Source organism: Actinomyces oris (assembly GCF_001937445.1).
Lineage (GTDB): Bacteria > Actinomycetota > Actinomycetes > Actinomycetales > Actinomycetaceae > Actinomyces > Actinomyces acetigenes.
Map to the genome: position 1 here is coordinate 128,507 of NZ_MSKS01000009.1, position 57,671 is coordinate 186,177.

42 protein-coding genes, 1 tRNA gene, 1 other RNA gene and 1 pseudogene (1 of these 45 cut by a window edge) are annotated in these 57,671 nt (G+C 67.3%); 22 read left to right on the plus strand and 23 right to left on the minus strand.

Annotated features, from left to right (window positions below; translation table 11 throughout):
- The first annotated feature begins 4 nt into the window (after positions 1 to 4).
- Positions 5 to 1,279 carry an HRDC domain-containing protein gene (locus tag BKH20_RS02930; protein ID WP_178388539.1) on the plus strand — a complete coding sequence of 425 codons (1,275 nt, stop codon included), beginning with the start codon at positions 5 to 7 and terminating at the stop codon, positions 1,277 to 1,279.
- A gap of 115 nt (positions 1,280 to 1,394) precedes the next feature.
- Here the strand turns inward: BKH20_RS02930 and pflA are convergent, their stop codons facing one another.
- The 4 genes from pflA to dxs form a co-directional block, all read right to left on the minus strand.
- Positions 1,395 to 2,270: a pyruvate formate-lyase-activating protein gene (gene pflA, locus BKH20_RS02935; RefSeq protein ID WP_075372270.1), complete on the minus strand. Its 876-nt coding sequence runs from the start codon at positions 2,268 to 2,270 to the stop codon at positions 1,395 to 1,397.
- A 23-nt stretch (positions 2,271 to 2,293) separates the two neighbouring features.
- Positions 2,294 to 2,539, minus strand: coding sequence for an autonomous glycyl radical cofactor GrcA2 (gene grcA2 / locus BKH20_RS02940; protein WP_009406209.1), 246 nt, complete (start codon positions 2,537 to 2,539; stop codon positions 2,294 to 2,296).
- Positions 2,540 to 2,615: 76 nt separating this feature from the next.
- Positions 2,616 to 4,730: a formate C-acetyltransferase gene (gene pflB, locus BKH20_RS02945; protein WP_075389875.1), complete on the minus strand. Its 2,115-nt coding sequence runs from the start codon at positions 4,728 to 4,730 to the stop codon at positions 2,616 to 2,618.
- A gap of 384 nt (positions 4,731 to 5,114) precedes the next feature.
- A complete protein-coding gene (dxs, locus tag BKH20_RS02950) occupies positions 5,115 to 7,166 on the minus strand; it encodes a 1-deoxy-D-xylulose-5-phosphate synthase (RefSeq protein WP_075389876.1) in 2,052 nt (683 codons plus the stop codon).
- Between the two features lie 351 nt (positions 7,167 to 7,517).
- Here dxs and BKH20_RS02955 point away from each other — a divergent pair, with 351 nt between their 5' ends.
- Both BKH20_RS02955 and BKH20_RS02960 read left to right on the plus strand, forming a co-directional pair.
- Entirely contained in the window at positions 7,518 to 9,545 is a 2,028-nt protein-coding gene (locus BKH20_RS02955) for an alpha/beta hydrolase family protein (protein ID WP_075389877.1), read from the plus strand.
- On the plus strand, positions 9,545 to 11,512 hold the full coding sequence (locus BKH20_RS02960) for a chloride channel protein (protein ID WP_075389878.1): 1,968 nt from the start codon (positions 9,545 to 9,547) through the stop codon (positions 11,510 to 11,512). Before BKH20_RS02955 ends, BKH20_RS02960 begins: the two co-directional genes overlap by 1 nt.
- A gap of 55 nt (positions 11,513 to 11,567) precedes the next feature.
- Here the strand turns inward: BKH20_RS02960 and BKH20_RS02965 are convergent, their stop codons facing one another.
- Positions 11,568 to 12,122 (minus strand): hypothetical protein, encoded by a 555-nt coding sequence (locus BKH20_RS02965; protein WP_070663074.1) that lies wholly within the window; start codon positions 12,120 to 12,122, stop codon positions 11,568 to 11,570.
- Between the two features lie 21 nt (positions 12,123 to 12,143).
- On the opposite strand from BKH20_RS02965, the gene BKH20_RS02970 reads away from it, so the two are divergent.
- From BKH20_RS02970 to sucB, 3 genes are all read left to right on the plus strand, one after another.
- Positions 12,144 to 14,156, plus strand: coding sequence for a leucyl aminopeptidase (locus tag BKH20_RS02970; RefSeq protein ID WP_075389879.1), 2,013 nt, complete (start codon positions 12,144 to 12,146; stop codon positions 14,154 to 14,156).
- Between the two features lie 238 nt (positions 14,157 to 14,394).
- Entirely contained in the window at positions 14,395 to 15,768 is a 1,374-nt protein-coding gene (gene lpdA / locus BKH20_RS02975) for a dihydrolipoyl dehydrogenase (protein ID WP_075389880.1), read from the plus strand.
- A 30-nt stretch (positions 15,769 to 15,798) separates the two neighbouring features.
- Complete coding sequence (sucB, locus tag BKH20_RS02980; RefSeq protein ID WP_075389881.1) at positions 15,799 to 17,118, plus strand: 2-oxoglutarate dehydrogenase, E2 component, dihydrolipoamide succinyltransferase; 1,320 nt, start codon at positions 15,799 to 15,801, stop codon at positions 17,116 to 17,118.
- Between the two features lie 843 nt (positions 17,119 to 17,961).
- Here the strand turns inward: sucB and BKH20_RS02985 are convergent.
- Entirely contained in the window at positions 17,962 to 18,603 is a 642-nt protein-coding gene (locus tag BKH20_RS02985) for a TetR/AcrR family transcriptional regulator (protein ID WP_075389882.1), read from the minus strand.
- An 85-nt stretch (positions 18,604 to 18,688) separates the two neighbouring features.
- On the opposite strand from BKH20_RS02985, the gene BKH20_RS02990 reads away from it, so the two are divergent.
- Complete coding sequence (locus tag BKH20_RS02990; RefSeq protein WP_075389883.1) at positions 18,689 to 20,956, plus strand: FAD-dependent oxidoreductase; 2,268 nt, start codon at positions 18,689 to 18,691, stop codon at positions 20,954 to 20,956.
- Positions 20,957 to 21,019: 63 nt separating this feature from the next.
- On the opposite strand, the gene BKH20_RS02995 is transcribed toward BKH20_RS02990, so the two are convergent.
- The gene (locus tag BKH20_RS02995; protein ID WP_256692998.1) at positions 21,020 to 22,753 is read right to left on the minus strand and encodes a protein kinase domain-containing protein; all 1,734 of its coding nucleotides are present in this window, start codon (positions 22,751 to 22,753) and stop codon (positions 21,020 to 21,022) included.
- Between the two features lie 102 nt (positions 22,754 to 22,855).
- Here BKH20_RS02995 and lipB point away from each other — a divergent pair, with 102 nt between their 5' ends.
- The 7 genes from lipB to BKH20_RS03030 all read left to right on the plus strand — a co-directional run bounded on the left by lipB (position 22,856) and on the right by BKH20_RS03030 (position 29,982).
- Entirely contained in the window at positions 22,856 to 23,557 is a 702-nt protein-coding gene (gene lipB / locus BKH20_RS03000; protein WP_075389885.1) for a lipoyl(octanoyl) transferase LipB, read from the plus strand.
- Positions 23,558 to 23,648: 91 nt separating this feature from the next.
- Positions 23,649 to 24,680 carry a lipoyl synthase gene (locus BKH20_RS03005; protein WP_075389886.1) on the plus strand — a complete coding sequence of 344 codons (1,032 nt, stop codon included), beginning with the start codon at positions 23,649 to 23,651 and terminating at the stop codon, positions 24,678 to 24,680.
- Between the two features lie 78 nt (positions 24,681 to 24,758).
- Positions 24,759 to 25,514 (plus strand): DUF4191 domain-containing protein, encoded by a 756-nt coding sequence (locus BKH20_RS03010; RefSeq protein ID WP_081381570.1) that lies wholly within the window; start codon positions 24,759 to 24,761, stop codon positions 25,512 to 25,514.
- 201 nt (positions 25,515 to 25,715) lie between these two features.
- A complete protein-coding gene (gene glnA / locus BKH20_RS03015; RefSeq protein ID WP_075389888.1) occupies positions 25,716 to 27,140 on the plus strand; it encodes a type I glutamate--ammonia ligase in 1,425 nt (474 codons plus the stop codon).
- 155 nt (positions 27,141 to 27,295) lie between these two features.
- Positions 27,296 to 28,216 (plus strand): ABC transporter substrate-binding protein, encoded by a 921-nt coding sequence (locus BKH20_RS03020; protein ID WP_070663085.1) that lies wholly within the window; start codon positions 27,296 to 27,298, stop codon positions 28,214 to 28,216.
- A 3-nt stretch (positions 28,217 to 28,219) separates the two neighbouring features.
- Positions 28,220 to 29,185, plus strand: coding sequence for an amino acid ABC transporter permease (locus tag BKH20_RS03025; RefSeq protein WP_075389889.1), 966 nt, complete (start codon positions 28,220 to 28,222; stop codon positions 29,183 to 29,185).
- The gene (locus BKH20_RS03030; protein ID WP_075389890.1) at positions 29,182 to 29,982 is read left to right on the plus strand and encodes an amino acid ABC transporter ATP-binding protein; all 801 of its coding nucleotides are present in this window, start codon (positions 29,182 to 29,184) and stop codon (positions 29,980 to 29,982) included. Before BKH20_RS03025 ends, BKH20_RS03030 begins: the two co-directional genes overlap by 4 nt.
- Before the next feature lie 10 nt (positions 29,983 to 29,992).
- Here the strand turns inward: BKH20_RS03030 and BKH20_RS03035 are convergent, their stop codons facing one another.
- The 3 genes from BKH20_RS03035 to BKH20_RS03045 all read right to left on the minus strand — a co-directional run bounded on the left by BKH20_RS03035 (position 29,993) and on the right by BKH20_RS03045 (position 35,719).
- Positions 29,993 to 30,646, minus strand: a complete 654-nt coding sequence (locus tag BKH20_RS03035) for a histidine phosphatase family protein (protein WP_075389891.1) — start codon at positions 30,644 to 30,646, stop codon at positions 29,993 to 29,995.
- A 96-nt stretch (positions 30,647 to 30,742) separates the two neighbouring features.
- Positions 30,743 to 34,369, minus strand: coding sequence for a bifunctional [glutamine synthetase] adenylyltransferase/[glutamine synthetase]-adenylyl-L-tyrosine phosphorylase (locus tag BKH20_RS03040; protein WP_075389892.1), 3,627 nt, complete (start codon positions 34,367 to 34,369; stop codon positions 30,743 to 30,745).
- An 18-nt stretch (positions 34,370 to 34,387) separates the two neighbouring features.
- Positions 34,388 to 35,719: a glutamine synthetase family protein gene (locus BKH20_RS03045; protein WP_075373074.1), complete on the minus strand. Its 1,332-nt coding sequence runs from the start codon at positions 35,717 to 35,719 to the stop codon at positions 34,388 to 34,390.
- Positions 35,720 to 35,912: 193 nt separating this feature from the next.
- Here BKH20_RS03045 and panB point away from each other — a divergent pair, with 193 nt between their 5' ends.
- The 3 genes from panB (at position 35,913) to BKH20_RS03060 (ending at position 39,120) form a co-directional block, all read left to right on the plus strand.
- The gene (gene panB / locus BKH20_RS03050) at positions 35,913 to 36,758 is read left to right on the plus strand and encodes a 3-methyl-2-oxobutanoate hydroxymethyltransferase (RefSeq protein WP_075389893.1); all 846 of its coding nucleotides are present in this window, start codon (positions 35,913 to 35,915) and stop codon (positions 36,756 to 36,758) included.
- A 104-nt stretch (positions 36,759 to 36,862) separates the two neighbouring features.
- On the plus strand, positions 36,863 to 37,759 hold the full coding sequence (map, locus tag BKH20_RS03055; protein WP_075389915.1) for a type I methionyl aminopeptidase: 897 nt from the start codon (positions 36,863 to 36,865) through the stop codon (positions 37,757 to 37,759).
- Positions 37,760 to 37,920: 161 nt separating this feature from the next.
- On the plus strand, positions 37,921 to 39,120 hold the full coding sequence (locus tag BKH20_RS03060) for a hypothetical protein (RefSeq protein WP_075389894.1): 1,200 nt from the start codon (positions 37,921 to 37,923) through the stop codon (positions 39,118 to 39,120).
- 88 nt (positions 39,121 to 39,208) lie between these two features.
- Here BKH20_RS03060 and rnpB read toward each other — a convergent pair.
- An RNA gene (gene rnpB, locus BKH20_RS03065) (RNase P RNA component class A) lies at positions 39,209 to 39,600 on the minus strand.
- A gap of 87 nt (positions 39,601 to 39,687) precedes the next feature.
- On the opposite strand from rnpB, the gene BKH20_RS03070 reads away from it, so the two are divergent.
- Complete coding sequence (locus tag BKH20_RS03070; RefSeq protein WP_075389895.1) at positions 39,688 to 40,497, plus strand: YaaA family protein; 810 nt, start codon at positions 39,688 to 39,690, stop codon at positions 40,495 to 40,497.
- A 34-nt stretch (positions 40,498 to 40,531) separates the two neighbouring features.
- On the opposite strand, the gene BKH20_RS03075 is transcribed toward BKH20_RS03070, so the two are convergent.
- Positions 40,532 to 41,266, minus strand: a complete 735-nt coding sequence (locus tag BKH20_RS03075; RefSeq protein ID WP_075389896.1) for a zinc ribbon domain-containing protein — start codon at positions 41,264 to 41,266, stop codon at positions 40,532 to 40,534.
- Positions 41,267 to 41,312: 46 nt separating this feature from the next.
- Entirely contained in the window at positions 41,313 to 42,215 is a 903-nt protein-coding gene (locus BKH20_RS03080) for a Nif3-like dinuclear metal center hexameric protein (RefSeq protein ID WP_075389897.1), read from the minus strand.
- 205 nt (positions 42,216 to 42,420) lie between these two features.
- Between BKH20_RS03080 and BKH20_RS03085 the strand changes: the two genes are divergently transcribed.
- Positions 42,421 to 42,515 (plus strand) — tRNA-Ile (locus tag BKH20_RS03085).
- 292 nt (positions 42,516 to 42,807) lie between these two features.
- A complete protein-coding gene (locus BKH20_RS14495; RefSeq protein ID WP_256692999.1) occupies positions 42,808 to 43,152 on the plus strand; it encodes a hypothetical protein in 345 nt (114 codons plus the stop codon).
- Positions 43,153 to 43,255: 103 nt separating this feature from the next.
- On the opposite strand, the gene BKH20_RS14500 is transcribed toward BKH20_RS14495, so the two are convergent.
- The 7 genes from BKH20_RS14500 to BKH20_RS03115 form a co-directional block, all read right to left on the minus strand.
- Positions 43,256 to 44,425, minus strand: coding sequence for a recombinase family protein (locus BKH20_RS14500; RefSeq protein ID WP_256693000.1), 1,170 nt, complete (start codon positions 44,423 to 44,425; stop codon positions 43,256 to 43,258).
- Positions 44,418 to 45,008: a hypothetical protein gene (locus BKH20_RS03095; protein WP_256693001.1), complete on the minus strand. Its 591-nt coding sequence runs from the start codon at positions 45,006 to 45,008 to the stop codon at positions 44,418 to 44,420. Before BKH20_RS03095 ends, BKH20_RS14500 begins: the two co-directional genes overlap by 8 nt.
- Before the next feature lie 260 nt (positions 45,009 to 45,268).
- Positions 45,269 to 46,234, minus strand: a complete 966-nt coding sequence (locus tag BKH20_RS03100) for a replication-relaxation family protein (RefSeq protein WP_256693002.1) — start codon at positions 46,232 to 46,234, stop codon at positions 45,269 to 45,271.
- Positions 46,235 to 46,537: 303 nt separating this feature from the next.
- The gene (locus tag BKH20_RS03105; protein WP_256693003.1) at positions 46,538 to 48,640 is read right to left on the minus strand and encodes a type IV secretory system conjugative DNA transfer family protein; all 2,103 of its coding nucleotides are present in this window, start codon (positions 48,638 to 48,640) and stop codon (positions 46,538 to 46,540) included.
- A gap of 48 nt (positions 48,641 to 48,688) precedes the next feature.
- The gene (locus BKH20_RS14505; RefSeq protein WP_256693004.1) at positions 48,689 to 48,841 is read right to left on the minus strand and encodes a hypothetical protein; all 153 of its coding nucleotides are present in this window, start codon (positions 48,839 to 48,841) and stop codon (positions 48,689 to 48,691) included.
- Between the two features lie 555 nt (positions 48,842 to 49,396).
- Positions 49,397 to 49,630 carry a hypothetical protein gene (locus BKH20_RS03110; protein ID WP_075389899.1) on the minus strand — a complete coding sequence of 78 codons (234 nt, stop codon included), beginning with the start codon at positions 49,628 to 49,630 and terminating at the stop codon, positions 49,397 to 49,399.
- A 12-nt stretch (positions 49,631 to 49,642) separates the two neighbouring features.
- Positions 49,643 to 50,572: an MT-A70 family methyltransferase gene (locus tag BKH20_RS03115; protein ID WP_256693005.1), complete on the minus strand. Its 930-nt coding sequence runs from the start codon at positions 50,570 to 50,572 to the stop codon at positions 49,643 to 49,645.
- A gap of 685 nt (positions 50,573 to 51,257) precedes the next feature.
- On the opposite strand from BKH20_RS03115, the pseudogene BKH20_RS03120 reads away from it, so the two are divergent.
- Positions 51,258 to 52,239, plus strand: a pseudogene (locus BKH20_RS03120) (IS256 family transposase); the annotation flags it as partial.
- Positions 52,240 to 52,250: 11 nt separating this feature from the next.
- Here BKH20_RS03120 and BKH20_RS03125 read toward each other — a convergent pair.
- The 3 genes from BKH20_RS03125 to BKH20_RS03135 all read right to left on the minus strand — a co-directional run bounded on the left by BKH20_RS03125 (position 52,251) and on the right by BKH20_RS03135 (position 56,174).
- Entirely contained in the window at positions 52,251 to 53,846 is a 1,596-nt protein-coding gene (locus BKH20_RS03125; protein WP_430793311.1) for an IS1634 family transposase, read from the minus strand.
- Positions 53,847 to 54,043: 197 nt separating this feature from the next.
- Positions 54,044 to 55,432, minus strand: coding sequence for an FtsX-like permease family protein (locus BKH20_RS03130; protein WP_005527111.1), 1,389 nt, complete (start codon positions 55,430 to 55,432; stop codon positions 54,044 to 54,046).
- Positions 55,433 to 55,436: 4 nt separating this feature from the next.
- Positions 55,437 to 56,174, minus strand: coding sequence for an ABC transporter ATP-binding protein (locus BKH20_RS03135; protein ID WP_075389902.1), 738 nt, complete (start codon positions 56,172 to 56,174; stop codon positions 55,437 to 55,439).
- A gap of 1,194 nt (positions 56,175 to 57,368) precedes the next feature.
- On the opposite strand from BKH20_RS03135, the gene BKH20_RS03145 reads away from it, so the two are divergent.
- Positions 57,369 to 57,671 carry the start of an IS110 family transposase gene (locus tag BKH20_RS03145; RefSeq protein WP_075389904.1) on the plus strand. It continues 1,026 nt past the right edge of the window, so the window shows 303 of its 1,329 coding nt (coding positions 1–303); the start codon lies at positions 57,369 to 57,371; its stop codon lies beyond the right edge, outside the window.

Here is a 57,671-nt window from a genome sequence, read left to right on the forward strand (position 1 = left end):
GGCCGTGCCCCGCCCAGCCGTCCCCCCCGGGACGACGGACCACCCCATCAGCCCGCACGACATCGTCGACTACCCCCGCCCCCGGGACGGGCTCCCCGAGATCACCGCCACCCCCACCCAGCTGAACCGAGCTGCTCGGCTCCTGGCGGGAGGACAGGGCCCCGTCGCCGTCGACGCCGAACGGGCCTCCGGCTTCCGCTACGGACAGGACGCCTATCTCATCCAGCTCCGCCGAGACGGCGTCGGCACCCTTCTCATCGACCCGGTCACCACCGGGCCCCTGACCGAGCTGGCCACAGCCCTCGACGGACCCGAATGGATCCTCCACGCCGCCGACCAGGACATCCCCTGCCTGACTGCGCTCGGCCTGAAGGCCGCCTCCCTGTTCGACACCGAACTGGCAGCCCGCCTCCTGGGCCGCCAGCACGTGGGGCTCGGCGCCGTCATCGAGGAGACGCTAGGACTGCGCCTGGCCAAGGACCACGCGGCAGCGGACTGGTCCACCCGGCCCCTGCCCACCTCCTGGCTCACCTACGCCGCCCTCGACGTCGAGCTGCTCATCGACCTGCGCAACGCCCTGGCCACTGAGCTCGAAGCAGCCGGCAAGGAGCAGTGGGCCGCCCAGGAGTTCGAGCACGTGCGCACCAAACCGGCCAGGCCGGCCAAGGTCGACCCATGGCGCAAGACCCCACGAGCAGGAAGCGCCGTACGCTCCCCCCGCTCACTGGCCATCCTGCGCGAGCTGTGGAACTCGCGCGAGCAGCTGGCCGCAGAGCTCGACCGCACCCCCTCCAAGGTCCTGCCCCACCAGGCGCTCGTCGCCGCCGCCGTCGCCCGGCCCCGATCACGACGCAAGATGAGCGCCCTCAAGGAGTTCTCCTCCCGCCAGGCCCGCCAGAACCAGGAACGCTGGTGGAGAGCCATCGAACGCGCCCTGGAGCTGCCCGACGACGAACTTCCCCCCACCCGCGCGCCACTGGCGCCCGGCGAGCTCCCCCACCCGCGCACGTGGCAGCGCCACCACGCCGCGGCCGCCGAGCTGCTCACCGACGTACGCGGCGCCATCAGGCGGCACGCTGAGGAAATCCGCGTGCCCCAGGAGCTCCTCCTGACCCCCGGGTGCCAACGTCACCTGGCCTGGGACCTCGGCGAGGAGATCGAGGCCGGACGAACCAGCAGAATCACCGCTCAGGAGATCAGTGAGCGCCTGGCCGCCATGGGAGCCAGACCGTGGCAGATCGAGCAGGCCTCCCCCGCCCTCGCGGCAGCACTGGGCTGACAGGTCGCCCGGCCCGGCGCCTACCACAGTGCGCCGCCCACGGTGACGTGGACGGCGCACGACGGAAGTCTCGCCAGGAGAACTCGGCACGAGAAACCAGTGGCCTACGCAGGCCTCAGTGAACCTCGAAACCGTAGGAACGGAAGATGGCGCGAGTGGACTCCACCAGCTCCGGCTCCGGGGGCCTGGTGTCACGAAGCTGATACGTCAGTCCCAGCGCGTCCCACTTGTCGGTACCCATCTGGTGGAAGGGCAGCACCTCGACGCGGCTGACCGAGCCCCAGCGCTCAATGATCCGGGCCACATTATGGACGTTCTCAGGGTCGTCCGTCAGGTCCGGAACCAGCACGAACCTGGCCCAGATCTCGATCCCCTTAGCCGCCAGACGATCCCCGAAGGTGATGGTCGGAGCCAGGGAGCGCCCCGTCACCTTCTTGTAGGTCTCCTCGTCACCGCTCTTGACGTCGAGCAGGACCAGGTCGATGTCATCGAGCATCTCATCGCTGGCATTGGCGCCCAGGAACCCTGAGGTGTCGATGCAGGTGTGGATGCCCATCTTCTTGGCCCCGGCCAGGAGCTTGCCCGCGAAGGCCGGCTGCATGAGGACCTCACCGCCCGACAACGTGATCCCGCCCTTGGACGCGCGGAACACCCCCCGGTAGCGGCGCATGCGGCGGAGAAGCTCCGACGCCTCCACAGGTTCCCCGTCCTTCATGAGGAAGGTATCGGGATTATGGCAGTACAGGCACCGCAGGGGGCATCCGTTGAGGAAGACCGTCATCCGTGTGCCGGGACCGTCCACCGCGGTCACGAGCTCCCAGGAGTGGATCGAGCCCAGGTCGCCATCGCGCATCCGGGCCAGGCGCTCCGAGCGTTGAAGATCCGTCAGCTCCTCGAGCCCGCCGATACCCGCACCGCGCAAGCGAGCGGCCGGGGCCAGGAAGTCCTGGTCCCGACCGCCGTCGCGCACGGTCGTCGTGGCCTGCGTCATGACCGCTCGCCGTGCTCCAGGGCTCAGGCCTGGGAGTGGAAGGTGCGGTGAAGAACGTCAAGCTGCTGCTCGCGAGTCAGCTTGACGAAGTTGACGGCGTAGCCGGAGACACGAACCGTGAGGTTCGGGTAGTTCTCCGGGTGCTCCATCGCGTCCTCGAGGGTGTTGCGGTCCAGGACGTTGATGTTGGCGTGGTACAGGCCCTTGACGCCGCCGTTGTCCTGACGCTGTGCCTTCATGGAGGCGAGGCGCTCTTCGTACGTGGCCATGATGGCCCCTTTCTGAGGTGATGTTATCGATGTGTGAGAAATTGCTGCGGTGTGATCGGCCGGGTGAGCGGCTCGATCAGATCTCGGCGCAGTCGTCGGGGACGAAGCCGGCGTCGAGGATGCCCACGAGGTTGGCGACGCGCTCGTCGAGAGTGCGGCCCAGTCCCTGCGGGGTGATCGTGTTGGTCAGCGAGATGCCATCGAGGGCGTCGTTGTAGTCGAGCTTGCCGACGCTGAGCATCGAGGCGACCATTCCGTGGGTGTCCATCCCGTTCTCCGGGTTGGCTCCGGGCGAGAAGGGGGTGCCCTTCTGGTGCCCCGAGGGGAAGGAGCCGGTTGCCTTGCCGTAGACCACGTTGGAGGTGATCGTCAGCACCGACTGCGTCGGGATGGCATCCCGGTAGAAGGGCTGGGCCTTGATCTTCGACATGATCGTGTGGACCACGGTGGCCGCGATGTCGTCGGCGCGGTCGTCATCGTTGCCGTAGATCGGGAAGTCGCCCTCGGTGACGTAGTCGACCACCAGGCCGGTCTCGTCGCGAACCGGGGTGACCTTGGCGTACTTGATGGCCGCCAGCGAGTCGGCCACGATCGACAGGCCTGCGATGCCGCAGCCCATGGTGCGCACGATGTCGGAGTCGTGCAGCGCCATCTCGATCGCCTCGTAGGCGTAGCGGTCGTGGCAGTAGTGAATGATGTTGAGGGCCTCGACGTAGGTGGCCACCACCCAGTCAAGCATCTTCTCGTACTTGTCCCAGACCTCATCGAAGTCGAGGGGGCTATCGCCCTCGATGCCGGGCAGACCGGTGACGACCTGCTTGCCGGTCATCTCGTCACGGCCACCGTTGATGGCGTAGAGCAGGGCCTTGGCGGAGTTGACGCGAGCGCCGAAGAACTGCATCTGCTTGCCCACGCGCATCGGGGACACGCAGCAGGCGATCGCGGCGTCGTCGCCCCAGTGCTCACGGATCTGCTCGTCGGCCTCGTACTGGATGGAGGAGGTCGTGATCGAGATGAGGGCGCAGAAGTCCTTGTAGCCCTGCGGCAGGTTCTCATCCCAGAAGATCGTGATGTTCGGCTCCGGGGCCGGCCCGAGGTTGCGCAGGGTCTGCAGCAGACGGAAGGAGGTCTTGGTGACCAGGGCACGGCCGTCCTCACCGAAGCCGGCGTCCGACCAGGTTGCCCAGTAGGGGTCACCGGAGAAGATCTGGTCGTAGTCGATGGTGCGCAGGAAGCGCGTGATGCGCAGCTTCATGACGATGTTGTCGATGAGCTCCTGGGCGCGGGACTCGTCGATGACCCCGTTGCGCAGGTCCCGCTCGAAGTAGATGTCCAGGAAGGCGGACAGACGGCCGATGCTCATGGCGGCACCGTCCTGGGACTTCACGGAGGCCAGGTAGGCGAAGTAGGTCCACTGGACCGCCTCATGGGAGTTCTTGGCCGGGCCGGAGATGTCGTAGCCGTAGGAGGCGGCCATCACCTTGAGCTTCTTGAGCGCCTTGATCTGCTCGGAGTGCTCCTCGCGGTAGCGGGCCCAGTGCTCGGAGAAGGGCTCGTCGGCCACGGCGTCCTTGGCCTTCTGCTTCTGCTCGATGAGGAAGTCGACGCCATAGAGCGCCACACGGCGGTAGTCACCAATGATGCGGCCACGGCCGTAGGCATCGGGCAGGCCGGTGATGATGTGGCTCGAGCGCGCCGCGCGGATGCGCGGGGTGTAGATGTCGAAGACCGCGTCGTTGTGGGTCTTGCGGTAGCGGGTGAAGATCTTCTTGACCTCGGGGTCGACCTCCTTGCCCGCCTCCTTGATGGCGGTCTCCACCATGCGCCAGCCGCCGTTGGGCATCATGGCACGGCGCAGCGGGGAGTCCGTCTGCAGGCCAACGATGACGTCGTCATCCTCGCTGATGTAGCCGGCCGGGAATGCGTCGATGTCAGCGGGAGTGTGGGTGTCGACGTCGAGGATGCGGACCTTGCGCTCCTCGGAGAGGTAGTTCTTCTCCAGGGTGTCCCACAGGCGCAGGGTCTTGTCCGTGGCGCCGGCGAGGAACGAGGCGTCGCCATCGTAGGGGGTGTAGTTGCGCTGGATGAAGTCGCGGACGTCAATGTCCTCGGTCCACGGTCCGGTGACGAAGCCCTCCCAGGCGTCATTGCCGCTCGCCGTGGTGGCAGATGTTGTGACCTCAGTGGTCATCCGTGCCCTCCTCATGTGGGTGACCGGAGAGCCACCCGGTTGCGATCGCCCTTGTGAGGCGAGGCGGCACATCGGCGCGCCGTCGGTCTCAGACTAGAACCCAAAGGATGGCTTGTGGGCCACTGGTCCCAAGAAGAGTCGGTTAGATGACTCACAGGCCGATCAACGCCACCGCAATCCAGGACATAAGTCCTTATATCGACCCCCTGGAAGGAAGTGCGTCGCCGGCCGATAACCCCGTCCGGCCTTCGGCAACGGAGACGAATGGAGCCGCGTTCTGCGCACGTCGTCCGACCAAGGCGATTAGGACAGGTGTCCCAACGGCTCCGGGCCCCCGGCCGGGAACCGGAGCCGAGTTGCCGTCTCCGCCTCCCTACTCGTTCCCTACTCGGCCCCAAGGTCCTGGTCGGTGCGGGCACCTGCGACGCCGTCGGCCGCTCTGCGGGCCGCCTGGGCGATATCGACCGCGCGCATGCCGAAGTCCTCCATCAGCTGAGCGCGGGTGGCCGTGTCAACGAACCGTCGGGGAATACCGATGCGGCGGAAGACCGGCGAGCCTCCTGTACCGCTGCGGACGGCCTGGTACTCCTCGACCGCGTCACGCAGCTGGGAACCGATACCGCCGTCGACCAGACCGTCCTCGACCACGACGACGACATCGACATCGGCGGCGGCCGCCACGAGAGGAGCCGGAGCCGGGATGACCCAGTGCGGATGCACCACGGTGACGGCGCGGCCCTCCTGCTGGAGAAGCCGGCCGGCCTCATAGGCCTCGGCTGCCATGGCGCCCACCCCCACCAGCAGGATGCGCGCGGCGCCAGTCGGCCGCAGACTCTCGAGCAGGACGTCGACGACGTCGAAGGCACAGGGGGCCGGCCGGGCGTCCTCGTGCGCCGCCTCCTCACGGCGCCCGGGGTCCTCCTCTCCCGAACCGAGGCGGCGCAACGCGGTCAATGGCTCGGGCAGCGCGCCCTTGGGGTAGCGCACGACGGTGGGGGCGTCGTCAATGCTCACGGCCGTGCGCAGGCTCTCGCGCAGCGTCGCCTCATCGCGGGGGGCTGCCAGGCGCAGGCCCGGAACGTGCGCCAGGAGCGCCATGTCCCACATGCCATTGTGGCTGGCCCCGTCGGTTCCCGTGATTCCGGCCCGGTCCAGGACGATCGTCACTCCCGCCCGGTGCAGGGCGACATCCATGAGCACCTGGTCGAAGGCGCGGTTGAGGAAGGTCGCGTAGAGGGCCACCACCGGGTGCATGCCGGCGAAGGCGAGCCCGGCGGAGAAGGTCAGCGCGTGCTGCTCGGCGATGCCGACGTCGACGACCCGCGTAGGCATCGCATCGGCCAGAGGCTGGAGACCCACCGGGGCCTGCATGGCGGCGGTGACCCCGACGATCCTTTTGTCACCGCGGGCCAGGGAGAGGATCTCTTCGGCGAAGACGGCGGTCCAGCCGAAGCGCTCTGCCACCACCGGCAAGCCGGTCTCGGGATGGATCTTCCCCACGGCGTGGAAGCGGTCGGGGACGTGCTCCTCGGCCGGGGTGTAGCCCCGCCCCTTCTCGGTGATGACGTGGACGATGACCGGTTCGGCGTACTCGCGGGCGCGAGTGAGGGCGAACTCGACTGCCGTGATGTCGTGGCCGTCGACCGGGCCGGTGTACTTGATCCCCAGGTCCTCGAAGAAGGCCGAGGGGACGAGGACGTCCTTGAGCCCCTGTTTGAGGCCGTGCAGGGCGTCGAAGGCGGCCCGGCCGGGGACGCCCTGCGACAGGAGCGTGCGCTTGATCCCGGACAGGACGCGCTCGTAGCCGGGATTGGTGCGCAGCGCGTCGAGGTGGTGGGCCAGTCCCCCGATGGTGGGGGCGTAGGAGCGGCCGTTGTCGTTGACGACGATGACCAGGTGGCGATCCGAGGAGTCGGCGATGTTGTCCAGGGCCTCCCAGGCCATTCCCCCGGTCATGGCCCCGTCCCCGATGACGGCGACGACGTGGCGCTCGTCGTGGCCCTGCAGGTGGTTGGCCCGGGCGATGCCGTCAGCCCAGGACAGGGAGGTGGAGGCGTGGGAGTTCTCCACGACGTCGTGGACGGACTCGGCGCGCGAGGGGTAGCCGGACAGGCCGCCCCGCTCTCGCAGATGAGTGAAGTCCTGACGGCCGGTGAGCAGCTTGTGGACGTAGGCCTGGTGCCCGGTGTCGAACACGATGGTGTCCCGCGGTGAGCGGAAGGTCCGGTGCAGTGCGATCGTCAGCTCGACGACGCCGAGGTTGGGGCCGAGGTGGCCGCCGGTGCGCGCCACTGAGGCGACAAGATACTGGCGGATCTCCGAGGCGAGCATCACCAGCTGCTCGCTGGTGAGCCGATCGAGGTCGGCGGGCTTGCGCACGCAGGGCAGGAGCGCCTTGCCGGCGGGCCCTCCAGGGCGCTCAGCAGCTGCTGGCACGGTGCGCCTCCTTGAGGAAGGTGGTGACGAGTCGTTCGTGCCGCTCATGAGCAAGCCGGCGGGTCGCCGAGCGGCACTCGGAACAGGGTAGCCGTTGGCGCGGCGCAAGTGTCACCTGACGCGGTCCCTTCCCCGCCCCGGTGACCGTGCACGGCTCCCCGGATAGACGCTCCTGAGCGGTCCAGGGGCGCTCGGCATAGAGCCGCGCCGACCACTGTGCGGCCGCGTGTCACGCGGGTCACGGCTGAGCACGTACTGTATGCCTTGGGTGTCGAGCCGTCCGCGCCCACCGCTCCACGGCGTCGTTCCGATCGCCCGACCGCCCCTTAGGACTGCCTTCCAGGAGGAACCATGAGCACCACAGCCCCTTTCGGTACCTGGCCCTCGCCCATCACTCCAGGCACCATCACGACCCGGACGGTCCTGCTCTCCCAGGTCCGTGTGGACGGCGCAGACACCTACTGGGTGGAGCAGCGCGCCTCGCAGGCGGGCCGCAACGTGCTGCTTCGCCGCAACGGCGACGGCCAGATCGGTGAGGTGCTTCCGCTGACGCCCGCCGACGAGCTGGTCGATGTGCGCACCCGGGTGCACGAGTACGGAGGGCGGGCCTACGCCGTCGACAGTGGGATCATCGTGGTCTCGCACGCCGGGGACGGGCGCCTCTACCGGTACGACGTGACGCACCGCATGCGCGGTCTGGTCCCGCTCACGATCTACGGAGACGTACGACACGGCGACCTGGAGATCGACACGGGCCGAGGACTGGTCTACGCCGTCCGCGAGGACCACCGAGGCGACGGCGAGGCCGTGAACACCCTGGCGGCGATTCCTCTGGACGGCTCGGCCGCCCGCGATGACTCCCGCGTGCGCACGCTGGTGTCGGGTACGGACTTCGTGGTCGCCCCGACGCTGTCCCCCGACGGTGAGCACCTGGCCTGGATCACCTGGGACCACCCGGGGATGCCGTGGGACAACGCCTGCCTGCACGTGGGAGACCTCGGCCAGGACGGGACTCTCGGCGAGCAGACGCGGGTGGATGGCGGCGACGGGCACTCGGTCTCCGAGCCCCGCTGGACCGAGGAGTGCGAGCTGGTGCACGGCTCCAACGCCTCGGGCTTCTGGAACCTCTACCGCACCGAGGGCTTCCCGGTGCGCGGCACCAACCGCGCCGGCTGGTCGGAGAAGCTGCGCACCCGGCCCCTGCACCCGGCCGAGGCCACCTTCACCAACCCGGCCTGGCAGCTGGGGCCGCACTCCTTCGACGTGCTCGACTCCGAGCACATCATCACCTCATGGGCCCATGACGCGATCTCGCACCTGGGGACCATCAAGCTCGCCAACGGGGAGCTCGAGGAGTGGAACGTGGGGTGGCAGCCGATCGGCAACGTCGCCTCCAACGCCGGTCGCGTCGTCATGCTGGCCTCCAACGAGATGTCGATGCCCAGCATCGTGGAGGTCAAGAACGGTACCGTGCAGGTGCTGCGCGGCTCGGGCGAGTTCGTGCCTGAGGGGGCCGGAGTGTCCTTCCCCGAGCCGGTCTCCTGGCCCACGAGCGACGGCGCCACCGCCCACGGCTTCTACTACCCGCCGACCTCGGCCTCTCACACGGGCCCCGACGGCGAGCTGGCGCCACTGATCGTCAACGTCCACGGCGGGCCGACGGCCACGGCCGTCCCCGGCTACGACTTGCGTATCCAGTACTGGACCAGTCGGGGCTTCGGCTACCTGGATGTCAACTACCGCGGCTCCATGGGCTACGGGACGGGTTACCGTAAGGCCCTGGAGGGCAAATGGGGCGTCTACGACGTCGACGACTGTGTCAACGGGGCCCAGCACCTGGTTGACGCCGGGCTCGTGGACCCACGCCGTATCGCGATCCGTGGAGGTTCGGCCGGGGGCTTCACGGTGCTGTCGGCCATCACCCGCTCCTCGGTGTTCACGGCGGCCAGCTCCTGCTTCGGCGTGACCGATCTCAAGAGGCTGGTGCGCACCACCCACAAGTTCGAGTCGCACTACATCGGCCAGCTCGTGGGCACCCAGGACATCGACGACCCGGTGCTCGATGAGCGCAGCCCCATCAACCACATCGAGGACATCAACGTTCCGCTGCTGCTCATCCAGGGCTCGGAGGATCCGATCGTCCCGGCCGAGCAGGCCACCGCCATGTACGAGGCCCTCAAGGAGGCCGGCGCACCGGTGGCCTTGGAGGTTTTCCAGGGCGAGGGCCACGGCTTCCGTCTGGCGGCGAACATCCGGCGGCGTTATGAGGCTGAGCTCAGCTTCTACCGGCAGGTGTGGAGGATCGGCGCAGCGTCCTCCCAGGCCGACGGGCGGGGTGAGGAGGAGACCTTCACGGTCAAGGTGGAGAACCTGCACTGATGGATCGCGTGTGGGAGAGGCTGTCTGGCCCCCTGTCGCGACGCGCAGGCAGCCTCTTCCGCCATCATCGTTTCGGCCTCTACATCCTGGCAGTGCTGGTAGGGCTCGCCTCGGGCCTGGGGGCGGTGCTGTTCCGGCTGGGGATCGACGCCTGGTCCCGGCTGCTGAGCGGAGCTGACGACTACACCATGTCGATGGGGCCCTCGGTTGGGCTTCTGGCGCCTTTGGGGAGCTGGTTCGTCCTGGTCGCCCCGGTGCTCTCCGGTCTCTTGACAGGACCATTGATGTCCCGACTGGGCCACACCCCCACGGGCCACGGGGTGGCCGGCGTCATCTGGTCGACTCGCCACGGCGACGGCACCATGGCGCCCCTGCCGGCTCTGGCCGCGACGACGTCGGCCGCGCTGACGATCGGCGGCGGAGGCTCGGTCGGTCCGGAAGGGCCGATCGCCGAGCTGGGCGCGTCGACGGCGAACATCATCGGACGGGGGCTGCGGCTGCCCAGGTCCTCGATCCGTCACCTGGCGGCCGCCGGGACGGCCGCCGGCATCGCCTCCGCCTTCAACGCGCCGCTGGCCGGGGCCTTCTTCGCCCTGGAGGTCATCCTCATGGGCTTCAGCGCCGACGCCTTCATCGTCATTGTCCTGGCCTGTGTCTCCTCGACGGTCCTGTCTCACCACCTGCTGGGGACGACGCTGTCGCTGTCACTTCCCTACCTGGATCTGTCCGGCGATGCCCAGCTGGGCTGGGTCGCGCTGCTGGGAGTCGTGGGCGGGGGCGTCGGTATCGGCTTCATGCGTCTTCGCTTCGTCATCCTCGACGCCCTGACCCGCGCCTGGCAGCGGCTGGGCGTTCCGATCTGGGCGCGTCCGGGCATCGGCGGGCTCGCGGTCGGTGCGACTCTCCTGATTCTGCCCGAGATGTACGGCGAGTCGTCAGCCACTCTCAACCGGGCGCTGGCGGGACGCTACGCCCTGACGCTGCTGCTGGTGCTGTGCGTGGCCAAGATGCTGGCGACCTCCTTGACTCTGGGGATGGGTTTCATCGGCGGGGTGTTCGCCCCGTCCCTGTTCATCGGTGGGACGCTCGGCGCGGCCTTCGGCACCCTCGTGGCTCCCAGCTACGCGCCGGCCGCCGGGGTCTTCGGGGTGATCGGTATGGGAGCGGTCTTCGCCGGTGCGGCTCGCGCCCCGATGACGGCGGTCCTGCTCATCATCGAGATGACCGGGCAGCACGCGCTGCTGGTGCCTCTCATGCTGGCCACGGTACTGGCCACCTTCATCAGCAGGTTCCTGTCACGCGGCACGTTGTTCACCGAGGAGCTGCGTCGTCGCGGAGAGGATGTCGAGGACCCGATGTCCACCACGCTCCTGGGGCGCACCCACGCCTCCCGGCTCATGGTGGACCCGCCCGACGTGCTCCAGGCCACGGCGCCGCTCAGCCAGGCCGCCTCCGTGATGAACCGGCGTGGCGTCTCAGCCCTGCCCGTGGTCACCGGCGGACAGGATGGCACCGGCGAGCTGCTTGGTTGTGTGACGGCCGCTCAGCTCGCCGGAACGATCCTGAGCGATGAGTCCGACGACGCCTCTGCCCGGCCGGCGACGCTGGCGGACCTGCCGCTGGTCCGCGACCGTCTGCACTGCGAGGACGAGGCGACCGACGTGCTTCAGGCCCTGACCGGTACCCGCATGGAGGGGCTTCCGGTGGTTGCCCGGGCAGCCGGTTCCGGTGCGGAGGAGCTGGTGGGCTGGGTGTCCCACAGGATCGTCGTCGAACGGCTCTACGAGGTCCAGGCGCAGGCCCGTGCAGCCGCCGCCACCTACACCTCCTGGGGCTCACGGCTTCAGGACAAGTGGCACTCCCGCCCTGTTCCTCCGCGCAGAATCGGAAGGATCAGCCGCATCAGCCGCATCAGCCGCATCAGCCGAATCAGCCCGCGCAGCTCGCGCCGTTCCCGGCGCCGATGAGAGTCCGCCGGAGGCTCGACGCGCTCAGAAGCCGTTCAGGGCACGCCGTAGCGCCTCACCGATCCCGACCACTGCGCGGAGTCTTGTGAGTCCGGCCCTCCTGAACCGCTCGCGCCTTCTCGGTGATGCTCTCGGTGAGGGTGTCGGACAGTTCCGTGATGCGCTCGGCATTGGCCACGATGCGCCGGGGATCGGACATCCACATCCACGCAGCGGCGACCACCGGGAGGATCGCCGGCAGGTAGCACCGGGACCGGCCCCAGTGGGCCCACACCGAGTCGTTGAGCTCGCCGGGCGAGGAGGCGGGCAGGGTGAGGATGCCGATGAGCACCGCCATGGTGGCCAGAGCCCCCAGACACATCCAGCCGATGTTGCGCATCCGGCGCCCGTTGTGGGCCACGCAGACGGCCAGCAGGATGTACAGGCCGCCCCCCAGCAGGTTGAAGGACCAGACCGCGGGCTCCTCATCGGGGCTTCTCAGCAGCGTCGTCAGGGAGGGGACAAGAACGACCGCCCCGAAGACGGCGAAGACGCCGACCAGGATCCGTCCCCACCCGTACGCGGGACGACGGGTGTCCTGAACCGGACGTACCGATGAGCGCTCGTCCATGAGGAACGACCTTTCCATGTGATGACCTTCGGCACGCGCAGCACCGGTTCAACCTCCAACCAATGCCAGAACGTTACTATTCACAACGTGAGCACCATTAAGTTGACCAAATCCCTGAACGCACGCGCCTCGGCGGAGGATGACCGCAAGGATACCGACCTCAGCAGTCAGGCCGAGGTCGACACGGTCGAGGAGACCGAGAGCTCCGAGGCTCCCGCCGCCAGGGACGGAGCCGGCTCGACAGATACCGAAGCCGCCGAGCAGGTCCTGAAGCAGGACTCCGACGGCGACGAGGAGACCTCCGAGGCCCAGGAGGACGATACCGACGGTGCCACCGCCACGGGCAGCGAATCCGATGCGCCGTCCGGAGTCGGGCCTGATGACGCCTCCGGCACCGAGGCCGACGTGCTCGTCCTGGCCGCAGCGCCGGGCCGGGACGGGGCCGAGGCACCCGAGATCCTCCTGGAGGGCCTCCAGCCGCCCTCGAGCACCGCCCTGGAGGACCTGGACATCAACGCACTCGTGACCCTGCTGCCGTCTCTGGGCTTCTCAGGCGCCCAGGACTCCGTGGTGCGCCTGCCCTCCTCCTCGGTGACCGGCCAGGGCTACCGGGGACCGGCGACGATCCTCATAGTCGGCGTCGGAACAGGCTGGGCCGACACCGACCCGCTCGCCGTCATCACCGACGACGAGGCCGCGCTGGGCTACGACCAGACCGGTCTCCTGCGCCGGGCCGCCGGACGCGCCACCCGAGCACTGGCCGGGACCGACTCCGCGGTCCTGGCACTGCCCGCGCTCTGCGAGGAGCAGCTCGCCGCCGTCGTGCACGGAGCCGCTCTGGGCGCCTACTCCTGGAGCGCGACGAAGAACGAGGACCGCCCCGGCCAGGAGAAGACCTCGAAGTGGACCTCCCCGCTCAAGAGCATCTTCATCGTCTCCCCCCTGGCCGACACCCCCGAGGGGCAGGAGGCGATGGCGGGAGCACTGGCGCTGGCCCAGGCCACGGCGCTGACCCGGGATCTGGTCAACGAGCCGCCGAACCGACTGACTCCGCAGGTCTTCGCCGAGAGGGCCCGTGCAGCCGGGCAGGCGGCCGGCATCCGTGTAGAGATCTGGGACGCCCCGGCACTGGTCGAGCAGGGCTTCGGGGGGATCCTCGGCGTGGCTCGGGGCTCGGTGCACCCGGCGCGCCTGGTCCGTCTGGAGTGGTCGCCGGTGCACGCAGCCGAGGCCGCCGGCGGGCGGGCGAGTTCACAGGCCGAGGGCGACGGCGCAGCCGGCCGCCCCAAGCACGTCGCCCTCATCGGCAAGGGCATCACCTTCGACTCCGGCGGCCTGTCCCTCAAGCCGGCCTCCTCCATGCCGGAGATGAAGTCAGACATGGCGGGGGCCGCCACCGTGCTGGGCGCCATCGTCACGGCCGCGCGCCTGGCGCTTCCGATCCGCGTCACCGCGTGGCTGGCGCTGGCCGAGAACATGCCCGGGGCAGACGCCCAGCGCCCCAGCGACGTCATCACGATGTTCGACGGCACCACCGTGGAGGTGACCAACACCGACGCCGAGGGCCGCCTGGTCATGGCCGACGCCCTGGCCCGGGCCGTCACGGAGGAGCCCGATGCCGTCCTGGACGTGGCCACCCTCACCGGGGCGCAGATCGTGGCCCTGGGCGATCACGTGGCCGCCGTCATGGGGACACCGGACCTTCGAGAGGAGGTCGTCGCCGCGGCGCAGCGGGCGGGAGAGTCCTTCTGGCCGATGCCGCTGCCCGCACACCTGCGTGCCACCCTGGACTCGCCCTTCGCCGACCTGCGCAACACCAAGGTCGGCTCGCGCGCCGGCGGGATGCTCTCGGCCGGGCTGTTCCTGCGCGAGTTCGTCGGGCGGCGGCCATGGGCCCACCTCGACATCGCAGGCCCCGCCTACAACGACTCCTCGCCTTGGGGACTGACTCCGACCGGCGGGACGGGCATGGGGGTCTCCACTCTGGTGGAGCTGCTCCGTTCTCTGTCCGCCGAGGTCAGCATCCTTTCCTGAACCCTCGTTCGTCGGAGACGGGTCAACGACACCCGTGCCGGGGCCTTGCGTAAGCGCCCCGGCACGGGTTCGTTATCAGTACCGCCCATGTACAGTGATGCGTCTCACCCCGTTTTCAGGACTCTGGTCCCTCAACAGCAACCCCCCTGGCTCCTGTACGCCCTCTTCAGATGGAACAATGGCCCCGTGCCGAGCCGCCCTCCGTGGGCGACATGACCAAGCAACAAGGAGTGAGTTCGTGACAGAGACCGTCTACGACATGGTCATTCTGGGCGCGGGATCGGGGGGCTACGCCGCCGCCCTGCGTGGCGCCCAGCTGGGCCTCAAGGTCGCCCTGATCGAGGCGGACAAGCTGGGGGGCACATGCCTCCACCGCGGCTGCGTGCCCACCAAGGCCTTGCTGCATGCCGCCGAGACCGCCGATGCCGTGCGCGAGGCCGCCACGGTGGGCATCAAGGCCGCCTTCGAGGGCGTGGACATGCCGGGAGTCCAGAAGTACAAGAACAGCATCGTCTCGCGGATGCACAAGGGCCTTGAGGGCCTGGTCTCCTCGCGGGGCATCGATCTGATCCAGGGCTGGGGACGTCTGGTTGCTGCCGACGCCGTCGACGTTGACGGTCGCCGCATCACCGGCCGCAATGTGATCCTCGCTTCCGGCTCCTACTCCAAGACCATCGGGCAGGAGATCTCCGGAGGCGTCATCACCTCCGAGGAGGCCCTGGAGATGGACCATGTCCCCGCTTCGGCAGTGATCCTGGGCGGCGGCGTCATCGGGGTGGAGTTCGCCTCGGCCTGGGCCTCCATGGGCAGCCAGGTCACCATCATCGAGGGGCTGCCCCACCTGGTGCCCAACGAGGACGAGGCGATCTCCAAGCAGCTCGAGCGCGCCTTCCGCAAGCGCAAGATCACCTTCCGCACCAACACGATGTTCGAGTCGGTTGAGCGCCACGACGGTGGGGTGACCGTGCGCACCCAGGACGGCAAGACCCACGAGGCCGAGGTCCTCCTCATCGCCGTGGGGCGCGGACCGGCCACGGCCAACCTGGGCTACGAGGAGGTCGGGGTCTCCATGGACCGTGGCTTCGTCCTGGCCGACGAGTACGGCCGCACCAATGTCCCCGGCGTGTGGGCGGTGGGCGACATCGTTCCCGGCGTCCAGCTCGCCCACCGCGGCTTCGCCCAGGGCATTGTCGTGGCGGAGAAGATCGCGGGCCTGGACCCCACGCCGGTCAACGACGTCCTGGTCCCCAAGGTCACCTTCTGCGAGCCCGAGATCGCCTCGGTGGGGCTGTCGGAGGCCAAGGCCGCCGAGATCCACGGCAAGGACAACATCACCACCGCCGAGTTCAACGTGGCAGGCAACGCCAAGAGCCAGATCCTGGGGACCCAGGGCTTCGTCAAGCTCGTCTCCCTCAAGGACGGCCCCATCGTGGGCTTCCACGCCATCGGCGCCCGCATGGGCGAGCAGGTCGGAGAGGGCCAGCTCATGGTGTCCTGGGAGGCCGACGCCGACGACGTCGCCTCCCTGGTCCACGCCCACCCCACCCAGAACGAGACCCTCGGCGAGGCCGCCATGGTCCTCGCCGGCAAGCCGCTGCACAACCACGGCTGATCCAGCTAGACGAGAGTAAGGAAGACAGCAATGTCAGAGTCCGTGAAGATGCCCGCCCTGGGTGAGTCCGTCACCGAGGGGACGGTCTCCTCCTGGCTCAAGGCCGTGGGAGACACCGTCGAGGCCGACGAGCCCCTGCTGGAGGTCGCTACCGACAAGGTCGACACCGAGGTCCCCTCCCCCGCATCCGGCGTCCTGCTGGAGATCCGTGTCCCCGAGGACGAGACCGTCGAGGTCGGCACCGTCCTGGCCATCATCGGCGACCCCTCTCAGGCGGGCTCCGCCCCAGCCCCGGCCGCCCCCGCGCCGCAGGCCGCCCCCGAGCCTCCGGCTCCCGCACCGGCCCCGGCCGCTGAGGCCCCGGCACCCGCCGCCCCGGCGCCGGTGAGCACTGGAGCCTCGGGCTCCTACGTCACGCCGATCGTGCGCAAGCTCGCCAAGGACAAGGGCGTGGACCTGTCCACCGTCACCGGTACAGGTGTGGGCGGACGCATCCGCAAGCAGGACGTGGAGGCCGCGGCCAAGGCCGCCGAGGAGGCCCGCGCTGCTGCGGCCGCCCCAGTTCCGGCTGCTGAGGCGCCGGCGCCCACCGCGGCCAAGTCGGCCTCGGCCAAGCCCGAGGTGGACACCACCCTGCGCGGCCGCACGGAGAAGATGAGCCGACTGCGTCAGGTCATCGCCGATCGCATGATCGACTCCCTGCAGACCTCCGCCCAGCTGACCACCGTTGTCGAGGTGGACGTGACTCGCGTGGCCGCGCTGCGGGCCCGCGCGAAGAATGACTTCCTGGCCAAGAACGGCACCAAGCTGACCTTCCTGCCCTTCTTCGTCCAGGCGGCCACGGAGGCCCTCAAGGCCCACCCGAAGATCAACGCCTCCATCGAGGGCAAGAACGTCACCTACCACGACGTCGAGCACGTCGGCATCGCGGTGGACACGCCGCGCGGCCTGCTCGTGCCGGTGGTCAAGAACGCCGGGGACCTCAACATCCCCGGGCTGGCCAAGCGCATCAACGACCTGGCCGCCCGTACCCGGGACAACAAGGTCAACCCCGACGAGCTCAGCGGCTCGACCTTCACGATCACCAACACCGGCAGCGGCGGTGCCCTGTTCGACACCCCGATCATCAACCAGCCGGAGGTCGCGATCCTGGGCCTGGGCGCCATTCAGCGCCAGCCCCGCGTCATCAAGGACGCCGACGGCGGCGAGGTCATCGCCATCCGCTCGGTGTGCTACCTGGCCCTGTCCTACGACCACCGACTGGTGGACGGCGCAGACGCGGCCCGCTACCTCATGACGGTCAAGAAGCGCCTCGAGGAGGGCGACTTCGGCGGCGAGCTGGGTCTGTGAGCCAGCGCTCGGCCCGCTAGGCCGTCAACGGGGCCCCGCACCATCACGGTGCGGGGCCCCGTTGTCTTGCCCACTACTCGAGTTCCGTGCTCAGACGCACGACGAGCGCCTCATCTCAAGACACCGGCGCGATGAGCAAGAGCAGGACCGTCTGCCCGAGCGCGGGGCGCCCGTCGTCCCAGGACACCGGTACGGCGGACGAACCCGGCCTGGTTCTCGTTGCTCGCCTCCCCGGCGGGGGCCGGTGCGACTACCCGCGGTCGCCTGGATAGCGCCTGGCCTGTACTGCACGAAGGTGGGGCGCTACTGGAGGAGGGTCGGGGGTACTCCAGGTGGGTGGGGCCTTCGTGCAGTACGCACAACCCTTGGACAGTGGATCCCCACCCTCGTGGAGTGGGCCGCTCTACGACGTAGGCGGCCAGGGCCGGTGTTTCACCGACTCCTCCGGGCCCCACAGGGCAGGAGTCGGAGAAGGCCTGGCAGGGGAGGGTGAAGCCGCTCCCCGAGGTGAGGGCACCCGGCTTCGCCGCCAGGACCCTACGAAGTCGATCCCGCCGGCAGCCCAGTGTCCACCGTGCTGACATCAACGAGCCCGCCGTTGAAGCGCCCCCCTGAAGGTCGTTGAAATTCTGCGGTTTTTCCCCGGCGTACGGCGCCGGTGCGGGGTTGATGTCAGCGCCATGGACACCGGCGGTTCTTCAGACCCTGCCCATCAGCCCACCGTCGTCTCCAAGGCAACCTGCCCACCCCGAGCGAGCATCCCTGCGAACGCATTAGAAGCCATGACGCTCACATGGCTCAGGAGTGAGGAGGTGCGACGCGCCCGGCCCCGTCCGCTCAGGCTCAGGACTCCTCGGCCGTTGTCGACTCACTGCCGGCGAAGGGGATCCCAGCCAGCCCGACGACGCGGCGGGCGAAGTCGATGCGATCCTCCGTGGAGCTGAACTCGCCCGCCAAGGGACCGTCGAGCAGCAGTGAGGCCAGGCCGTGCACGCTGGACCAGATCAGGACCTCCACCTCGAGCTGAGCACCATCACCCATGACGGCCTTCGCCAGACGGGCCAGCTCATGGCGCGCACGCTCTCCAGCCTGCACCACCTCCGGGAAGCGTTCGGGGTCACAGACGTCGGGCCGGAACATCACCCGGAACACCCCGGGATGATGTAGCGCGAACTCAACGTAGGCGGTTCCCGAGGCCGTCAAGACCGCGCGCAGATCCGTGCTCCCAAGCCCCTCGTGCGCCGAGGCGAGCCTGTCCGCGAGCTCATCGAAGCCCTCACGTACCAACGCCGCCAGGATGGCCTCACGATTGGCGAAGTAGTGGTACGGCGCCTGGTGCGTGCAGCCGGCGCGACGCGCGACCTCCCGCATGCTCAGCGCACTGGGGCCGGATTCATCGAGGAGCTGTCTGCTGGTTCGCAGCAGCTCGGAGCGCAGGTCCCGGCCGCCGCGGCGCCCTGAGGCGCCTGTCGATTCAGAGATCATGGGAGGAGTCTAGAACCGAACTACTAGACAGTGTCCAGTTGGCTGCTATGCTGACTTGACACTGTCTAGCACGTGAGGGGTAAGAATGTCCTACGACGTCATCGTGATCGGCTCGGGTATCGGAGGCCTGACGACCGCCGGCCTCCTGGCGCGCGCCGCCGGCAAGCGAGTTCTGGTCCTGGAGCGGCATACGGAACCGGGCGGACTGACACACACCTTCCGGCGCGACGGCGCCTCCTGGGACGTGGGGGTGCACTACATCGGTCAGCTCGACCCCGGGAGCCAGGGCCGTGCCTACTTCGACTACCTCTCCGGCGGCGAGCTGGAGTGGAACCGCATGCCCGACGCCTACGACAGGTTCGTCTACCCGGGAGTGGACTTGCGCGTCAGCAGCGATCCGGTTCGGTACGAGCGCGATCTGGTCACCGCCTTCCCTGACGAGGCCAGAGCCATTCACCGTTACTTCCAGGACATTCGCCGGGTGACACGGTGGGTGAGGTTGGGTTTCATCCAGGGAATGGTCCCCCGACCTGCGGCCTCGCTGCTCACAGCGGCCCAGTGGCTGGGAAGACGGCGAGCTACCACGACGACGCAGGCGTATCTGGATGCCCACTTCCGCTCCCCCGAGCTCAAGGCCGTTCTGGCCAGTCAGTGGGGGGACTACGGTCTACCGCCGTCCCGATCAGCCTTTGCCGTGCACGCGCTGATCGTCTCCCACTACCTCCAGGGCGCCTGGTTCCCCCGCGGCGGCAGCGCTCGGATTGCCCGCACCTTCGAGAAGGGCATCGAGCAGGCCGGAGGCGCTGTCCGCGTCGCCCAGGAGGTCACCGAGATCCTCACCGAGAACGGGGCGGCCGTCGGGGTCCGCGTCATGGACCACCGCGGCGCTCGGGTACGCGAGCGCATCTACCGTGCACCGGTCATCGTCTCCGCCATCGGCGCCTCCAACACCTTCAACCGCCTGCTGCCCACATTCGGTGAGATCGGGCGGCGCACCGGGCCCGCACGCCGCACGCTGGAGCACCTGGGCGCGGGCACGTCCGCGGTCACCGTGTTCCTGCGCCTGCGTGACGACCCACGCAGCATCGGCATCGATGGCGGCAACATCTGGGTCAACCGGGACCTCGATCACGAGGGCGCACAGCGGTTCAGCGATTCGCTGCTCACGGGGCACCCCCGTGACGTCTTCGTCTCCTTCCCCTCCCTGAAGTCCGGTGAGTCCCCGCACACCGCCGAACTCATCTCCTTCTGCGACGCGAGGGCCTTCCGGAAGTGGGCCGAGCACTCCCGAGGACACCGCGGCCCCGAGTACTCCGCTCTCAAGGAACGCATCTCCCGAGGCATGCTGGAGCTGGCTGAGAGCGCGGCTCCGGGGCTGACCGCACTCGTGGACTACGCGGAGACCTCCACCCCTCTGACCTACGAGCACTACACCGCCCATCCTGCGGGGGCCTTCTACGGGCCTCCGGCCACTCCGTTGAGATACCGCTCCCGCCCCCTGGGGCCGCGCACAGCCGTTGCCGGCCTGCTCCTCTCCGGCCAGGACGCCGGGAGCGCCGGCATCATGGGAGCCATGATGGGCGGGGTGGCCGCCGCCTGCCAGGTCCTCGGACCGCGTGGGTATTCCACCATCACCTCCGCCCTGCACACGGCCCCGACTGCCTCCGCCGCTCGCAGAGGACACACACTGCCCGAGGGCAAGTACCGCGCCACCCTGGTCTCCAAGCGACGTCTGACTCCCAGCGTGTGGGAGGCGGTGCTGCAGCTGGACGGCGGGATCGGCCCGTGGGCGCCGGGGCAGTTCGCCCGCCTGCACGTGGGTGACAACGCCTGGCGTGACTACTCGATCGCGGGGCTGGAGGACGATCGCCTTCGGCTGCTCGTCTCCACCCGGACAGGCGGCCGAGGCTCCCGGTTCATTGAGAACGCGCACACGGGCACGCAGACAGTGGTGGAGCTGCCCCTGGGTGGATTCGAGCTCATCGACTCGGGCAGGCGCCGCCTGTTCATCGCCACTGGCACCGGAATCGCACCCATGCTGGCCATGTTCGCTCAGGCTCCCGACCTGGAGCGCGACGCCCTGCTCTTCGGGTGCTCTCACCAGGACGAGGATCTCACCGCCAGGATCAGCTCTCCCATGCCGGGGACCGTCGTACGCTGTCTGAGCCGCCAGGAGGCGCCGGACACGTTCCACGGACGAGTCACCCAGGCCCTGCCCGCGCTCGCCCATGACCTCCGGCTCGATCCCGACAACACGGACGTCTACCTGTGCGGTTCGGCGGCGATGGTGGCAGACACACGAGACGTGCTCGAGCGCGAGGGCTATGCGTCAGTCCTGACAGAGCCGTACTGAGCGTTGCACGGGCCGTATCCGCCCCGATCATCGAGCGTGCCTGGCGGGTGGCGCACCTTGAGGTCACTCCACGGCTCGAATGTCTGCCACGCGCCACGGCTCCGGGACGACGATGAGCACGACCCGGCGGGGCGCAAGGGCCGGAACCGTCCGAGTTCCCGCGGGTCCCGAACGCGTTGAGGCACTTTGGGACAGCGTCACCTGCATCGCTCTCGCGCCGGGCCACTGAGCCGCTGCGTCGTCAGGCAGCGCCACCTCAGTGACCTGGCTGATGGAGGTGTGCAGCTCCCCGGCGCCTTCACCGGAGTCAAGCAGCTCGGTGAGAACCTGGGTGTCGGCCTGCGCCGCGGGCGACCCCGGTACCGTCGTGGCCGCCAGAGCGGTGGCATCGCCGGCCATGAGAGCCTGGTCTCGAGCCGCGGACAGTCCGACTACGACACTGGCCATGTCGGCGCCCCCGCTCCCGCCAGGAGCCGCCGGTGTCGACGCTGTTGCGGCGGGGTTGCTGGTAACGGCGGGAGAGGGGCTGCCTGCGGGAGGGGCACCGGAGCGGGCGGACGCCAACGATCGCTCTGGGCCTGACGGGCTTGCGGCTGCGCCGAGTGCCCACACGGGCCTGTGCGCCACCAGAGCTTTGGCCGGCCCCCAGGCAGCCAGGCAGATGGCCACCAGCAGCAGCGCCGCGAGCCCCCAGGTGCGGTTGCGTCTGCGCCTCGTTCCTGCCCTTCTCCCCCAGCGTATGGCTGCGGGTACTGCTCCGGTGCGGTGAGCGGTACTGAGCTCCTTTCGGGGCTCGCTCTTCGTCCTCGGTCGGAAACCTGCCCTCGCTTTGGGCCTGAGCCTGGAGCCGACCGTGCGAGTCGGGGTGCGGGCCGCTGCTCGCAGGGAGCCGGCAGCCAGGCGGGCGCCGTCGGGCAGCTCGATGGGTGAGGTCTGCCCCAGCTGAGGCGCTCGGGCCGCAAGGTCCCGGGCGGTGGGACGGTCGGCGGGGTCCTCGGCCAGCGCGTCCGTCATGATTCCCGCCAGGCGCCGGGAGGCGGTGCCGCCCTGTCCCGCGCACTCGGTCAGCAGACGAGCCAGGGCGTAGACGTCACCGGCTGCGGACGCCGGGGCACCGGCGAGGCGTTCCGGCGCCGCATACTCCTGCGTCCCCGTCTCCATGACGGAGCCCAGCAGGTCGACGAGGACCGGATGTCCGTCAGTGGTCACCAGGACGTTGCCGGCCGATACGTCCCCGTGGGTCGCTCCGTGCTCGTGCAGGTAGGCCAGTGCCGAGCCCAGGACGTCCAGGAGCGTGGCCAGCCAGGAGATGTTCAGCCGTCCGCGCGCCCCCAGGACCACGTCGAGTCCCGCCCCTTCGACGAGGTCCATGATGACGCCCGCCCGGTGCTCGGGCAGCGAGACCACCTCCCGCACGGTCACCAGGCCGGGATGGCGCAGGACGCGCAGATCGGCCAAGCGCCGCAGGAGTAGGGCTCCAGCACGCCCGCGAGGCAGGTCGACGACCCGGATGACCACATGACGGCCCTGCGCGTCGAGCCCACGGCGAGGGGCGCTGGGGGCGGTGGAACGTCCCATGACCTCACCAATGGTGTAACCCTGCTGCGACAGGGTGCTGAGCGCCGAGTCGGGAATGCTCGGCTCCGCGTCGGAGGGCGGCAGCGAGGCTGGGCGGGGGGAGCCCGTGCGGCGAGGCCGGGGCCGACGTCGAGGTACGGGACGGCGCCGGGGCCGGGCACGCTTGGAGGCGCCCTCTCCAGGGCGGTCGGCGGGGCGGGGGCACGTCGTTGGGCTCATACACTCCATGGTCATCACGGCGCTCCCGGATGACCAGCCCTTTCGACCGGCCTGTGGATAACTCGGGCTCCGGTGCCGGTTGTGGTCACGTAGACTGCGCCCGTGCTGCGTGAGGACATGGGGCTCGGTTCCCGGCTCATCCCCTTCCGTGAGGGCTGGCAGCGGCAGAGGGTTCTCCATAGCGAGGTCGTGGAGGGACGGCGGCCCTCCACGCTCCTGCTCGTGGAGCACGAGTCGGTCTACACCGTCGGCAGACGGGCCCACTCCTGGGAGCGGCCCAGCGCCGACGTCGTCGAGCCGGGTCACGTACCGGTGGTCGACGTGGACCGTGGCGGCAAGACCACCTGGCACGGGCCGGGCCAGCTGACCGTCTACCCGATCCTGCGCCTGACCCAGCCGATTGACGTCATCCGTTACGTGCGGGCGCTGGAAGCCGCGGTCATCGAGCTGTGCGGCCTCTACGGCCTGGAGACGGTCCGCGTCGAGGGGCGCTCCGGGGTCTGGCTGCCGGCCGATCCTGAGACTGTGGGGAGGGCCGGCCGCCTCCCGCGCCCGGAGCGCAAGATCTGCGCCCTGGGCGTGAGGGTCGCCCGTGGCGTGACCATGCATGGGATCGGCCTGAACGTCGACCCCGACCTGGAGGCCTTCTCCTTGGATCGCATCATTCCCTGCGGGATCGACGACGCCGGGGTGACCTCACTGGCAGCGGAGACCGGCCGGCACCTGGCGACCGGCGCCCCCGCAGAGGCTCTGGTCTGCGCCCTGGAGAACCACCTGGCCCCCTTGGTGGCGGATGCCACGTGACAACATGCCCCACTCCTAGGTCGGAGGTCCTATAAACCCCGGGCGAGTACTAGACTCCCGATGGAACCGTCGTCGGCGAGGAGAGGTAGACGTGAGCACCACCGTGGCCCCTGAGGGACGTAAGCTCCTGCGGGTCGAGGCGCGCAACGCCCAGACACCCATTGAGTCCAAGCCCGACTGGCTGCGCACCCGCGCCGTCGTCTCCGACACCTACCAGGAGGTCCGCGGTCTGGTGAGGGAGAAGAGCCTGCACACGGTGTGTGCCGAGGCGAACTGCCCCAACATCTACGAGTGCTGGAACGACCGTGAGGCCACCTTCCTGGTGGGCGGCGAGATGTGCACCCGGCGCTGCGACTTCTGCGACATCGCCACCGGGCGTCCCACCGAGTACGACGTCGACGAGCCCAGGCGCGTGGCGATCTCGATCACGGAGATGGATCTGCGCTACGCCACCGTGACCGGGGTGGCCCGCGACGACCGCCCCGACGGCGGCGCCTGGCTCTACGCCGAGACCGCCCGCCAGGTGCACGAGCTCTCACCGGGCACCGGGGTCGAGCTGCTCATCCCCGACTTCAAGGGAAACCCCGACGCGCTTGAGGACGTCTTCTCCTCGCGCCCCGAGGTTCTGGGCCACAACCTGGAGACAGTCCCGCGCATATTCAAGCGAATCCGTCCGGCCTTCTCCTACCAGGGCAGCCTCGACGTCATCACGGCCGCCGCGGAGGCGGGACTGGTGACCAAGTCCAACCTTATCCTGGGCATGGGCGAGACCCGAGACGAGATCGAGGCGGCCATGGCCGCGCTGGTGGAGGCGCGCTGCGACATCCTCACCATCACCCAGTACCTGCGCCCCTCCAAGCTGCACCACCCCGTTGACCGCTGGGTCAAGCCCCAGGAGTTCGTGGACCTCAGCCAACTGGCCGAGGAGATCGGGTTCGCCGCTGTCATGAGCGGCCCCATGGTGCGTTCCTCCTACCGCGCCGGCATGCTGTGGGGACGGGCCATGGTCAAGCGCGGCCGGCCCATTCCCGAGCACCTCTCGCAGCTCGCCGAGCCGGCCACCGCTCGCCAGGAGGCCTCGGCCCTGCTGGGAGCCCATCCCCACCTCGCCGCCGCCTGCTGACGACTCGACACGAGTCACGAGTCCCAGGCAGCCGGCCGGATTCCCGGCGTGCGCCGGCCACGCTGACGGCGAGACCGTGTGTGCCGGCACACCGCCGTCGTCTATGGTGTGCCCGTGAGCAGTGCCCAGTCCCCCCAGCCGAAGAAGAAGCGCCGGCTGGCTCAGTACCTTCAGAACATCAAGGACTCCTACACGGTCTCGCGGCGAAGCTATCCGTGGATCGGGTGGGCGATGCTGGCGGTACTCGCCACGTGCCTCGCCCTGGGGGCCGCGATCGCCCTTGGCTACGGCCTGCACCTGTGGTACTGGCTGGTTTTAGGCCTCATGCTCGCGTTTGCGATCAACATGGGACTCCTGACGTTCCTGGTGCGCCGCGCCTCCTACAGCCAGCTCGAAGGTCGACCGGGGGCCGCCAAGGTCGTCCTCGATCAGTTCAGTCGGGGCTGGTACGTCGAGTCCGAGCCTGTGGCCTTCACCAAGGATCAGGACCTCGTGTGGAGGCTGGTGGGACGCCCCGGGGTCGTTCTCGTCGCCGAGGGTCCGAGCACCCGCACCCGCCGCATGCTGGCCGAGGAGGAGCGCAAGGTCCATCGGCTGCTGTCCACCGTCCCCATCCACACCCTTCAGGTGGGCACCGACGCCGGGCAGGTGCGTCTGACCGACCTGTCCAAGACGCTGCGTCAGCTCCCGACCAAGCCCACATCACTGACTGACAGCGAGATCACGCAGGTCTCCAAGCGCCTGACGTCGATGGCGGGCAAGAACCTGCCGATTCCCAAGCACATTGACCCCAATCGGGTCCGCCCCGACCGCCGCGCCATGCGCGGTCGCTGAGTCACTTCCCCAGGCCACCTCCGTCTCCCATCACTCAGTGCTCAACGGGCTCGAGGAGCTCGGCGACGAAGGGGCGAAACACTCAAGCAACACTGACGCCATTCCTTTGTCACGGTAGCGTCAATATAGTGGCCATAGTGGCCGTTGTCAGCCGCAGTGCATACGCGTGGAGTATGTGCGCCGTTCCCACTTGGAGGAGATATGTTCAAGGACGCATCCGAGGCACTGACGTTCATCGAGAAGGAGAATGTCGCGCTGGTCGATGTGCGGTTCTGCGACCTACCCGGCGTCATGCAGCACTTCACTATTCCGGTGGCCGCCTTCAAGGATGAGGCACTCACTGACGGCCTCATGTTTGACGGCTCATCAATCCGGGGCTTCACCGCGATCCACGAGTCGGACATGAAGCTGGTTCCCGATGTGACCACCGCCTTCCTGGACCCGTTCCGCGAGGAGAAGACCCTGGTCGTCAACTTCTCGATCGTCGACCCCTTCACGGACGAGGTCTACTCCCGCGACCCCCGCTCGATCGCAGCCAAGGCCGAGGACTACCTGCGCTCCACCGGAATCGCTGACACCTGCTACATCGGCGCCGAGGCCGAGTTCTACCTCTTCGACTCGGTGCGCTACGAGTCCTCACCGGCCGAGTCCTTCTACGCCATCGACTCCTGCGAGGCGGCCTGGAACACCGGCCGTGAGGAGGAGGGCGGCAACAAGGGGTACAAGACCGCTTTCAAGGGCGGCTACTTCCCCGTCTCACCCAATGATCAGATGTCCGATATCCGTGATCGCATGGTCCGCACCTGCCTCGGCTCCGGACTGGAGATCGAACGGGCCCATCACGAGGTCGGCACTGCCGGCCAGCAGGAGATCAACTACCGCTTCAACTCTCTGCTCGCCGCGGGCGATGACATGATGAAGTTCAAGTACATCATCAAGAATGAGGCCTGGCGCAACGGCAAGACGGCCACCTTCATGCCCAAGCCGATCCTCGGCGACAACGGCTCGGGCATGCACACCCACCACTCGCTGTGGAAGGACGGCAAGCCACTGTTCTTCGACGAGCGGGGCTATGGTCAGCTCTCCGACCTCGCCCGCTGGTACATCGGCGGAATCCTGGCTCACGCCCCGGCGCTGTTGGCCTTCACCAACCCGTCAGTGAACTCCTTCCACCGCCTGGTCCCCGGCTTCGAGGCGCCGGTCAACCTGGTCTACTCGGCCCGCAACCGCTCGGCCTGCATCCGCATCCCGGTCACCGGCTCCTCCCCCAAGGCCAAGCGGGTGGAGTACCGGGTGCCGGACCCCTCCTCCAACCCCTACCTGTGCTTCGCCGCGGTCCTCATGGCGGGAATCGACGGAATCCGCAACCGCATCGAGCCCCGTGAGCCCATCGACAAAGACCTCTACGAGCTCGCCCCCGAGGAGTACTTCGACATCGACAAGCTCCCCGACAGCCTGGACCAGGCCCTGGAGGCGCTGGAGGACGACCACGACTTCCTCACCGAGGGGGACGTCTTCACCCCGGATCTCATCGAGACCTGGATCGAGTACAAGCGCACCAATGAGATCGAGCCGCTGCGGCTGCGCCCTCACCCCTACGAGTTCCAGCTCTACTACGACCTGTGAGCCGCTGACCCAGCTCAGACGGCGGCCCTGAGCCTCCTACGCACGAGGCTCAGGGCCGCCGTCGTGCTGAACGCCACCCTCCCGGCTTGCATATCTATACTGTATTGCGGATATTCTTTCTCCGTCTTGATCCATGCCGAAGAGGAGATCCCACGATGAGGATCCGCCAACACGCCGCCCTCGGGCTGGCAGCCACAGCCTGCCTGGTCCTCAGCGCGTGTACTAACGCCGCTGACTGGAACGCTAACCGGAGCTCGCAGATCCACTCCTTCGACACCTCGTCGATCCAGGCGCAGCCCGACATCATCGCCAAGCTCCCCCAAGGTGCCCTTGAGGACGGTGTCCTCGACGTGGCCGCCTCCACGGACTACGCACCGGCCGAGTTCCTCGACCCCTCAGGCAAGGCCGTGGGCTACGACGTTGACCTGACCAACGCGATCGCCGCCGTCCTGGGCGTCAAGGGCACGGTGCACACCGCCGAGTTCGACTCCATCATCGCTTCGGTCGGCTCCAAGTACGACGCCGGTATCTCCTCCTTCACGGTCACCCCCGAACGGATCGGGGAGGTCAACATGACCGCATACATCAACGTGGGCTCGCGATTCAACGTCCAGGCAGGCAACCCCAAGGGCGTCGAGACCTCCGACCACCTCAAGCTGTGCGGTCGGACCATCGGCGTCCAGGTGGGAACCGCCCAGGAGACCACCATGCGCGACGCCGCCGAGAAGTGCGCCCAGGCGGGCAAGCCGGTGCTGTCGGTGCGTTCCTACTCCAAGCAGTCCGAGGCCACCACCGGCCTGGTGGGCGGCACCATCGACGCCACCTACTCGGACTCCACCGTGGCCGGCTACGCCGTCGAGCTGACCGACGGCCAGATCGTCACCCTCGGTGACATCGAGGACGCCGCCCCCCAGGGGGTGGTGACCGCCAAGGCCGATCCGCAGTTCACCGCCGCGATCCAAGCCGCCGTCCAGTACCTCATGGACCGGGGCATCTGGCAGAAGATCCTGGACAACTGGGGCGTGAAGGACGCCGCCCTGACCACCGCAGAACTCAATCCCGCAGTGAAGGAGTGAGCCGTGAGCGCCTCACCCGCCTCTGAGGACGACAAGGTCGTCCTCAACAACCCCAAGCCCGTCCCCCGCCCGGGGACGTGGATCAGTGCCGCGATCGTCACGGTCCTGGGGGCCATGCTCATCCACGGGCTGGTCACCAATGAGAAGTTCCACTGGTCCACGGTCTGGTTCTTCCTGCGTGAGGTCCACGTGGTCAAGGCCGTCGGCTGGACGCTGCTGCTGACCTTCATGGCGATGGCCATCGGTATCGTGCTGGCGGTCACCACGGCGATCCTGCGCCAGTCCTCCAACCCGGTCCTGCGCTGGGTGGCGCTGGCCTACCTGTGGTTCTTCCGCGGTACCCCGATCTACACCCAGCTGGTCTTCTGGGGGGCGCTGTCCGCGCTCTACCAGAAGCTGAGTCTGGGAGTCCCCTTCGGCCCCGAGCTGCTGACCTTCAAGACGACGACGGTCTTCACCCCCTTCGTCGCGGCGGTCCTGGGGCTGGGCATCAACGAGGGCGCCTATCTCTCCGAGATCGTCCGCTCGGGCCTGAACTCGGTGGACAAGGGCCAGAGCGAGGCCGCCGGGGCCCTGGGCATGAGCAGGGGCCAGATCCTGCGCAGGATCGTCCTGCCGCAGGCGATGAGGGTCATCGTCCCGCCCACCGGCAACGAGACGATCTCCATGCTCAAGACGACCTCCTTGGTGCTGGCGGTCCCCTTCGCCCTGGATCTGACCTTCGTCACCAACTCCTACGCGTCGCTGACCTACCAGATCATTCCGCTGCTCCTGGTCGCGGCCATCTGGTACATCATCATCACCTCGATCCTCATGGTGGGACAGCACTACATCGAGCGCTACTACGGCAAGGGCTTCGACCCTGACAAGTCCTCCGCCTCCTCGGGCCGGGGCCTGTCGGCCCGCCAGCAGGCCATCCTCGATGCGCACACCACCAAGGACAGTCCTTTCCTGGAGGTCACCCCATGAGCACATCCGCCCACACCGCGGCCGGGACGCCCAAGGTCGAGATCAGCGACCTGCACAAGTTCTTCGGTGAGCTGCACGTGCTGCGGGGCATCGACCTGATCGTCCCACCCGGCTCGGTGACGGTCCTCATCGGCCCGTCGGGCTCGGGCAAGTCGACGCTGCTGCGCTGTATCAATGAGCTGGAGTCCATCGACGCCGGCCGGGTCAAGGTCGACGGCGAGCTCATCGGGATGCGTGAGGTCGAGCGCGGTGGCCGCACCGAGCTGCACGCGCTGTCGGACAAGGCCCGTGCTGCTCAGCGTGCCAAGATCGGCATGGTCTTCCAGCGTTTCAACCTCTTCCCCCACATGACGGCTCTGCAGAACGTCATGGAGGCACCGGTCCTGGTCAAGAAGATTCCGAAGGCCAAGGCCCGCGAGCGCGGCGTCGAGCTGCTGGAGCGGGTGGGGCTGGGGGATCGCCTCGACCACTACCCCTCCCAGCTCTCCGGTGGTCAGCAGCAGCGGGTGGCGATCGCCCGGGCTCTGGCGATGGACCCTGAGCTCATGCTCTTCGACGAGCCGACCTCGGCCCTGGACCCCGAGCTGGTCGGTGAGGTGCTGCAGGTGATGAAGGACCTCGCCGCCTCCGGCATGACGATGGTCGTGGTCACCCACGAGATGGGCTTCGCCCGGGAGGTCGGCGACCAGCTGGTCTTCATGGACGGTGGCGTCATCTGCGAGTCCGGTGACCCCGTCAAGGTCCTGGACGACCCGCAGGCCGAGCGCACCCGGGCCTTCCTCTCCTCGGTCCTGTAGCGCGGGCCGGTCAGGAGGCGGCTCGGTCCCAGGCCCCGTCATCCCAGGAGGTCAGGCTCCACCCGGTACCGGGATCGCCGTCGACGACGGTGATCCCGGTGTTGTGCATGGGGTGGTCGGCGACCCACAGCGGGTCCACGCCGCCTCCGGCGGCAGCCCTCAGGGAGGTCCACAGGCGCAGCGCGGTGCCGTGGGAGACGAGCAGGGCCGCTGAGTCTCCCGCCCGGGCGGCCTGCTCGCAGATACGGCCGACGGCCTTGTCGAAGCGTTGAAGCGTGTCGTGCCCGTCCTCCGGGGATCCGGGAATGCGGCAGGCGGGGCGCCCCGCCATCCAGGCCCGGGTGGTGTCCACGTAGCAGGCCACCGAGCGCGCGTCAGTGTTCATCTCCAGGTCGGCGGCCAACACCTCACGCAGTCCCGAGTCGACGGTGGCGCTCAGGCCGGTGGCGGCCTCGATGGGGGCGATGGTCTGCCTGGCGCGCAGGATCGGGGAGACCCACAGCGACCCCAGCCCGTGGAGGAGGCCGGCCTTGTCCAAACGGTCCGGCAATCCGTCGGCCTGCTCCAGCCCTACCTCATCCAGGGGATTTCCGGGGAAGGCGGTGTCGAGTGCCTGCATGACATTGGCCTCGGTGCAACCGTGGCGTACGAGAATGAGCCTCACGGCGGCAAGTCTGCCAGGTTCTCAGTTGCGGGGACCCAGGGCGACAGTGCGATCCTCATCGCCTACAGGCCCGTGTCCGGTGCGATCCGCGCCCGGTCAGCTCCAGGGGTAGGGCCCCTCCGGCCGCCTTCTGGTGGCACGGGGGCGGCCGGCCCGCCTGGAGCCCTTGGAGCTGGCGCTCTTGGAGGCTGCCGCCCCAGTACCCCGACGGGACTGCGCGCGAGCGGTCCGGGCCGGGCCTGATGAACCCGGCGGCGGTGACTCCGAGCTGTGCGGCTGAGCCTGCGAGGCGGTGCTCGACGGCGTCGATGCGGTGGAGCCCTGGGCATCGGCGTCGGCGTCGGCGTCGGCGAAGACGATGCGCTCGGCCACTGCGCGCGCGTGGCGGGCGCTGCGACGGTAGAGGTCCTCAAGCTCTCGCTCCCTGCCCGCACCCAGGCCAATGAGGCGCCCCACCAGGCGGATCTCCCGGATCTGGATGGGGAGGACCTGAGAGCGCGGCCCCGAGGTGCGCCCGGTTCCCAGGACGATCGCTGAGCGCAGGCGGCTGGCCAGGATCCAGGCCGCGACCAGCTCTCCCCCGCCGTCCGCGCTCAGCACCCCGGCCTGGACCGCGGCCTGGAGGGCAGCGACGGTCGAGGTGGTTCGCAGCTGGGGTATCCGACCGGCGTGAGCGAGCTGGAGCACCTGGGCGCTCCATTCCACGTCACTGAGCCCACCGGGGCCGAGCTTGAGGTGGCGGGCCGGGTCAATGCCCCGGGGCAGGCGCTCGGCCTCCACCCGGGCCTTGATCCTGCGGATCTCCCGCAGGTCCTGGGGCGCCAGACCCTCCTGCGCCCAGCGCAGCGGGTTGATGAGCTCCTCGAAACGCCGGCCCAGGTCACGGTCCCCGGCGCAGAAGCGGGCGCGCAGCAGCGCCTGGCGCTCCCACAGGGCGGACCAGCGGCCGTAGTACTCGCGGTAGGCGTCCAGTGAACGGCTCATGACGCCGTTGCGGCCCTCGGGCCGCAGGTCGCAGTCCACTTCAAGGGGGTGCGGGAGCGCTGAGGCCAGAAGCCCCATGACCTGCTTGGCGACGGCCTCGGCCTCCTGGGCGGCGGCCTCCTCCCCCGCCCCGTCGCGGGCCTGGTGGACGAAGAGGACATCTGCGTCTGAGGCGTACCCGATCTCGCGACCTCCCAGGCGTCCCATGGCGATGATGGTGTGGCGGGCGCGGGCGGCCTGCCAGCACCCGCCTGCGTCGGGCCCCGCGGAGACTGCCTCCACCCCGTCGCGCTGGGCGATGACCAGCCCGGTGGCCACGGTCAATGCCCCGGCCAGGACCGCGTCGGTGGCGTCGGAGAGGATGGAGGCGGTGCGTTCGGGGTCGATGCCGTCCAGGCAGTCCGCCAGTGAGGCGCGCACCTCCTCGCGGGCGCGCACTCTCAGGATCGCCTGGACCGCCTCGAGCGCCTGCTCGGTAAGGGCCGTGTCATCGGGTCCGGTGAGACTGCGACGGCGCAGGACGGCGGCGACCTCCTCCGCCAGCGCGCCGGATCGGCGGGGGGCGAGCTCGTCGTCGTCGTCGAGCCAGGCGATGGACTCGGGGAACTCCGCGAGGCGCTCGGTGGCCCAGTGGGCGCTGGAGAGGACCTGGCACAGCCGGCGTGCCGCCACCGGCGAGTCCCGCAACATGGCCAGGTACCAGTGCGAGCCCCCGATGGCCTCAGACAGCCTCCGGAAGGAGAGCAGACCGAAATCAGGGTCGGCTCCCTCACCGATCCAGCCGATGATGACCGGCAGCAGCTGGCGCTGGATCGCGGCGCGACGGCTGACTCCCTCGGTGAGGGCCTGGATGTGACGCAGGGCCCCGTCGGGGTCCGTGTAGCCGACGGCGATGAGGCGCTCGCGCGCCGCCTGAGGGCTCAGGGCCATCTCGTCGGCGCTGAGGGCGGCCGCGAAGGCCAGCAGGGGACGGTAGTAGATCTCCTGGTGGAGGGCCCGTACCCGCCGGCGCAGGTCTTTGAAGTCCTCCCACAGGCTGTCTCCGTGGCCCAGGCAGTTGCTGATGCCCCGCTCGATGCGGCGCAGGTCCTCCTCCTTGTCGGGAAGGTTGTGGGTGCGGCGTAGCCGGAAGAGCTGGCTGCGATGCTCCAGCAGTCGCAGGGCCTTGTAGCAGCCGCTCAAGGCCGCGGCGTCGGTGCGACTGACGTATCCGCCCGCGCTGAGAGCGTCGAGGGCCTCCAGGGTGCCGCGTACGCGCAGGCTCTCGTCGGAGCGACCGTGGACGAGCTGGAGGAGCTGGACGGTGAACTCGACGTCTCGCAGGCCCCCGGGCCCGAGCTTGATGCGCCGGTCCGCTCCGCCGCGCGGCACGGACTCCTTCTCCACCCGGCGCCGCATGGCACGGGCGTCCTCCACGAAGTGCTCCCGTCGGCTGGCCTCCCACACGTAGGGCGCCACGCCCTGCTCGTAGCGGGCGCCGAGCTCAGCGTGGCCGGCACAGGCCCTGGCCTTGAGCAGGGCCTGGAACTCCCAGGAGGCGGCCCACCTGCGGTAGTAGGCCAGGTGGGAGTCAAGAGTGCGCACGAGCGCGCCGTCCTTGCCCTCGGGGCGCAGCGCCGTGTCCAGTGGCCACAGAGGCGGCTCGGGCGCCGTGGCGGAGACGACGTGGGCGAGCTCAGTAGCCAGGTGCGTGCCGACCTCCACGAGGTACTCCTCGCTGATCGGCTCGTGAGCGCCCTGCGGCTCGTGGGCGGGGCCGACGACGTAGACGACGTCGACGTCCGAGATGTAGTTGAGCTCGCGGGCCCCGGTCTTTCCCATGGCGATCACGGCGAGGGCCACCTCATCGGCCTGCGGTCCGACGGCGGCGCGGGCGATGAGCAGGGCCGCGTCCAGGGCGGCATCGGCGAGGTCGGTCATGCGGCGACAGACGGTGGGGACGTGCTCGATCGGGTCGGCGCTGGTGAGGTCATCGGCGACGATTGCCGTGAGCCGGTCCCGGTAGGCGCGCCGCAGCGCCGCGGTCGCCCGGCTGACAGCGCAGTCTCCCGGGTGAGGGGGTCTCTTATCGCTGTCTGTGGGGGCGGCCTGCGCAGGGGCGGTCTGCCCCAGCGCGTCGTGGACCACTCGTTGCAGCACCTCGCCGGGACCGGCCTCCTCCGGGGAGCTCCACGCCCTGCGCATCCCGAGCGCCGTGAGGCGCTCGGGATGCGCCACGAGGAAGTCGCCCAGGGCCTGCGAGGCGCCCAGGACCGCGAGCAGGCGGCGCCTGTGCTCACGCGGCCCCGCGGCCGGATCGTTCATGATGCTGCGTAGAAGTGTTGCCGGCGTCGTCGTGCACCCGGGCTCGACACCGTCTGCCGACGCCAGGTCACCCGACTCGGCTGCGGACGCGGCCTCGGCGAGTCGGACGAGGCTGAGCAGAGCCATGTCGGGATCGGCGGTGAGCGCCAGGGAGTCGATGAGCTCCTCACGCGCCGGTCCGAGTCGCACGTCAGCGGGCCGGCCGCCTAGCCGCCTGGAGTGGTCCGCTGAGGTGCGCCCGCCGGGGTCACCCGCCTCTTCGGCGTCGTCGTCCTGAGCGTCTTCCGGCAGGAAGGGCAGCAGCGCCGGGTCACCCAGGAGCTCCCCGGCACGGGCGGCATTGTGGAACCCGGCCCGCAGCAGCAGGGTCCTGGGCGAGGAGCTGTGCCGGGAGGGGGAACCGATCGGTGTCCGCTTCTCGCTGCGGTCTCTCACAGCTGTCTCCTGCTGCGCTCAGGCACGAGGGAAGAACTGGCCGATCTCGAAGTCGGTGACCTGGGCGTCGTAGGCCCGGTACTCGCGGCGCTTGTTGCGCAGGAAGAACTCGAAGGTGTCCTCACCGAAGGTGTCCGCCACCAGGTCGGAGCGCTCCATGGCGGCCACCGCGCTCTTGAGCGAGGTGGGCAGGGCGTGGATGCCCAGCGCCCTGCGCTCCATCTCCGACAGGGCCCAGACATCGTCCTCGGCCTCCGGGGGAAGCTCGTAGCCCTCCTCGATGCCCTTGAGACCCGCGGCCAGAATGACCGCATAGGCCAGGTAGGGGTTGGCCGAGGAGTCGATACCGCGGAACTCCACCCGCGTCGACTGGGCCTTGCCGGGCTTGTGCATGGGGACGCGCACCAGGGCGGAGCGGTTGTCGTGGCCCCAGCACACGTAGCTGGGGGCCTCGTCCCCTCCCCACAGGCGCTTGTAGGAGTTGACGTGCTGGTTGGTGACGGCCGTGATCTCCGAGGCGTGGTGCAGCAGACCGGCGATGAAGGAGCGACCGGTGGCGGAGAGCTGGTACTGGCCGGCGGGGTCGAAGAAGGCGTTGCGGTCACCCTCGAACAGGGAGAAGTGCGTGTGCATGCCCGAGCCGAACTGGTCGGGGAAGGGCTTGGGCATGAAGGTCGCCAGGCAGCCCTCCTTGAGGGCCACCTCCTCCACGACGGCACGGAAGGTCATGATGTTGTCCGCCATGGACAGGGCATCAGCGAAGCGCAGGTCGATCTCGTTCTGGCCCGGGCCGCCCTCGTGGTGGGAGAACTGCACCGAGATCCCCATCTGCTCGAGCATGAGGATGGCTTGGCGGCGGAAGTCGTGGGCGGTACCCCCGGGCACGTGGTCGAAGTAACCGGCGTCGTCAGTGGGGCGGATGCGCCCGTCGGCGTCACAGTTGACCAGGTAGAACTCGATCTCCGGGTGGATGTAGCAGGTGAATCCGGCCTCGGCGACCCTGGCGAGCTGACGCTCGAGCACGGAGCGCGGGTCGGTGCGGGCCGGCTCGCCGTCGGGCGTGAGAACGTCGCAGAACATGCGGGCCACGCCGTTGTCCCCGTCCCGCCACGGCAGCATCTGGAAGGTGGAGGGGTCAGGGGCCAGAAGCATGTCGGACTCGAAGACGCGCGTCAGGCCCTCGATGGCCGATCCGTCGAAGCCGATGCCCTCCTCGAAGGCGCTCTCGACCTCGGCCGGCGCGATGGCCACGGACTTGAGCTGTCCGGAGACGTCAGTGAACCACAGGCGGATGAAGCTGATGTCGCGTTCCTCGATGGCGCGGAGCACGTACTCCTGCTGCTTGTCCAATGGGGCCTCCTCAGCATGGTGGCGCGCTAGCCCGCCGACGACGTGGCCGGTGGTCCTGCGCCCGAGACGTTCTGCCGGGTCCAGCCTAGTGCGCGGGTGCGTCAGACAGGTTTCGCAGAACACCCTCGGCGAAGGACGTCAGTGGTCCGTCCGAGGCGCTGGCGCGCTGCAACACCTCAGGTAGCCTCATGCCATGGCTACACCCGAGTCCCCTTACGGTACGTCCGCCCCCGTCGTCGCAGGCGGCAAGCCCGTGCGCGTTCATCACCTGGCGGCCGCCAAGAAGGACGGCACCAAGCTGGTCATGCTCACCGCCTACGACGCCGTGACCGCCCAGATCCTGGATGCGGCGGGAACCGACCTGCTGCTGGTGGGCGACTCCATCGGCAATGTCATGCTGGGGCACGACTCCACGCTGCCGGTGGAGCTCGATGAGATGGTGGTGGCCACCCGCTCGGTGGCCAGGGCGACCAAGCGTGCCCTGGTCGTGGCCGACCTCCCCTTCGGCACGTACGAGGCCGGTCCGGAGCAGGCACTGGCCAGCGCGGTGCGCCTCATGAAGGCGGGGGCCAACGCCGTCAAGCTCGAGGGCGGCAGCCCCCGGGCAGCCAGTGTGAGGGTACTGACCCAGGCCGGTATCCCGGTGGTGGGGCACCTGGGGTTCACCCCGCAGAGCGTCAACATGCTCGGCGGCTTCCGGGTTCAGGGTCGCGGCGAGGCCGCTGACGTGCTGCTGGCCGACGCGCAGGCGCTGGCTGAGGCGGGGGCGATCGCCCTCGTCCTGGAGATGGTGCCCGAGCCCCTGGCCGCCCGCGTCACCGAGTCGCTCACGATCCCCACGATCGGTATCGGCGCGGGCGCGCGCTGCGACGGGCAGGTCCTGGTCTGGACGGACATGGCCGGGATGACGGACTGGTCACCGCGCTTCGCCCACCAGTTCGGGCAGATCGGCGAGGCCCTGCGGCAGGCGGCCGTCGACTACGGCGCCGCGGTGCGCGAGGAGTCCTTCCCCTCAGAGAAGCACTGGTTCAGCTCCTGACGGTTCTGGCAGTGATAAGACCCACAGCGTCATGGTGGAGGCCCTGAGCCGCTGGCTGGGTGGAAGGTCACGCGAACCGGATGCCTCCTTCTATGCTTACGACCATGAGTTCTTCGGCTTCTTCCTCCTCGCCGGCCGATCGCGCACCGCGCGGCACACTGACTCCCGGGACACTCAGCCCTGAGCGTCATGTGCCGGCGTCTATCGCACGCCCCGAGTACATGTTCCATGACGGCCCCGAGCGGGTGACGGCCTCGGAGATCAAGGACGCCGAGACGATCGAGCGGATCAGGGTCGCGGGACGGCTGGCCGCCCGCGCCCTGGCCGAGGCCGCCAAGGCGATCGCCCCGGGGGTGAGCACCGACGAGCTGGACCGGATCGCCCACGAGTACCTGTGCGACCACGGCGCCTACCCCTCATGCCTGGGCTACATGGGTTTCCCCAAGTCGATCTGCACCTCGATCAACGAGGTCATCTGCCACGGCATCCCGGACTCGACCCGCTTGAATGAGGGAGACCTCATCAATCTGGACGTCACCGCCTACATCGGTGGGGTCCACGGCGACACGAACGCCACCTACGCCGTCGGCGAGGTCGATCGTGAGACGGAGCTGCTCATCGAACGCACCCGCACCGCGATGGAACGGGGCATCAAGGCCGTCAAGCCGGGGCGCGAGGTCAACGTCATCGGCCGCGTCATCGAGGCCTACGCCAAGCGCTTCAACTACGGGGTGGTGCGCGACTACACCGGACACGGCGTCGGCGAGGCCTTTCACTCAGGGCTCATCATCCCCCACTACGACGCCGCTCCCCTCCATGACGAGATCATCGAGACAGGGATGGTGTTCACCATCGAGCCGATGCTCACACTCGGCGGCATCGAGTGGGAGCAGTGGGACGACGGCTGGACGGTGGTCACCAAGGACCGTTCTCGTACCGCACAGTTCGAGCACACGCTCGTGGTGACCGATGAGGGTGCCGAGGTGCTCACCCTGCCTTGAGGCAGCGGGTATTGCTACCCATCCACATCCGGGACGATCGAGCGCCGTCACGTTGCCTCACGATAAGGTGACGACGTAAGGTCCTTCGGTAGCGGACATCTCTATTCTGCACAGGAAGCCCATGCGGGTTTCTCCCCGTTCATTTCCTCACGGAGGTTCTCATGGCTTTGCGCTTCAATCCACCGCCGAACTGGCCCGCGCCACCCGAGGGCTTCGAACCGCCTGCAGGCTGGCAGCCCGACCCTGCCTGGGGGCCGGCTCCTGAGGGCTGGCAGATCTGGGTCGACGACTCCGCCGCCTCCAGCGCCTCCGCGGCTTCGGCCGCAGGTGCCGCCGCCGAGGCCGACCCGGCATGGGCTCCAACCCAGGCGGTGTCGACCGCCCCGACAGCCTCGTTGAGCACTGCCTCACCAGTTGCCGACCCGACAGGCATGTCGGCCTCCGCCCCCTCCGGGGACTATGCCGGCGCTCCCGCAACTGCGGGTGGCAGCCCTTACGCGGCCAACATGGACTACGCCCAGTCGCCCACGCCCTTCCAGCCCCAGGGGGCGGCAGGAGGCATGCAGCCTCCCACCGGCGGGTGGCAGCCCAACGCCGCCGCCCCGGCCGGCCCCGGCAACGGCTCCAAGCCGTTGACCCAGCAGTGGTGGTTCTGGACCGGTATTGCTGCAGTCGTCGTAGTCGCCTTGGTCATCGGTGGCATCTTCATGTTCAAGGGCGACTCCAGCGATTCCGACACCAAGGCGGACAGCACGTCAAGCTCGGAGCCAACTCACCAGAAGAAGTCCGACCCCGACTCCAAGAAGAAGACTAGCGACCCTGACGAGACTGACAGCCCGGCTCCGAAGAAGACCACCAAGACCAGCAGCCCGAACAACAACGGCCCCGGGTCGAGTGAGAAGGACCCCATCGACCCGAAGGCCGGGGCGATCACGCTGAATGCAGGCAAGTACGACGACGACCCTAACGCCTCAGTGGACGTGACCTTCGGGGATGTCGAGTGGAACGCCAATGAGTCCGTCAAGGCTGCCACGAGCCAGTACAGCTACAAGGAGCCCCCCGCTGGCAAGGTGTACATCCGCGTCCCCGTTGAGATCACCTACCACGGTCAAGGACAGTTCGATGAGTACGACCTGAAAATCGGATTCACCCACGACGGAAACACGGCAGAATCGGAGTATCTTGTCGGCGGGCAGTCGCTCTTCAGCCGCCAGAGCATGCCCCGCGACGGAGGCAAGGCGAAAGGCGATTTCATCTTCCTCGTTGACGAGTCCGCCGCCAACGAAAAGAAGGGCGCCTTCGCGGTGAGCGCCTTCTCTCAGGTGGACAACAAGAATGAGGTCTACGTAGCGGCGAAGTAACGCCACACCACCATCCGCCTCATACGACGTCGGGTGTGGCCCGCCAGGATCCTGGCGGGCCACACCCGTTTCAACACCTTCGATAGGGCGGACGAGCCGACCTGTACGCCGGGTTCTGTTGCCGTCCGCCGTTGCCGGCTTGGGCGGTGGCGACCATTCATCTTGGACCGCTGTTGCCAGCGGCCTCATGCGACCTACCCGCTGACTCGGGCGAGCAGCCTTCAAACGCCAGCTGTGCGGTCTTGCTCCGGGCGGGGTTTACCGAGCCGCGACGGTCACCCGCCGCGCTGGTGGGCTCTTACCCCACCCTTTCACCCTTACCCACCGGTATCCGATGGGCGGTCTACTCTCTGTGGCACTGTCCCGCGGGTCACCCCGGGTGGCCGTTAGCCACCGCCCTGCTCTGTGGAGCCCGGACGTTCCTCAGCCCGCCGCCGCGATGAAGGCGGTGGCCGGTACCGCGGCCGCCCGGTCGGCTCGTCCGCGCGGTTCAGTGTAGCGCCGTGGGGCGTCAGTGAGGGGTCTCGCCCACCGTCGGCCCCTGATCTGCTGGAAGCCGCCTATCATGTGCGGGTGCTGATCCTGCTTCCTCCCTCTGAGGGAAAGACCGCTCCTGCCAGTGGACCGTCGCTGGATCTCGACTCGCTTCTGGGCGCGGACAGACTCACTGCTGCGCGTCGCGAGGTGATGTCGGCGCTGGCTGAGGTGAGCCGGAGCGCCGAGGGAGCCTCCGTCCTGGGGCTGGGGCCGCGCAGCGCCGAGCACGTAAGAACGAACCTGGAGCTGGAGACCTCACCCTGCTCCCCCGCTCATCAGCTGTTCACCGGGGTCCTGTACGAGGCCGCCGGGCTCGACTCGATCGCCGAGGAGGCGGCTGGACGGGCTGCGCTGGAGCATCACTGCGTCGTTCTCTCGGGGCTGTGGGGCATCTTGTCCCCCACTGACCTGGTGCCCGACCACCGCCTGTCGATGAGCACGTCCCTGCCCGGACTGGGGCGCCTGCCGGCGTTCTGGAAGCCGCACCTGGCGCCGTCGCTCACCGACATGGCTGCACAGGGGCTGGTGGTTGACTGTCGGTCGGCGGACTATGCGGCCGCGTGGAATCCGTCCGCGCACGACGGCGTCGAGGTCGTGAGTGTGCGCGTGGTGCGCACCGCGGACGACGGTTCGCGCAAGGTGGTCTCCCACATGGCCAAGCACGCTCGCGGGCTGCTCACCGGGGAGCTTCTCAGGGCAGTCGCCGACGGGTCCGTGCCTGCGCACGTGCACGTGGACGACGTCGCGAGTATCGCCTGCCATCTGGAGGGTATCGACGACGTCGAGGTCTGCGAGCCGGACCGGCAGGGGCGACGGGTGCTCACCCTGGTGACTCGCTGAGGCCGGTGGCGGCCGGCGTCAGATGCGGCCGCCGTCAGATGTCCATGCGCACGATGATGACATCGTTCTCCTCGGCGTGGATGACCTCCTCGGCCGGTGCGGCCACGATGCGGGCCAGCTCCTGGGGGCTGATCTCGACGGCGCCACCCTCAACGGTTCGTCCCCTGAGGGCCACTGCGCCGAGCCCGCCGGTGGAGGTGCGCACGGCCTCATAATCCGCCAGGAGGGGTGCCTCAATGGTTCCGGCCAGGTCTGCCCGCTGGTTCTCCAGGGACTCGATCTCCTCATCGAGTCGGGCGAACTCGGCGTCGCGCTTGGCGGTGAGCTCCCGCCCGGCCGTACGGATCTCTGACTCCTCCTGGCTGAGGCGCTCCGCCTCCTGCCGGGCGGAGTCGAGCGCCTCCATGGCCACGATCTGCGCCTCCTCCAAGGCTGACTGGCGTTGGCCGAGCTGGTCGATCTCCCCTTGGATGGCGGAGAGGTCGCGGGCCGCGCTGGTTCCGGAGTGGAGGCGCTCGCGCAGCACCTCGGCGCGGCGCACCACCTGAGCGACCTCGTTCTCGCTGCGGGTGGCCTGCTTCTTGGCCTCGTCGAGGGCGGCCTCCGCCTGGATAGCTGCGCGCTTGTTGACTTTGAGGCGTTCGACGACCGACTCGATGCGGGTGAGGACCGGAAGGTGCTTGCGCTCGTGACGCAGCCGTGCCAGGCGGGAGTCGAGGTCCTGCAGGTCGATGAGAAGGCGCTGCTGGGCGATGGGGGCGCTTGTCACGGCGTGTGCTCCTTCAGGTGCGTACAAGTTGTTGCTGCGAATCCTCTCATGCCCGGTCTGGTCCGGTGGGTAGGCGCAGCGCCCACGGGTCCGTGACAATGCGGGAGACCTGGACGCACAGCGAGGCTCCGCGGGTGTGGGCGTCTTCTGTGAGCCTGCGGGCCAGGGGCTCCAGGCCGACCCACTCGGTGGCCCAGTGGGTGCCGCACAGGAGGTAGGGGCGGCCGGCTTCCAGGTGCTCGGAGGCGGGGTGGTGGCGCAGGTCGGCGGTGAGGAACACGTCGACTCCAGCCTCGCGGGCCCGTTGCAGAAGAGAGTCGCCCGCCCCACCTGAGACGGCGATGCGCTCGACGATGGCGTCCAGGTCCCCGCCCACGAGGAGGCCGGGGGCCGAGTCGGGCAGGGCTGCGGCGACATCCTCGGCGAGCCGGCGCAGGGTGACGGGCTGAGGGAGCGTGCCGATCCGTCCGATGCCCTGATCCGGGGAGGCAGGGTCAGGCTCGAGCGGCACCGTGGAGACGAGCCCGACCCGCTCGGCCAGGGCATCGGCCACTCCCCCGCGGGCGGCGTCGAGGCTGGTGTGGGCGTTGAGGAGCGCGATGCCGGCGCGGATGAGGCGGTGGATGCAACGACCCTTGGGGTCGGTGGCCGCCACGTGGTCGGTTCCGCGCAGGTAGAGGGGGTGGTGGGTGATGACCATGTCGACGCCGGCGTTGATGGCCTCGTCGACGACGGCTGCCACCGGGTCAACGGCCAGGAGGATGCTGCGCACCGGGTCAGCGGGGTCGCCGCAGATGAGCCCGTTGGAGTCCCAGGAGGCGGCCAGGCCGGGAGGCGCAGCGGCCTCCACGAGGGCGACGACGTCACCGACGGTCAGGTGGCCTTCCGACGTGCTGCGCGAGGGCTCGTGGCCGGCTTCAGGAGATGCGGGTGCAGACGTGTGACTCATGCGACCAGGCTAGCGGTAGAGCGGGCAGTTCCTGAGGCGTGAGGAGCTCGGATGCCCGCGGCGCCTGCGTGAGGGCGTGCCTGACGGAACACAGTGAGGAAAACGACCGACGCGGCCGCCATCTGGGGTAACCTACTTTCGCGCTGCTGGGCCCCTCCGGTGCCGGCAGCGTCGGCCTCCTCGACGCCGTCGATGTCGCGGCCGCGCCCCCATAGCTCAGCGGTTAGAGCAGCGAGCTTATACCTCGTATCGTGCCTGATAAGCACAAGGTCCTGGGTTCGAATCCCAGTGGGGGTACCACGATAGCCTTACCCAAACCTAGGTCATGAGTAACACGGTCTGGGTTGGTTGATGAATATATGAAGCGCTCACCACCACTGGTGAGCGCTTCGTCGTTAGAGACGGTGTTGTTGATGGGGCAGTCCATCTGGTTGCCCCAGTTTTCTGGTGGGTTGTCTTGCAACAAGGTCGCACGGTGCTGCTGTGCAACGTTGTGCATCAGGCGGCTGGTCAGGCAGGCGAAGGGCAGCCGGAGGTCGGCTGCCAGGCTGGCGTTGTTGCTTGCGTCGGCCAGTAGGCGCGGTGCTGTGGCGTGCTGCAATGGCCCGTCGCTCTCCCCTATCGGGCAGTCGCCAGCTGCTGCATCGGCCGCGTTCCTACCTCTGCCATCATTCGTTCCATCTTCCGGCAGGATGACTCGGCCGTCTTCATCCACCGCTGGGTTGACCAGCACCCGCTGGAAGAACACCTGGTTGAGCAGCTTCTTCAGGTGGGCGGGTGCTGCCGTGTAGAGGCGGTGGCAGTCTTCGAGGAGGTCAAGGGCCTGGGTGAGGCGCTGCCGCACCTCGGATATGTCGGCCTGGTAGGCGGTCAGCTGGCGCTCGATCTGGTTCAGCTCGGCCGTGAGCTGGGTCTGTTCCTCTTTGAGGAGCTCTAGGGGGACGGCTCCTTCGTAGTGGGCGTGGAGGAGGCGGCGGCGCTTGTCCTCGATGTTCGTCCGCCTGGTGGTGAGGGAGCGGATTGTCCGGTCTTTGTCGCGCTCAAGGCGGTGTAGCTCCTCCCGCACATACTGCTCCACCAGCTGGCGATCCTGGCTGCTGAGCTGGATGGTTTGGTACAGCGCGCTCATCCGCTCTTCGACGACGTCGATCAGGACGGCGCGGAAGGCGCAGTCGTGGGTTCGCTGCCGCCTGGCGCAGATGAAGTAGGGGTAGAGGTCGCCTTTGCTGTTGCGCGTGTTCTGCACCAGCAGGCGGGCACCACGCACCCCACACCGTCGTCTTGAGGTGGTGGTTGTGTTGGCGTTCCCGCTCCCCGAAGCGATGGGAGTCCAGCACGGCCTGCACCTGGCTCCAGGTCTCTTCATCCACCAAGGGCTCATGTGCCCCGGCATACTCGACGCCTTGGAAGGAGATGACGCCCTTGTAGTAGGGGTGGCGCAGCATGCGGTGCAGCTGGGCACCCGTCACTGCCTTGGCCGGCTTGCGGGCTGTCGGCACGGTCGTCAGGCCATGGCTATGGAGGTGCGCGGCGAGCCTCTTGGTCGTCCACTGCCCCGTCGTATACTCGGTAAAGGCCAGCCGGATGAGTGGTGCGCGCTCCTCATCGAGGGCGATGGTGCGGACTTCTCGGCCGTTCTCGTCTCTGGCGCGGACGTTGAGGTAACCGAGTGGTGCCTTGCCCAGCGTCCCGCCGTTTCTGGCTTTCTCGCCCATCCCCTTCATGACCTCGTTGGCCAAGTTCCGGCTGTAGAACTCAGCGATACTGCTCATGATGCCATGCAGCAGCATGCCGCCGGGCGTCTGGTCGATGTTCTCACTGGTCGACACCAACCGCACACCCGCCTCCTCAAAGGCCCGGTTAATCTCCACATCGTCCGCCCGGTTTCTTGCGAGCCGGTCCAGCTTATGGACGATGACATAGTCAATCCCACCATCTTCCTTAAGGTAGGCCAGCATCTTCTGCAGCTCAGGGCGGTTAGCGGAGCGGGCGGATCCACCGCGGTCGGCGAACTCCTTGACGACCAGCGCACCCGTCGACTGGGCTTTACGCTTGTTGGCCTCACGTTGAGCGGGGAGGGAGAAGCCCTCCTCCGACCCACCACGCTGAGCCTGCTCGCGGGTAGAGACACGGATGTACGAGACGGCCCGCTTGGGAGTGAGCTGGGCCGCCATGGCGGTAAAGGGATCGGGAGCGAGTGCGTCAGGCATAGTGCACCTCCTTGCTGGTTTCGGTGGGTTCACTGGCGTTGCCGGTTCGACCGGCCTGGTTGACCTGGCTGTCCGCACCGGTTTCGCTGGCCTGTTCACACTGTCGGCGGTCTTCCTCTCTGAGCGCATCGAGCTGTCGCATCCACACGCCCTCCTCGTCGTTCCACCAGGCTGGTGGGGTGCCGTCGCCCGGCTGCCAGGCGTTGAGGCAGACCAGATGGGTGCCAGCCTGGGCGAGCTGGTCGACGACCGCGTCTGCTTCGCTGGTGGTGAGGTTGGGGGTGGGCCAGCCTGCCGTGATGACGTACTCCACTCCACCGCGCTGGCAGGCGTCCAGTAGCATCTTCAACCCATCCTGGCGCTTGTGTCGGTCGTGGAACTCGGTGACCAGATTGAGATCGGTCGCGTCGGCATAGTCCTCCACCAGGTCACGCTGCCGGGCCAGCTCGAAGGGGTAGAGCGCCGCGCCGTAGAAGATGGCGATCGCCCCATTGCCCGCCTGGCCGTCGAGCGCGGTGGTGGGTACCGCCTCCAGTACCGCCGGGTGCTCATCTCGTGCGTTCGTTTTTATCTGTGTTGTCATCTGCATCCTCCTCTCGTATTCCTTACTCTCTATCCGTTGTTCCAGTGTTTCTCCTCTTTCTATTGACGCTCAGATGGACGGAAAAGTCCAGCCCGGTTTTACCTACCCCCGAGAAACGATCTCACTGATCCTGCACGAGCGACCATTCCGCGCTATTGCGCCATTTTCTGCCGATACTGCATCATTTTTCTGCATCACTGTTCTCTTTGCGGAGAAAAGCGCACTGAGAACGCCAGGGCGGGTGGAGTGTTTTCGCTGTGTCATGGGCCGCGCTGGATCAGGGCGGCGAGCTGCTCGGGGGCGGCAGTGATCTTGAACAGCTCCGGGGTCAGCGTCTGGTCGGCGGCGATCTGCTCAGCCAGGCGGCCGGCCCGTGCCTGGTTGGTCAGCAGCCAGACCACCTGCGGGTAGTAGCCGTGCTGGGCCTGGAAGGTGCCGCTGGCCAGGTGGGCCTGGTAGTCGTGGCACTTGGCCAGCAGCCGTGCTGGATGCTCGGTGTCCAGGTCGACCTCGAGGAGCCAGTGATCTTCTGCGCCTGTGTCTGTTGCCGTGATTGCTTCCAGATCCGGCTTGAGCCAGCCCAGTGCCCCACCGAGCCGCAGCCAGGAGCGCCAGCAGGCCGGCTCGGTACGCAGCCGGGCCAGGTGCCCACCGACGGCGTGAATGGCCTGCTCGATGACCACCCGCGCCTGCGTGATCGCCAACGTATGAGCAAGGAACAGCGCCGACGGCTCCTGAAACCGCCGCCGCGCCCCGCGTCCTTCGTCCGTCAGGCGCTGCCCCGCTGCAGTCAGGTACCAGACGTACCCTGCTGAGCCAGCCCGCGTGCCACCGATCCGCCGTGCCAGGTGAGCAACCAGCCCCAGTCCGTGCTGGCGTCGCAGCCGCCGACTGGTCTGGCGCAGCGCCGAACGAGCCGAACCATACTGCCCAGACAGCTCAGTAATCTGCGCCAGCTGGCGCGTCGTGGCATAGCGATGGGCCGCCAACAGCGCCAGCAGCTCGCGATCGGTGGTATCGAGCCGCTCGGCGATCGCCAGCAGCTGGGCGCGGCCAATCCGGGCCGGAACCTGGCGCTGAGACTTCGCTGCCTCTGTCGTCGCTGCTCCCTTCATCGTCGTTGGTGTCGTCGCGGACATTGGCAGTACCAGACCGGTGCCTGTCCCGACGCTCGCGTATTCCGATATCGCTGTGTTCATGGCGGTTTCCTCCTTCGTGATCGTCATGTGGTTGATCGAGTCGCTGCTGCGAGCCAGAGGTTGTGAGGCTGGGGCCGTTGCCAGTGGTGATGGGATGGCCAGAAGGGGCCATCAGTCGCCTCCCGTAACCGCGCCGGTGCCGCGCCACTGCGCCGATAGCCCCTGCCTGCTCGCTGCAGCGATGCGTCTGGCGATTCGTCTCCCGACGCGTCTCGGCAAGCCAGTGGTGGAGACAAGCGCAGGGGCCAGATAGGGGCGATACTTCGCAGCGAACTTCGTAGCCCCAGTGCTGGTCTGACGCGCCGCGGACACGCTCAGTCCCTCCGCCCGTCATGCTGTTCCTCCGCTCCGCTTATCTGGCCTGCGGCCGAACACCACACCAGCCGTCGAGCCAGGTACGCCGTTCGCTGGCCCGCTGTCTCCGCTCGTGGCTGCTCCCCCGCGCTCACCTGTCGCGTCGTCCGTTGCTATCTGAGCCGCGTCATCACCGGTCATCTCACCGTTCTGCCCGATTCGCGCGAGCAGGGCGGCCTCGATCTGCGCGGCGTCCTGGCCGTAGCGCGCCTGGCTGGCGGCGCGCAGTGCCAGGGCGTCCTGGGTTGGTGGGGTTGGTGGCAGGGTCGTGGCGTGGCACCAGGGGTTCTCCCGCCCGTGGTGCATGGTGCGGGCGTAGACGCCAAAGCGCGGCAGCAGCTGGAAGTCGGCCGCCTCGAGGCCAATCGCCTGACGGGCCAGCTCGGCCGCGTCCGCCGCGCTCAGGGAGAAGATGATCTTGTTGCGCGCATTGGCATCGATCCCCGCCTTGAGCGCTGGGGGCAGCTGCCCGCGGTACTGATGCGCCAGATGGAACGCCGCCCCCAGTGAGCGGGCCTGGGCCAGGGCGTCGGCCAGGCTGCCCGGCAGCGGCAGGTAGTCCTGTACCTCATCAATGAAGACACTGACCACGTGCCGCCGCGACGGCTCCACCGCTGCCCGGGCCAGGATGAGTGGCCAGAGCTGGCCCACCAGCAGCGACCCAAGCAGCCGAGCCGACTCCGCCCCCAGCACCCCCTTGTTGAGGCTGACCAGCACAATGCGCCGCCGCGTGAACACCTCCCCCAGGTCGAACGACGGTGCGGCCTGCCCCAGCGTGGCCCGCAGGTGCGGGCGGATCAGGAAAGGCTGCAGCCGCGTCAGCACCGGCCCAACCCACTGCTGTCGCTGCGCCTCACTGAGTGCCTCATAGGCCGCCCAGAACTGCCCCGTCCCCAGCGGATCCGCCCCCGAGGCCGCAATGAGCCGCTGACGGTAGGCCGCGTTGGTCAGCAAGAGGGGTAGATCGACCAGCGTCGCCCCGGGCGTGCGCGCGAGCGTCACCAGCGCACTGGTGAGCACCTGCTCCACCCGCACACCCCAGGACTCAGCAAACACCCCCTTGAACGTCGCCAGCACCGTATCCGCCACCAGCTCCGGCGACGCACCACCACCTAGCACGCCACCGCCTGACGACAACGCACCGCTGCACGCTGCCTGCGCTCGGGCCAGCGGATTGATCCCCACCGGCCGGCTACTGGTCGGGTCGATCACCACCACGTCATCGCGCCGCTGCTCAGGAATCCGCGCCAGAATGTCCGCCACCAGATCCGTCTTCGGATCAATCAGCAGCACACCCCGACCAGCATGAATATCCGCCAACGCCAGATGCGCCAAGGCGGTGGACTTACCAGCCCCCGTCGGCCCCAGCAGCACCGTGTGGTAGAGCGCATCACCAATCGAGATACCAAGGCGCTCACCAGATTGATCCGCCACCCCCGTGGCAAACGCCCGCTGCGTCTCACGCGCCTGGGGTAGCGCCAGCACCCGCGGATGAGCCGACGGCGTCGCCGGCAGCGCCCCCTCACCCACCGGCCAGCCCGCCATCGCCACAATCTCTCCGGCACCAAGCTCCAGCCCCGCCCGCCACGGCCGCCGCACCCCGTTGAGCTTGGCGGGGTGCTCCGTGCGGGCGCGCAGCCGCACCCCCGGCCCTTCCAGCAGGCGCAGCGCCCCCAGCAATCCCTGCAGCAGGACCCGCTGGCGCAGCGGCGAGGCCGCCCGCACCCCCAAGCGCAGGCACACCGCCGCCCGATGCCGCCCCACCTGCGCCCGCATCCGCCGACCCCGCTCACCACTAAGAGACGGAATCGGTACGAGGCCGAGCAGCTCCAGCCAGCCCTGCGGCTCCACCCGCCCCAGCACCTGCGGCGAAAAGCGCCGCCCCAGCTGTAGCTGAACCACCAGCTCCTCCCCCTCAGCCGTCACCGCCAGTGCCGCCAGGACAGCTCGCACCACCGCCACCAAACGCTCCGTCGCCAGTCCCGCCCCGACCGGCCGGGCCGACACCACCACCGCTTGGCTCACCGCCCGCCGCGACACTCCACGCGACACCCGGCAGCCCGGCACCAGCTCACGCACCACCCTCGCCAACCGCTCACCCACCCGCGAGCCCACCGCCCAGGTGGCCTACCCACCCGCAGCGCGCAGCTCCAGCACCACCCGACCCAGCGAACCATCCGCCAGAATGCGCTCCACCAGACCAACCGCCGCGTCCTGGGCGAGCGGCAGAGCAAAGCGCAGCTGATGCCACACCAGGGGCTGAGTGGGGCGGGCCATCACGGGGTGCCTCCCGGGGTAGAGAACGGAGCAGCATTCCCGTGAGGTGAGTGGTGAGCGCCGTCATGACGCTGGTGAGAACGCCGTCCAGCCAAGTAACCACTAGGCGATGCCAAGAAGGACTCATTCGCAGCGCAACGCCCCACCGAGGGGCCACCGCAGGCACTCTGGCCGCTATGAGCGCCAGCCCATGGAGCCGCAGCATCACCACTCGCAGCAGCCGACACATCGCTGGCACCAGGCTCGTTCCTCGCGCAGACCTCTGCACCTGAGGAAGCCGCTTCAACCGCTGCTGACTGCACAGCCTCATCCGTCGCCGACTGCGCAGCCTCGTCTGCCGCCATCTGCCGCGCCAAAGCCAACACAATCCGCGCCACCGCCCGGTGATCCATGCCGCTTCGCCGCACCGGCACCAGCCGCACCCGCCGCGACGAACCAGGGCGACCACCGCCGTAGCGGGCCATCATGAGTGCCTCCTTACGGAGCGAGGCCGCCGCCCAGTCCGTAGCCGGTCATCGCCGGCAGGCTGAGCGCAGTGGTGGCCAGTGTCGGACTTCCTCACCATTCCCGTCGGCTCTGCCACCAGCGCACTGCCAGCCAGGCGGCGGCGCTCACGGCGAGCAGCCCGACGAGCCAGGGCCAGCTGCTTTGCACGATGGCGACGATCCACCTCAGCCCCATCGCGATCAGGAGCAGGCCGACGCCGCATCGCAGCAGACTGCCGGGCAAAGAACGCCTCGAATCGCTCATCATCACCATCTCCTCGAAGACTGCGAATTGGGTACTTGTCACGCCACGGCCGACTCATTGCTCTACCTCCTCACCGTTACCGTCAGCACTGTCATCTCTGGCGTCACCACGGGACGCACCAGCCATCGCCGTCTGTGCCGGTTCTGTCCGCTCCGTTGCCGTGGTCGTTGTCTCGGCCTCTGCCTCCTGCGCCCGCTCGCTATACCGCGGCACGGCAAAGCCGGGGATACGGATGTCGGAGTCCACTTGGTCGCCCCACACCGCCCAGGGCTGGTTCGACTCTGGCCGACGGCGGGCAAACAGCTCCAGGTACGGCCCGGGGCTGACCCGCTCGATAATGGCGAACTGCTCAGCCGGCTTGCGCGAGTGCTCGGTGACGGGGGCGTTGAACCAGGTCGGCTGGGAGCGCGAACCCAGTGGCGCTCTCCCCCGGGTGCAGAACAGCAGCTGCTCGGTAGCGTTACGCAGCTGGTAGCGACCACCCAGGCCAAGGCGGAACTTCACCCAGGTCAGTGGGCTGCGCACCGTGAAGCCCCAGGCCTCAGCTACCTCATACGCCTTCGGCAAGAGCGCGTTGGTCGTCCACAGCCACAGATGGGCATCGCGGGCCGCCAAAGCTCCCACCGGCAAAGCCTTGATCCGCGCCAGGCTCATCGTCCGGTAGTGCTTCTCACCGCCCTGAAGGGGCCAGGGCGGATCGACCAGGATGGTGGCAAAGCCACCAGGCGGCAGGCCGGAGATGGTGGGCGATGAGCCAGCGCCCTCAGTCGGCACACCGGCTTTCCCGCCGCAACCGGCGGCCTTGCCTGCACTGTCTTGGCTAAGCACCGCAGCACTGGTGGCAGCTCCAGCGCTCACCGCGTCGCTAGGTCGCGGCACGCCAGCAGCTGGTCTCACGGCTGCGCCCGCCTGCCTGGCCACCGCACTGTGCCGAGAGGCTGCTCCCCCAGCGCACGCTTGTCTTGTCTGTTTCGTCTGCTGCATGTCGTCCCTCCTTTTTTGTTCATACGTGCTAGTTGCTCCGGGCGAGCCAGCTGCCATCTTTTCGCACATTGACAGCAAGTTGCCCTTATCCCATACATTCCACGAACACTCGCGTGTTGCAAGGCTTCCCAATTCAGATTGCGAAGCGACGCGACACACCCCGTTCTTGAGCCGTTTCTGTGGTGCTACCCCAGGAAACAAAATGGACACACGCGCCACTTAGTGGCCACGAAAGTCGGTGCTGTAGTTTTTGCAACAAGTGGGCGAAATGACGTGGCATGTGGGTGAGGATTGCTGACGATTGCTCACGGCTGCCGCACGTTCCAGCCCCGCCAACGCGACCAGCCAGAGCGACCTGCGGACGTTTTGTCGTGCCGCGCACTCAGTCCGGCAGGCGGCTAGCACAGGCCGCCAGAGCCCGCTCAATTCCAGCGCTCACGGCTGCCGCTCGTCCGACCGAACCGGTCGCTGCTGCGCGCACCGCCTAGGACGCGGCCGCGGCGGGCGACGTGAGGGCGAGTGAGCCGGCCAGGTAGGACGGGCCGTACCCTCTGCCGTGGGGTGGGTCTCTTAGTGTGGTGGCAATTCCTGCGGGGCTTCCCTGGCCGGTGTAGCTGCCTGAGAACACAGGGAGGCATCGTGGGACCCGGATTCTCGACCAAGATTCACCAGGAGTGCTCCCACGATGCCCAGTGACCAGTCTGCCGTGTCCGTCCTGATTCAGGAAGTCCTGTCCGACCCGGACCTGGCGCATGATGACGTCTTCCGTCGTCTGCTTCAGGCCGGCTTGCAGGACCTGATCGACGCCGAGGCCACCGCCGCGATCGGCGCAGGCCCCTATGAGCGCTCCAGTGAGCGCTCCAACCGACGAAACGGCAAGCGATCCAAGAAGCTGGCCACCACTGCCGGGGAGGTGGACCTGGCCATCCCCAAGCTGCGGCAGGGGTCGTTCTTCCCGTCCCTGCTCTGCCCACGCAAACGGGTCGACAAGGCCCTGTACGCCGTGATCTGCTCAGCCTGGATCGAAGGGGTCTCGACCCGCAAGGTCGACGACCTGGTCAAGGCCCTGGGCAACGAGTCCGGTATCTCCAGATCCACCGTCTCAAGGATCTGCAAGGACATCGACGAGGCAGTGGGCGAGTTCCTCACCCGCCCGTTGGACCACACCTGGTTCCCCTACGTGTTCGTCGACGCCACCTACGTGGATGTCAGGGTCAACCACCGAGTGGTCTCTCAGGCCCTGGTGGTCGCCACCGGGGTCTCGGCTCAAGGACGTCGGGAGATCCTGGGCATGGCGGTCGGCGACGCTGAGACCACCGACTTTTGGACCTCCTTCCTGCGCTCCCTGCGCGAGCGGGGACTGAGGGTCGCCACCGACCAGGACCCCGAGGGCGTCGTGCTGGTCACCAGTGACGCCCACCCAGGTATCCGGGCCGCGGCCCGAGGCGATCCTGCCCGGCGCCGCCTGGCAGCGGTGCCGGGTCCACTTCGCCCGCAACATCACCTCCAGGCTCGGCTCGGCCCGCTCCAAGCCCGTGAACGCCCTGATTTCCACGATCTTCGCTCAGACCAGCCGGCAGGCCGTCACCGCCCAGTACCAGCACGTCATCGACTCCCTACGCCCCTCCTTCCCGCAAGTCGCCGACATGCTCACCGAGGCCCACCTGACTCATGACGCTTAGTGTGCCGGGGGTGGGGTGCTCAGGGCAGTGAGGATGTTGTTGGCGGCGTCGGTCAGACGCGGTGCGGCTGCGAGGTGGTGGCCGTTGAGGTTGATGGTGACGTCTTGGAGGGGTTTGAGGGCGCGGATGACGCGTTTGATGCTGATACCGGTGGTGTCCTGGAGGTAGCGGGCTACGGCCAGGGAGGCCATCACCACGGTCAGGTGGGCCTCGATGGCGTCATGGGTGTGGTGGAAGACCGGGCGGGCTCTCAGGTCGTGCTTGCTCATCCGGAATGACTGCTCGACGTGCCACAGCTCGTGATACGAAGAGACGACCTCACCAGCGTCCATCAGATGCGAGGGAATGTTGGTGACGTAGCCCTTGAGCCCCACCAGGGACCGGGCTCTGGCGATGGAGGCCTCATCAAGGACCTGATCGCCTTGATGGACGGTGACGAACCGCGTGCCCTTGGGACGCTTCTCGCCGGCGATGACGGCCCTGGCGCGATTGGCCTGAGCGGTGAGGGTCTGGTTGTCCCGGGCCGCACGGCGCTTGGAGTAGACCCATACCGCCCGCCACGAACCCGGATGGGTGACCGGGTCCCACACCGGCTCGGCCTTGCGGCTCTTGTCCCGCTCACTCCGCGAGCCCCGCTTGGGGGTGATGGTGTCGATGACCTGACCTTCGGTAAAGGCGTCGCCTTCCCAGTGGAAGTGCGCCTCCAGGTCGCCCGGGGCCCGGGTGGTGCGGGCGCCGACGATGAACCGCAGCCGAGCCTCGTCCAGGGCCGTCAGGTTGGCCGCCGAGAGCATGCCGGCGTCAGCGACAATGACGAGCTCCTCGATACTGTGGGCGGCCTGGAAGGCCTCCACGATGGGGATGATCGTGGTGGTCTCAGCCTTGTTTCCCTCCCAGCAGCCGACCTGGAGAGGAAAGCCGGCCCGGTCGACCAGCAGGCCCACGATGACCTGGGGGTCGACCCTCCGCTCCTTGGAGTAGCCGACCTTGCGCAGGTCGTCCTCACGCTCGGCCTCGAAGTAGAGCGTGGTGACGTCGTACAGGCACAGGGCCAGGCCCCCACTGGCGGTGACGTGCTCGAACAGGGCCTGAGAGAGCGCCTGGCGGTAGCCCCGCTCCTGGGCTCGGGCCAGGGAGCGGAACAGGGTCCGCACGCTGACCGGCTCCAGGCCCAGGTCACCTAGCACGCGGGGCACCTGGGCCTTGGATGTCGGCTCGATCAGACGCGCCAGAACCATCTGCTCAAACGCCCGATCACCCCCAGTAGCATCCCCCAGGCCCAGGCAGTTATACGACCCGTGCAGGACGTCCCACAGCAGGCCCGAGCGCTTGGACTCCACCACCGCGTCAGTGCCGACCGGGGCTGAGGCCGTGAGGAGTCCCGAAACCGCCGGTGGCGTGGGAGTCAGCTCCAGGGCCAGCTGGTCCGGGGCAATGCGGTGCCGGCCGATCTCCATCAGAGCAGCCAGCTCGGCCTCAGTGTGGGCCGATCCCAGGTGCTCGATCACCTTGTCCCGGCGCCCTTCCTTGACCGCGATCTGCACCGCCATCGCCCCCGAGGCTGTTTTGACCTTACGCAGAAACGGGCTCACCTCCACGACCCTACCGGCCCCTTAGTGTGCCAGCACACCCACAACCACCACGCGATATTAACGAAAAACCCACCTCAAAACCCAGACCCCACCAAAGTGTCACGAGTCAGGTTATATATCTCCTTACGTTTCGCCAACGTCGGTCACATTGCGGATTAAATAATACTGAGAGCTGAAAAGACTACATAGATCAAGTCCTATTCGTTCGCCAGAGTATGTCCAATCGGAGCACTGTACGCCTTTTTAACTGGTGCCAAAAGAACGATAGATAATGAGATAAACGAAACGCTAGCTACAACCATCAGTGGGCCGATAGCTGGATCCGGCAGGAAGCCTAGGCCCGCCTTATAGAAAAATAGTGCTTCTCCTACTGCGGTCACAATGAGAGGTACGCTCGACAGCAATAAGGCGGTGCAGGTGTATAGTAAAGACTCAATAACTGCTTGACTCCGGATTTGCTTGATGGTACTTCCTCCACACCGAAGGATGGCAAACTCTCGCTGTCGGGAACGAGAAGTCATAGCCACCACGGCGATAGCTCCTAAAAGCGCCATCAAACCGAGAATAGCAATCATAACGAGAGTATCGAGTTGATTGATCTTATTGGGAAGGTGAGCTGATACCACTACAGATTCTGTAGTGTACAAATTGGTCATTAAAGCGGCGGTAAATGAGAATCCTAATCCAAGTAATGCCACAGCGCTACCAGACAGCGATGCGCGCCAGCTCGTTGAGCGACGGGCGACAAGCCATGGTCCACCAAGATGCGCCAATGGTGACGACCAAACTTTTAATAGACCCGGCACGAGAGCCGGAGCAATAATAACAGACAGAATAGAGATCAATATGGCTGCAAGCATTGCTTGACCACCGCCAGCGGGTAATCCATCGTCTATCTTCCGTGGTTGACTGGTGAACGCCAGGAATAGCTGGCCTGCGCAGATCAGACTCCATAACGCGCCCAGACCCCATCGAGTTAGACTCATACGACGAATAGAGAGACTCATTTCGCGAATAGCTTCAGTAGCTGGAACTTTAACAGCTGTTCTTGCTGGCCCGAAAGCTCCCAGAACAGCGATTCCTACTACCGAAACGGCTGTAAAAAGAATCGTGGTCGGTGTTTGAATCACTTCGATGGCGCCCATTTTTTCGGACGCTATACGGGTGAGGATCGAAGAAAAAGTTTGATCAACTAGGATCCCCACTAGTATACCGGGAATGCACGACACTAAACCTAGTGTCGCTATAGTCATAATGACGCTCAAGAACACTTGCCGTGGTACGGCTCCCGCTAATCGCCAGCGAGCCCAATTCGTGCGTAGTGCCTGTACGCATGATTGTCCGACAACGGCAACCACTGGGATAGCAACTAATGCCGAATAAATGTAGATCGATAGTCCACTCATTTCAAGTTCCGCCGGACTAACCCCAGATGCTCTAGCAGTAGCTACTACTTCAGGCCTGATGACTGAAAATCTATGGGCTAGACACACATTTACTAATGTTGCAGCGAAAGCTAACACTAACACTGTACCAGACCATGATTTCCATTGAGATAGCAAGGAGCGCAATATGTACCGTGTCATAATTCTATTCTCCCTCAACAGCGTTATTCATTATCGAGAGTAGAATCTCCGAACTAATTCCACTGTCTAAGCGACTAATGATATGTCCGTCACGCAGAATCATTACTGAGTCAGCCAAGGAAGCGGCATTCAAATCGTGAGTGACCAACACAACTGTGACGCCATCGTCGGCTAAGCGGCGAAGTTCGTAGAGAACGACAGAAGCGGATCTAGTATCTAATGCGCCCGTTGGTTCGTCGGCAAATACGATAGCCGGGCGCCTGTAAAGAATTCTACCTAAAGCTACTCGCTGCTGCTCACCCCCCGACAACGTACTAGTCAACGAATTGGTTCGTGATTCTAATCTCAGTCTAGAAAGCACTTCTTCTAGACGTCTTTGATCAGAACGCCGCCCTGCTAACGTATCCGATATGGCAATATTCTCACGCACGCTCAGGTATGGGACTAAGTTGTAGGATTGAAAAACAAAACCAACCTTGTCTCGATACAACTTTGCGATTTTCGCGGGCGACAGAGCATTGAGGTCCCTTCCCATCAGCGTAACTTGGCCTGAGGTGGCTGATTCTAGTCCTGCCAGGCATAATAATGCTGTTGATTTCCCTGATCCGCTCGGCCCGACCATACTCGTCATTCTTCCTTGCTCAATTGAGCAGGATATGCCGTGTAGAACTTCAACAGAAGTCGCATCTGGAACTGGAAATGACTTGCGCAGATTGTGTGCTGAAACAGCTATACCTGTCATCCTGACACTCCTTGGATGCTTGTTTGATTTCGATACATGACATCTTTTCTCGCCTGTGTTGGCCATTATAACAGTTTGAGCATGAGTTGTCTAGGAAATACTGCCGGTTGTCAGTTAATAATAATCATGTTGACACGACTCGCAACATTTCAATGACCCTTATATGACGTTTTTGAACCGATAGGTCATGTCAAGATGTCTTCGTAACATGTTCGGTATACTGCCACTGTCGTCCTGGTGGTGCAAGTATTTTCAAAAGTTTTTTCGATTTCCTCCAATAATGTTGAGAATACGTGCTGGATTATGACATAGCTATAGATAATTCGACAATAGGTGTTTCTTTTAAATTTTTATTAATTAACAGGCGCTCTTGTTATACAGCTATTCTTGAATCACTTAGCTGTGGCTGATACAACCTACTGCTCCGCCCGCACCAACCCAGGTCGTCGGTGTGTTGCTGGGCGCCAGTCGAGCCTGATGCAGGTCTTGTCCACCGTGCCCGATCCCAGGTGCGCCCGGGGAATGAGGCACCGGCTGGAGGTGATCCTGGTCGTGGCGGAAGCGGACCGAGAGCCAACGAGGACCGCGTCTGGAAGCCGGGATGGTGCGACTGCCGCAGGGCCGATGCAAAGAAACGGCACTGCCAGCCTCCGCAGGCCTGATGCAGTCGCACCACCACCCGCGCAGCCCAGCATTTGCCGCCGCTCCCACCACACAGACCCGCACAGACCACCACACCATGCGAATCAGGAGGATATACCGCATGCACTGGATTATCAACGGCCTGGCCTTCGTCGGAGCAATCAGCCTGACGGCCATGGCCATCTTCATCTGGGCCTGCTGGCACGACGTAACGCAGCAGCAAGCCACAGCGCGGCAGACCAAGCCCAATAGCACCCCGTGGCGGCACAGCCCCAGAAACACCAATGGAGCATCGTCTGGGCGCCACCCCGTTACCTTGTTGGTGGTCCCTGGTGGTAGGTGCCGGGGGCTGGGCCAGTTGCTGTGGGCATGATGTCTTGCCCCTGTCCGTAGATGATCCGGGGGGCGAAAGTCACCTGCGGCAGCCGGGCGCTGGTGACCGCTGATAAGGGGAACGGCCCACCGCGTGTGAGGTCTTTCGCAGGCGTGGGTGCGGAACCGGTCGTCCACCGGCTGGCCCCGTATCGACTTGACCGAGAGGCGGCAGGAGAGATGGATATCGAGGACATCGAGGTCTTCATCGGCATCGACGTCGGCAAGACGGACCACTGGGCCACGGCCCTGAGCCGGGACGGGCGGAAGGTCCTCGACAAGCCCCTTCCCAATGACGAGGCACGTCTGCGTTCCCTTTACGGCAAGCTGGCCGACCACGGGAACCTGCTGGTGGTGGTCGACCAGCCCGCCACCATCGGGGCCCTGGCCGTGGCGGTGGCTCAGGACATGGGCATCACCGTGGGCTACCTGCCCGGACTGTCGATGCGCCGCATCGCTGACCTGACGCCGGGCAGCGCCAAG

What these genes read in the sequence shown, in the direction of transcription:
- pflA (WP_075372270.1), bottom strand. Translation starts at nt 2,270, where the DNA reads ATGACGCAGGCCACGACGACCGTGCGCGACGGCGGTCGGGACCAGGAC.
- grcA2 (WP_009406209.1), bottom strand. Translation starts at nt 2,539, where the DNA reads ATGGCCACGTACGAAGAGCGCCTCGCCTCCATGAAGGCACAGCGTCAG.
- pflB (WP_075389875.1), bottom strand. Translation starts at nt 4,730, where the DNA reads ATGACCACTGAGGTCACAACATCTGCCACCACGGCGAGCGGCAATGAC.
- BKH20_RS02955 (WP_075389877.1), top strand. Translation starts at nt 7,518, where the DNA reads ATGAGCACCACAGCCCCTTTCGGTACCTGGCCCTCGCCCATCACTCCA.
- BKH20_RS02960 (WP_075389878.1), top strand. Translation starts at nt 9,545, where the DNA reads ATGGATCGCGTGTGGGAGAGGCTGTCTGGCCCCCTGTCGCGACGCGCA.
- BKH20_RS02965 (WP_070663074.1), bottom strand. Translation starts at nt 12,122, where the DNA reads ATGGACGAGCGCTCATCGGTACGTCCGGTTCAGGACACCCGTCGTCCC.
- BKH20_RS02970 (WP_075389879.1), top strand. Translation starts at nt 12,144, where the DNA reads ATGACCTTCGGCACGCGCAGCACCGGTTCAACCTCCAACCAATGCCAG.
- sucB (WP_075389881.1), top strand. Translation starts at nt 15,799, where the DNA reads ATGTCAGAGTCCGTGAAGATGCCCGCCCTGGGTGAGTCCGTCACCGAG.
- BKH20_RS02985 (WP_075389882.1), bottom strand. Translation starts at nt 18,603, where the DNA reads ATGATCTCTGAATCGACAGGCGCCTCAGGGCGCCGCGGCGGCCGGGAC.
- BKH20_RS02990 (WP_075389883.1), top strand. Translation starts at nt 18,689, where the DNA reads ATGTCCTACGACGTCATCGTGATCGGCTCGGGTATCGGAGGCCTGACG.
- BKH20_RS02995 (WP_256692998.1), bottom strand. Translation starts at nt 22,753, where the DNA reads ATGAGCCCAACGACGTGCCCCCGCCCCGCCGACCGCCCTGGAGAGGGC.
- glnA (WP_075389888.1), top strand. Translation starts at nt 25,716, where the DNA reads ATGTTCAAGGACGCATCCGAGGCACTGACGTTCATCGAGAAGGAGAAT.
- BKH20_RS03020 (WP_070663085.1), top strand. Translation starts at nt 27,296, where the DNA reads ATGAGGATCCGCCAACACGCCGCCCTCGGGCTGGCAGCCACAGCCTGC.
- BKH20_RS03030 (WP_075389890.1), top strand. Translation starts at nt 29,182, where the DNA reads ATGAGCACATCCGCCCACACCGCGGCCGGGACGCCCAAGGTCGAGATC.
- panB (WP_075389893.1), top strand. Translation starts at nt 35,913, where the DNA reads ATGGCTACACCCGAGTCCCCTTACGGTACGTCCGCCCCCGTCGTCGCA.
- map (WP_075389915.1), top strand. Translation starts at nt 36,863, where the DNA reads ATGAGTTCTTCGGCTTCTTCCTCCTCGCCGGCCGATCGCGCACCGCGC.
- BKH20_RS03060 (WP_075389894.1), top strand. Translation starts at nt 37,921, where the DNA reads ATGGCTTTGCGCTTCAATCCACCGCCGAACTGGCCCGCGCCACCCGAG.
- BKH20_RS03080 (WP_075389897.1), bottom strand. Translation starts at nt 42,215, where the DNA reads ATGAGTCACACGTCTGCACCCGCATCTCCTGAAGCCGGCCACGAGCCC.
- BKH20_RS14500 (WP_256693000.1), bottom strand. Translation starts at nt 44,425, where the DNA reads ATGCCTGACGCACTCGCTCCCGATCCCTTTACCGCCATGGCGGCCCAG.
- BKH20_RS03095 (WP_256693001.1), bottom strand. Translation starts at nt 45,008, where the DNA reads ATGACAACACAGATAAAAACGAACGCACGAGATGAGCACCCGGCGGTA.
- BKH20_RS03100 (WP_256693002.1), bottom strand. Translation starts at nt 46,234, where the DNA reads ATGACGATCACGAAGGAGGAAACCGCCATGAACACAGCGATATCGGAA.
- BKH20_RS03115 (WP_256693005.1), bottom strand. Translation starts at nt 50,572, where the DNA reads ATGCAGCAGACGAAACAGACAAGACAAGCGTGCGCTGGGGGAGCAGCC.
- BKH20_RS03130 (WP_005527111.1), bottom strand. Translation starts at nt 55,432, where the DNA reads ATGACACGGTACATATTGCGCTCCTTGCTATCTCAATGGAAATCATGG.
- BKH20_RS03135 (WP_075389902.1), bottom strand. Translation starts at nt 56,174, where the DNA reads ATGACAGGTATAGCTGTTTCAGCACACAATCTGCGCAAGTCATTTCCA.